Raw genomic sequence first — 43,684 nt, 5'->3', positions numbered from 1 at the left:
ATAATTGATGAAGGTATCTGTTTTTTTAACTGTTCTGCATTCTTTTTCACTTTTTTCCTGCCACACCTTTAAAAACATAGCAATTTATATTTCTCGAAGTATACGCCAAAGTGCCCAAGCGCTTTTGGCAATCGGTTAGCTCCCCGGTGTGATTACGCTGGAATCACTGAAACCTGCAAATTAGCATTTTGTTGATCCAGATCAAAATAGCTAACCCCAATTCGGTTCACAATTCATATGCTTTCATAACAACTAGGAGTGAACAAAGATATGAATACTATAGAACAGCCAAAAGATTCTGAAACAATTAGAAATATGAGCGTCAATGTTGCAATCATATTCGGTGTGATAGTAGCTTTGATTGTGGTGTCAATATACTTTGCCGAAAATTTGAGCTGATTTGTCGGCGTGAGTGATACTGCATTATATGTTGCCTAGTCGCGTATGGGATGAACTCCCGTTCGCACTAGGGAACATTCATGATTTCTGGTTAGTTGGATATTCCGTGGTTATTTTGCGTGGGAAACGGATGACTGGCCGTACTGGTGGCATCTCGCCAATGTTCAGCCCTGGTGGAGTTTCCGTCATCTGCCAAATTCAATTGTTCCATCATAGCGATGCTTTACAGATACTGAATGTGAAAGTGTCATCGTTACGTCTTGCTGTGTAGTTGTATCGGAATTTCTAACATTCTCCGATATAATTTATATAGGCTTGTACAAAACCAACAAAAACCAATGCAAATGTTAGCCAAATAATCTTTTTTTGCTGACCGATGGCATCACGGTGTTTTTGTTCTTCTTCTTCTTCAAAAGCCGCCAAAGTGTTTAGAGCTGCTGCGTTTACTGTGTATGAAAGTTCTGTGCTTTTGGTTAGCTCATCAGATTTAACAAGTGAATTGAACATGAGCGTATAGTATTTAAGGATTCGATCTTTTTCAGGGTGAGAAATCCAACGGTATCCATATATCGTATTTAAATACGAAATTGGATGAAATTTAATATTTGTATCTCTACTGCTTAAATATTGCTCCACAATATTTCTCGGAATATCGATTCAATGATGTCGAACAAGGGTCTTTCGGTTAAATATGAATTGCTCTAATTTGTCTTTTGCAACGAAAAATTTGTTTGTGAAAAGTAGCTTACTCAGAAGAAACCTTAGTGGAGATTTTCCGACAATACCTTCTTGGGAGATATCCTCTACAAGCAAGCCCCATTCCTCATTTTCGTAAACGAGGTATACAGATAAGAAGTCATTGTTTCTAGCAGCATCACCACTCAAGGAAATTTTGCTTGGCGCACGCTTTCTCACTGCAAGTTTCAATGCTGGTTTTGTAATCACAAAAAACTGATAGAGTAACTGAACTAAAATTTTGTAATCTAAATAAAGTAATCTATAGCATCAGAAATGAAGCTGGTTGGAGTGGTGCGTATATCTATATAATTTATAATGAAATTGTATGTATTTATTTTATCAAAGCATACATTAATGAAGTCATAAAACAGTCACTTTCTTAATTTCAAGTTAACTTTCATTCATTTCAAAAACCATAATCGGCAATTGGGTACGTTGCAATAACCAAACAATCGGCAATTTCAAATCAGGATTCTCACTCAATTGATCCAGCAACCGGCGCTTATTCTTACCAGTAACCACTAACGCAATATGTTCACTCTTCACCAGAAAATTCAACGAAAGACTAACCCGCAGCGATGGCGCAATCGGCGGCGCAGTGGCTACACAGTGATGCGTAGAAAGTAAATCAGTATTCATGCCGGGAAACAGCGAAGCAATATGTCCATCTTCTCCCAGGCCTAATACCGTTAGGCTCAAGGGCAGTGGCAAACTATCCAAGTGTTGATGGATTGCGTTGACAGCGTCAAAAGGGCTGTCGTGTTGGGTTTTGAGTCCGACAAAGCGCGCGCTTTCCGGAAGTTGTGCCATCAAATATTTTTTTACCAGATGCTCATTCGATTGTTCATCGTGAACATCCACCCAGCGTTCATCAGACAGCGTGACGGTGATCCGATCCCAGGGCAGCTGACATTTTGCCAATGCGGGCAGGTAATGACGCGGCGTGTTGCCGCCGGGAACGACCAGAGTGGCTTGTGGTTTTCGTGCCAATATGTTTTTTAACACGCTTTCAGAAAAATCAGCAAAGCCTTGGCTTAACGATTCGATATCCGGGTAGGTATGTCTTTGCATTTTCATGGGTAACTCTAAGTGATTAATCCACGTAAATCGGAAACGATTTCGATATGCGCCGGGAAAGGATTTGGATCGCCAGGATAAACGCGGCCCAGGAATGCAGTGTTGTTGGCTTGTGCCCCTTCCAAGTCTGCAATCGCATCGCCGATCATCAGCACTGACTCGGGTTTGAGTCCATAGGCGGATAAAATTTCTGCGATGATGGTTTTTTTCAACGCTGGAGCACCACTCACTGCCTTGAAGTAGGGCGTAAGTCCACGGCGTTCGACGATGATTTTGAGTTCGGAATCCGGTGTTCCGGAGGCGACAAAGAGCGGGATTTTCTCGGCTTGGTGACGGATCAATTCGATGGCGCCGGGTACCGGTTCAGCCGCGATGACTGCCTCGACCACCAATTCTGAAAAAAGGAGGTCCAGTTTTTTTTCTTCCGCTTCAGACAATGGCGGTTTGTTGAGGTAATGTTGCTGGAAGTGACGAAACTTGTGGTAGCGCGACATGCCACCGTTTTGGTTGTGGAATTGCACCACTTTCTCGACAATGTCCGCACCGTGCGGACGATACAACTCTGCGAATGCCTGCGTTTTGATTTTTCCGGATTCCACCACGACACCATCGAAATCGAAAATGATTGCCTGCCAGTCAAAATTTTTCATGGCTATGCACGGTTATCCGAGGTGGATGGAGTGGCATCGTCGTTTTCATCACCATGATGCAAATCCTGGTGAATTTCGCGCAGGCAGTCGAGCATGCCTTGCCCTAGGTCAACATGTTCATTCAATACCAATTTACGGCCAATTCTTGGCTGGAAAGCATATGGTGTGATTTTATAGTGATGCACGGTATTGGCTTCGTCGAAATGCAATTCCACTGGCCACGGCATCATTTCCGAAATCATCGTCATCACGTCTCTGATACGCAATTTTTCCTGGCCGGTCAGAATCAAGTGCCGGTTGGCAAATTCCGGTGCGAGTATTTGCACGCTCATGCGTGCGGCATCTTCGACATGGATGTACTCGCGCATTGCTTCACCACTGCCTTTGTAGGTAATTGAGTGCTGTTCGACTGCCTCATGCAGCATACGATAGATGCCGTTGCGTTTGTCGGCGCGCCGGCCATACAGCGAGCCGTAACGCAGGATGTTGTAATCCAGGCCATAGCGTTCGTGATAGGTTTCGGTGAAACGCTCTGCGGCCTGTTTGCTGGCACGATAAAAAGATCCGGATTCGGAATAGACATAGACGCTGCTGGCAAACACAAAACGGCGCGCGCCGGCGATGCGGGCGGCTTCGAGCGCATGCATGTTGCCCAGTACGTTAATGGTTGCGGTGGGAATGGGTTTGTCATGCGCTTCATCGATGTCAGCAATTGCGGCGAAGTTATAGACGATCGATGTTTCCTTGGCCGCTTCGATCACTTGATCGAGATCCATGATGTCGCCAATGATCATTTCCTGATTGCTTCTAAGAAATGGCGAAGGATTGCGGTCGAAGAGTCGTACTTGATAACCTGCGGTGGATAATGCGTCGGCGACGTGACTGCCTAAAAAACCGCTGGCGCCGAACACGATTACTTTTTCAGTTGAAATCGCTGTCATTGGATTGCGCCTGCTTTGATCAGGCCCTGTAGTAAATTCTCCGCCGCTTCGATTTCCATCCGTTGGCGCGATTCTCGAGCCAAGGATCCGATATGTGACGTCACGATGACGTTATTCAATTCAAGTAATGACCCTTGATAAGGTTCATGCTCAAAAACATCCAGTGCGGCAGCACTGACTTTGCCGGATTTGAGTGCGTCCGCCAATGCTTTTTCGTCGACCAATCCGCCGCGCGCTGCATTGATGATAATGGTATTCGGTTTCATCGCTGCAAACGTCTGGGCATTCAGCAGATGATGCGTGGAGGGCGAGTAAGGCAGGTGTAGGGTGATAATGTCGGCGCTTGTCATCAGCTGCTCCAGTGGCAACAATGTGACGCCTTCAGGTACTTGATCGGCATGTGGATCGTGTGCGATAACCGTAGCTTCAAACGCTTGACACAAGCGTGCAACCCGGCGACCAATATGCCCTAGTCCAATGATGCCGACGGTCTGCGCCGCCAGTAGGCGACCTTGCGTGCGTGGCCATTCGCCTTTGCGCACCGCCTGATCTATTGTGCTGATTTCGCGTAACAGGCATAAAACGAATCCCAGCGTCAGTTCGGCAACCGCTTGCGCAGGCGCCTCCGGCGTATTCAGGACAGCGATGCCGTGATTCCTGGCTGCAGTCAGATCGACGCTATCCAGGCCGGCGCCGCAGCGTGATATAACTTTCAGGTTGGGAGCGGATTGAAGTACCCGCTCTGTTAGCGGCTCGATACCTGCGATTATACCAATCGAACCATCTTTCAGTAATTCGATAATCTCGTCCTCGGTCAGTTTGCGGCGGTGCGGATTGGTGATGATGCGCAGCCCTTTTTGCAATAATTGCTGCAGTGGAGGGTTATTATCGATATCGAACGAAGAAGTGGAAATCAGCAAAGTATTCATGATGTTTTTAATGTTGCGCGAATGTTTTGTAAATGGGTGCGGCAAATCGAATCCAGAATGCGGATATCCAATCCATATCCGAGAAAATTAAAACCTGCTTGAATGCGTTGTTGCAGCGCCTGCGGATCAGGTTCGATGACATGGATGCCGCCAGGCTTGTTGGCGCGATGGCCTGCTTCCAGCACTTGCGCAATGGCTTCCTGTACATCGGTGTGATCGAGATCTCCGGGACGTCCCATGGAGCCCGATAAATCATACGGGCCAATGATATAAGCGTCGATGCCGGGGACTTCTAGAATGTTGTCAATGGCTCTGACAGCATCGACATGCTCGATCATTACGACGATTACAGCATTATCTTCCAACCATTGGCGGTATGCCTGAAAACTGTTGCCATAACCCTGCGCGCGTGCCAGGCCGACACCGCGTTGTCCGCGCGGTGGATAATATACACTATCTACGGCGGCTCTGGCATCCGCGGCAGACTTGATCATTGGGACCATGACGCCAGTGGCGCCGGCATCCATAACGCGTTTGATTTGATCGGGGTGGTTAGACGTCAGGCGCACGATGGCCGGACATTGCTTACCATCCAGTACCTGGATAATCGATTGCACTTCATTGAGTTCCAGCACGCTATGTTCCATGTCCAGTACAAGCCAGTCAAAGCCGGCGGCTGCCATGATTTCGGCAATCGACGGATGCCCCAGGGTGACCCAGGAGCCGATAGTCAATTCAGAGCGATTCAATTTTGCTTTTAATGACATAGTGATTCCTAATAGCGGGCGAGCAGCGGATCTGCTTCCATCAGTTTTTCAACACGCAGCAGATCTGCCATGGTATCGACCGCTTGGGTGTTAAATTCGGTCGGTACCATTTTAACCTGCATGCCATGCTCCATCAGCCGCAGCATGTCGACGGACTCCAGTTGTTCCAATGGGGTTGGTGTCAGGTGAGTGTATTGAAATAAAGTGGCGCGACGAAAGGGGATAATGCAAACCTGTTTCCATGCAATGGTATCGGCAAAGCCGGTTTTGGCGATTGACGGGATCGGGCGGCGCGACATGTAAAGCGCATCGCCTTGTTGGTTCATAACAACTTTTATGGTGTTGAAATCGTGATAATCCGCTTCGTGATCGATTTTTCGCACCAGGTTGACACACCCCAATTCCGGATCATGCTTAAAGGGAGCGACCGCACTGTCGATCATGTCCGGGTGCGTCATCGGTTCGTCGCCTTGCACCATAACGATCAGATCCGCATCCAGATAGGTAACTGCTTCAGCGACACGATCACTGGCGCGTTCATGAATATCTGATGTCATGATGACGGGAGCACCAAAGCCTTCTGCTACTTGGCGAATTTCTTCGTCACAGGTTGCAATGTATGTAGCGTCGACTGATTTACTCATGGCTACACGCTTATAGATATGTTCAATCATCGGACGACCAAGGATTTGTGCGATTGGTTTGCCAGGAAAGCGCGATGACCCTATGCGGGCGGGTATGACTGCAATTGTTTTCATGAAATTTTTGTGTGTTCGATAGGAGTTAAAAATGTATGGTCAATGGTGATGTGTTGATTATCCGGTTTTTCTTATTTCCTGAGCAATACTTATTCGAAAATTAAAATACTTTCTCACTTGTTGTGGATTTTTCACAGGTGAGGATATGTTACTGGTAATTGGATAGTTGCGAGAGTAAAATGTCGCGCTTCATAGAATCATTTGTTTAAACAGGAAAAATGTTAAAAAAACACTTTGTTCTGAAGATTTTTTCATCGCGGTTATGAGAGCGCTTTTCTTTCTTCGACACTATAACGATATCGATCATGTTACTCCGGTTGTTTATCAATGGATTGGATCAGGACATCAGTGCGATGTGGTTTTGATTGGATCCACGCAGTTCCGACGTGATTTTCGTGTCAAGTATTTAAGTCAATTGCAAGGTGTGCGCTTGGCACATATGAATGAACTGTTTTCGTGGACGGATTATTGCAAATGGCGTTTGCAGATGCTGATCCTGACACGCAATGTTAGGCGCATCAAACTGATTGGTCGGTTGGCGGAGAAATTGGCAGATCGGTTTGATGAAAAAAAACGCAATCCATTATGGCAACATACCGCTAAACTGTTGCTGGATCGCTGTTTTGGAAACGCAGGTAAGGGCGTAGTAGCTTTTGATTGGATCGAACGTAATTCGGTAATATGCGTGGAATGGGTTGAAGTGGTTATTGCTATGGCAAAAGAGCGAGGGCTGGGAACTGTGTCGTTGCCGCATGGCGATAGCCCGCATGCCAGCCAATTGATTCGTCGTGGCGAGCGCAGGGCTGAACCGGATGCGACATTTTCTGCAGCCACGATATTCGACAAGGTGGTTGTGCCCAATGAGCTATGCGCTATCCGTTTCCGTCCGTTTATGACAGACAGTCAACTTGCCGTGCTGGGTTCACCTCGTTATTGCGAGGCATGGCTAAAGGTATTGGCAGGATTGATGCCGCCTTCTCCACTTACCGGATCTGATGATAAGCTAAAGATAGTCATGTTCTTGCGGAAAGCCAACTTTACAACATTCTGGGAAGAGGTGGGCGAGGTGGTGCATATGCTGGCTGAATTTCCCGCTGTTGAATTAATCATCAAACCGCATACGCGTAGCGGATGGAAGCAGTCACTGACCAAAGACAGTTCGATCAAGAAATTAGCGAATGTCAGTGTTGCAGGGGATGGGGCGCATTCGGTTCATTTGATGAACTGGGCTGATGTCATCATTGATTTGGCCACTTCCGTGGTATTTGAGGCGATTAGGGCAAAGAAACCGGTTCTGGCCGCTGATTATTTGATTGCAGCCCGCTCGGCTGTGGCCTATTACATGCCGGAGACGGAATTGAAATGTCGCGATGATGTGTACGAGAAAATTGATTATTTTCTTGCTAACGGGTTTGATTCTTTCTATGTGGAAGAGCATCGGCAACGTTTTTTGAAAGAAATGCTGGATTATCCGGACGCCAACGTGTTACCTCGATATGTGTCCTTGCTTGAGCAATTGTCGAGCTGAGGCGAGACCCCAGGCTGCCATGCAGTAATCAAGATTGATCGATAAGTTCATGAGAGGATGAGATGGGAGCGAAAGACATATTCAATGAACTAATCGTGGCAGCCTATAAACTGAAGGGTGGTTGTACCAATGTGCGAGTGCGGAATCAACAGATTATAATTTCTGTTGATCATTTGCGAACACTGAATCGAGCCAAAACGTATTCGAAGAAAGAACCTGATACCCTGGATTGGCTGGATAGCTTTGAACCGGGGTCATGCTATTTCGATATTGGCGCTAACATTGGTCAATATTCATTATATCCTGCAAAAAAATACGGTAATACCGTGCAAGTATTTGCTTTTGAGCCGCAAAGCAATAACTACTATGCGCTCAACAAAAATATTTACCTGAATAATCTAGGGAATCATATTTTATCTTACTGTGTTGCGGTATCAGGTCGTAGTGAATTTTCCAAGTTGTATATTCCTAAATTCATTCCAGGAGGGAATCGATCGCAATTTGGGCATGAAGATCTGGAAAACATGAAAATGCCAGCAACGCATATTCAAGGGATGTTTGGTGTGACATTGGACGATTTATGCGGGCAATGGGGATTCCCATGCCCTAATTATATGAAGATCGATGTCGATGGTATAGAAATCTCCATTCTGGAAGGCGCATCCGCCATTTTGGCGAATCCCGCATTGAGATCTGTGATTGTTGAACTAGGATCCAAAGTTGAACAAGAGAGGGCCATTGTGATTATGAAACAGGCCGGTCTCGAGGTGACTCAAAGGCCATCCAGGAACTGGGGTGAAGCCTATTTGATTTTTAGCAGAGTTTGATTGGCTATTTTTTCTGCGATGATGAGTACCTTCATGGCTCCCGCGATTGATGTAGTGATTCCTGTCTATAATGCACCGGAACTGAGCAAGCGGTGTATTGATTCTGTGGTTATGCATCTAGGTTCGTCTATTCGAATGATTTATATTCAAGATGATGCGTCGGGATCGGAAACCCGAGCGATGCTGGAAGGTCTGTTGTATCCACAAGTTAATGTTTATCATGCGCCAAATAACCAAGGATATGGAAGGTCAGTGAATGATGCCATTGCACGTTCTGATGCCGATTGGGTTCTGGTGCTCAATTCCGATATCGAAGTATTGGGAAATTTCTTACCGTTGCTCTGCACAGCAATGGCTGCTGACCCTAAATTGGTTGTCATTAATCCAACTGAAGGGGATATGCTAAACGCAAAAGCAAATCGCTATCTGTGCCAATCGGGCGGTTATGTCACTACCTATCGATTTAGAGGCTATGCTTTTCTGATTCGTCGCACTGTTTTTCAGGCGATGGGTGGATTCGATCCGCAATTTGGCCGAGGCTATTACGAAGACACTGATCTGGGTCGTCGATTGACAAACCAGGGATGGCGCATGGGAGTACATCCAGATGCAATTATTCGTCATGAAACTGGTGCGTCATTTGGGCGCGGGAAAGCTTATCAGGAATTAGTTAAGCGCAATCGCGCGTTGTATCTTTCGCGTTATCCTCTTGCGCGACAAAATGTTTTAGTCGTTTCGGGAGCTTGCACTCTGGATGATTTGCCCCTTAAATTGGTGAATTCGCTTGAGCAAGTAATGCGACAAGGTGGGCGACTCCATTGGCTAACTCCGACACGATTACCGGTGCTATCCTGTCTGCAAATGCGCAACAGCGAAATTGATCTGCGTGTGCTTTTGGAGCTAATGTTACGTGGTTGGTCTCGAGAGGATAAGCGTCTCACTGAGGTGTGGTTGTTGCCAGCTGCTCCCGCTTGGGTTCGTGCTTTATTGAAGCTGTTTGTCCTGATGCGTCGCCTAGAAGTGCGTGCATGGGAAGCGACATCGTTCTAACATTCTCTAATCGGTTGTATGCAAACGAGTATTACAAGGCAAGAATGGTTTATTCGGTTTGCGCTCATCTTTTTTGGTGCAGGATTCTGGCGTGGGGAGCTAATGTTTGTTTCTTTTCCGCTGCTGATTGTTGCATGGTTTATGGATGGTGGTGTATATCGCCTGAATCAAGAGATTAAAGTACCGCTGACGCAAGCAATCCTGCTTTTGTGTACATTATTGCTGCTCGGATTGTTATGGAGTGAATCGCCGCAAGATGGGCGGATGAAATGGCTAAAATATTTTACGCTTCTAATTTTTATTCCCTTTTACTCTCTTATGAATAAAGAACGCCTGCCGTGGGCGTTGTATGGTTTGATTGCTAGCTATTTGTGCGTTCTGGCTGTGGGCGTTTATCAGTGGCTTGCCATTGATGTTCAAGGAGTTCCATTGTTGGGAATGTCTTATTTAAGTTTTTCGGCAATGCTTGGAGTCGGCGCAATTATAACAAGTGGAATTGCCTGCATGAGCCCATCGACCAAGGTGCAGATATTTTTTGTGCTTGCCACTTTAACTTTACTTTTCATTCAATTTCATCAGAATGGAAGAACTTTTCTACTGGCAACACTAATAAGCATACTGCTGACAGCGTTTTTGCGTTTCAAAATTGAAATGAAAAAATTTTTTAGCATTTTGGCTTGTGTGCTGATTGTTTCGGTTGCTTTTGCTTATAATAGTCCTGCATTTCAGGCTAGGTTGAATCAGATAAAAATTGACATCGAATTAATGCAGCAAGGAAATTACAGTTCCAGTTTAGGTTATCGTCTTGCAATGTGGGATGTTGGTTTGCATGGGATTGCAGCACGTCCTTTATTAGGCTTCGGAACCGGTATGCCCGAGAAATATTTTGATAAAACCATTAGTACATACAAAAATGGCTTATATAAGGATTTACCAAAATTTCAGGAAACTGTGCACTACCATAATGATTGGATCGAAATCGGTATGCATATTGGTATTTCAGGAGTACTGGCATTGGGATTTCTATTATGGAGTTGGTATCAGGCGTTCAATAAAAGTCATTTAAATTTACTGGGTAGTGGTTTAATAAGTTTTATCATTTTGGCTGGACTTGCAGATACTTTTGTCATTTTTAGCAGAACACCGATTCTGTTGTTGATAATTACTACAATAGCTATAGGCTGGCGCAAACGTGAGCAAGAGATTTAATCTGTGCGGGCTTAATTCCCCGCTCTTTGGGGCGAGAGCTGGTTGAAAACCAGTAAATTGAAAGGCGAGGTTAATACCCTGTTGCTTGCGGCGGGCGCTTTATTAACAGACTCGCTGAAAAACTATCTGCAGTTGCTACTGCGGTGTTAAAAACAGGCTAAAAATGCTCATTTATTAAGCATAAACTGCGCATTTTCGCTGGTTTTTGCCTTGTATCAGCTGCCTCGAAAACGTTTTTCAACGGTCTGTTAAAGACTCCGTTGATGAGTTTGTATTAATGACTGCGAAAAAGTGACTGATTACAGCTTAGCTGGCTATTATTGTCAGGGAGAAAGAGTATGAGCGATTTCCAAGCGACAGAGATGGATGATGCAGGCGAGTTAATTCCGGTTAATCCTGCTATTGAAGCATATATGCGTAATTTGGTAATACGCACTGATCAACCTGTTCTTTTGGAAATGGAAGAGTTTGCGCGTCTAAGAAATTTTCCGATTGTGAACCGTCTGGTCGGTGTTTTTCTTAAAACTCAGGCGCGCATGGTTAAGGCTAAACGAATATTTGAATTTGGCAGTGGTTATGGCTATTCGGCCTACTGGTTCGCAAAGGCTGTGGGGAGCAATGGACAGATTGTTTGCAGTGATTCTGATGCAACTAATCATGCTCGTGCAAAAGAATATCTTTCTGCTGTGGGTTTATGGCAGCGTATAGAATTTCACGTGGGTCTGGCACAAGATGTTTTTGTGCAGACTGGTGGTTTATTTGATATTTGCTATAACGATGTAGATAAAGGAGACTATCCGGAAGTTTGGCAAATGGCCAAGCATCGAATTCGTTCAGGCGGGCTTTATATCGCTGATAATGTCTTGTGGCATGGGCGTGTAGCGATGAAAGCTCGTCAAGATACGGTTGTCGAGTCGACAGCAGCGATTGTCGAGCATAATCAGATGATTTTTGATGATCCGGATTTTGATGTGTTCATTAATCCAATTCGAGACGGAGTACTTGTCGCGAGAAAGAAATAATGTGCTTTTGCTGCATGTAACGAATCCTGTCAGAATTGAATCGTTGTGCATTTCTCATGGCAGTTTAGTCGATAAATTGGTATAGTTATTATGTGGGTAGTGAGGAGTAGGGCTTATAGTTGCTGCATCCTTAGGGCTTTAGAATATCTGTTTTTTTAAGGAAATTAATATGCAAATTCATGTTTATGATACTTATGTTAAGGCGAACGATGGTCATACGATGCACTTTGATGTATTTACGGCGGTGAAGGATGATCAGAAAGCTGTTGAATATGCAAAACAATGGCTAGCATCGATTGGTGAGGAAAACGCAGTTGTTACCAGTCGGGAATGTAGTTTTTGCCATAGCCAAAGTGCACCCGATAATGTTATTGATGAGATCAATAAAAATGGGTTTTATATTTACAAGATGGAAGGGTGCTAAGAATTTTTCTGATGATGAGGGGTCTAGTGTTGAAATGTTTCATATCTAGACCTTGATTAATCAAAATCGTAATGAATATAATTTTCAAGGTTCTCAAAATGAAGCAGAAATTTAGCAAATTGGTAATTATGGGTATGATTATTACCTTATGTAATTCAGTTCAAGCCGCTGAGCCGAAGCTCATTGGGCAACATGGAGATTGGACAGCCTATACGTTTATGGAGAACAATAGCAAAGTTTGCTATATGGTGAGCCAGCCCAAAAAATCGGAGGGAAATTACACCAAGCGAGGTGATGTTTTTGCTCTGATTACGCATCGTCCTGCCGAGAAAAGTAAAAATGTTTTTAGCTATATTGCTGGTTACCCATATAAATCCGGGAGGGAAGTAACAGTTGCTGTAAATAATCAGAATTTCCGGCTTTTTACTCAGGATGATTCTGCTTGGGCTCCAGACGAAGCGACCGACAATAAAATCACGGATGCTATCAAGCGTGGAAATTCATTGATCGTTAAGGGGGCATCAGCACGTGGAACGGAAACAACGGATACATTTGGACTTAGTGGTTCAACTGCTGCCCATAAAGCAATTTCAGCTGAGTGCGGCGTGAAATGAAACAAAGAGATGCTGTATTTGAAAATTATGTCTTTTGTTGCCCAGTTGTAGCAATGGAAATGGTATGACCGATAAGATAGTTGTTTATCAAAAACCTACTTGTAGTAAATGCAGGGAGACAATATCTTTACTTAATGAAAGTGGTGAAGAATTTGAATCGATTGATTATTATAAAACGCCGATAACGGTAGATGAGTTGCGGGAGTTGATCAAAAAACTTAATTTACCAGTACGTGATATCCTCCGCCAACATGAACCTGCTGCGCAGTACTTAAGCGCATCATCAGATGATGAAATTATCAAAGCGATGGTGGAAAATCCAGATTTGATACAACGTCCAATTGTTATGCGCGGCGACAAAGCAAAGCTATGCCGCCCGCCAGAGGCTGTTATAGATTTTCTTAAATAAATATAGGATTTGAATCTTATCTTAGAATTTCTATCCCGATATATTGATATAGCTTAATGTACATATTACGGTTCGATTTCTGATTGATCGCTAAAATTGCATTATCTTATCTTATCTCAGATTATTCTGTGGTAATCGATTCTTGCTCTGATTGTTCTGGTTGTGTTATTTTTTTGTTGCTGCCAATACGGGCAGGGAGCTTCTCACGAATACGAGCTGATTTTCCAGAGCGATCCCTGAGGTAATAAAGTTTTGCGCGGCAAACTGCACCTCGGCGTTTAATTTCAATGCTTGCTATCAGTGGGGAATAGGTTTGAAAGGTTCGTTCTACGCCTTCACCGCTTGAAATTTTACGAACAGTGAACGCTGAATTTAGCCCGCGATTTCGTTTGGCTATTACAACACCTTCATAGGCCTGTGCACGTTTACGGTCTCCTTCAACAACATTGACGTTGACAATAATGGTATCTCCAGGAGAGAAGTCGGGCACATTTTTGTTCATACGTTTTATTTCTTCTGCTTCTAATTGTTCAATCAAGTTCATATCATTCTCCTATTGGCCGAATCTACCTGGATTTGCAGGATTGTTTAAATTCTTCTAAAAGCTTTTCTTCTTCTAATGTCATGCCATGAGCAAATTTTAAATTAAATAAATCGGGTCTTTTTAACCATGTTCTGCCAAGTGCTTGTTGCAAGCGCCAGCGACGAATATGCGCATGATTTCCTGACATCAGTATTTCGGGTACATGACTGTCTTTGTAAATTTCTGGGCGGGTATAATGCGGGTAATCCAACAAACCATCAACAAATGAATCTTGGTTAGCTGATTCCGGATCACCTAATGCCCCAGGAATTTGTCTTACAATACAATCTATTAGTACCATTGCGGCTAATTCTCCGCCAGAAACAACATAATCACCAATAGAAATTTCTACATCTACTTGGCGATTAATTAAACGTTCATCGATACCCTCATAGCGTCCACAGAGCAATATTAATCCCGGCAGCTTGCTCAGTTGTGTGGCTATTTCATGATCAAGCCGATTCCCTTGGGGTGTTAGGTAAACAACTGTCGGTTTATTAATGCCTGCACCAGTTTGTCTTGCCCTCGCCTGATTGATGGCGTCATCCAAGGGTTGAGCCATCATGACCATTCCTGGACCACCACCATACGAGTTGTCATCCACTGTACGATAATGGTCGTTGGCAAAGTTGCGCGGATTCCATGTATTAAGATTGAAAATACGGTTTCTATTTGCTTTGCCTGTTATGCCATATTGTGTAATGGCATCGAACATTTCTGGAAACAATGTGATGACATCGCACTCAAAAGACATGGCTGGTACCTTAATAATCCCAATCCCAGTCAACTATGATCTGGGCATGTTTCAAATCGACTTTCACGACATACTGCGAAATGCAAGGTATGAGTATTTCTTTTTTCTCGCTATCCGTTCTTATTATTCGCAAAACATCGTTTGCACCTGTTTCGAATAAACCAACAACTGTACCTAGATCATCTCCTTTTAAATTAATCACCTTAGCGTTGATTAAATCAGCCCAATAATAACCATTCCCCCCGTCCTCTGGTAACTCGGGTAACCAATCACGTGGGATTGCTATTTGTATTCCTTTGAGTCTAGAGGCTTGCGTGCGGTCAGCGTATTCTTTTAATTTAGCTAATAAGGTGGTACCGTATATACGGCAATTAACTACTTGCACTTTTTTCCATTCAGTATCTTCGTTGCCTAGCCACCAATGCGAATATTTCATTAATCCATCTAGCTGTTCTGTATAGGGATTAATTTTAATCCAGCCATAAATCCCAAATGGACCAAGGATATGACCCATTATTATCATACGTGCAATTGTGGTTTGGCTACTTTAATTGTTTGCTGATATTTCTTTTTGAGATACAAATTGTTTGATTAACCGAGCTACAGTTGATGACAATTGAGCGCCTTCGGATTGCCAATAAGAAACGCGCTCCAATTGAACTCTCAGCGCTTCTTCACCACCTGTTGCCCTCGGATTGTAAAAACCGACGCGTTCTATGAATCGACCATCGCGTGCATCAAGGGAATTTGCTACAACCATGTTAAAAAAGGGGCGTTTTTTCGCACCCCCTCTCGCTAATCTTATAATGACCATATTTGTATGTCTGCCTATGCCTTTAATAATTATAACTAAACTAATTAATGTTAACTTTGTAATAACACGGTGCCTGAGTATTCAGATAACTTTTGATTTTACATTAAATTTAATGAACGTGACAAGTGATAATATAATCATATTTGTTGAAACTGATGACTTCTGATATTAGAAAAGAGTGGTATTGTTAGAACCGAATCTTGGGGGTTGATAAATTGAATTTGCATTCAATATCTTCGAAGGATTTTATTAACCATGAATCGAATCAATGCGTTTCATGTGGTTTGTGTTTGCCGCATTGTCCCACTTATCGCCTGTTGAAGTCCGAAGCGGACTCTCCGCGAGGACGTATTAATTTGATGAATGGGTTTGTTAATGGGCGAATACCATTGAATGCGCGGCTCATCCAGCATATGGATCGTTGTTTAACTTGCAGGGCTTGCGAAGTCGTTTGTCCTAATAATGTGGCTTATGGAGACTTGATTGATAACACACGTGCATTGATTGCTGAACTACCAAAACCCGCTGAATTACCGCGAAAGTTTTTTGTGCTAAGTTTGTTAAAAAGATATTTACTTGCTCAACCAGCGCGACTGGATCAAATGCGTGGACTATTTAATTTTGTGCAAAAAAAAGGTTGGTTGCGCTGGATGAAGAAGTCAACCTATTTAGGTGAAAATGAAGTTCTGAGGTTTGTCGCGCAGCTTCCGCGGATTAAATTTCCTTATGTGGAATTAATTGATGGAAAAGATGGCGAGAGTAATTTTTGGAAAGAAATTTATCCTGCAGTAGGCAAAAAGCGTGGCGAAGTTGGATTGTTCTTGGGTTGTGTTGCGCGGTTAACAGATGTTGCAACATTAAATTCAAGTATTTATGTGTTGAATCGCTTGGGATATACGGTACATATTCCATCGGGCCAGGCATGTTGTGGTGCTATATACCAGCATGATGGGGCGATAAAGGATGCTGCGGCACTGTCGCGTCAGAATAAATCTGCTTTTTCGAGATGTAATATTGATACGATTATCAGCACAGCGTCAGGATGTGGCGTGCAATTGCTTGAATTCGGAGTGACTGATGATCGAACGCAGGTTGCAGACGTTAGCCAATTTTTGATCGCCAATGGGAAATGGGAAGATATAAAACTAGCGGCATTGTCGGAAAGAATTCTAGTGCATGAGCCATGCAGTCAGCGCAATGTATTACGCGGTCAAGCTTATAGTTATAGACTCATAGAACTTATCCCAGGGGTGCAAGCAGTGCCATTGCCCGGTAATAACCAATGCTGCGGTGCTGCGGGAACGTATTTCCTGGATCAGCCTGATATTGCTAATTTGCTGCTGAATGACAAGATATTGGCGCTTAAAGCAAGTGGGGTCAAATTTCTGGTTACCTCAAATATTGGTTGCGCTATGCATTTTTCTAATAGAATGTATGAAGAAGGGATGCAAATAGAAGTGATTCATCCGGTCACATTGCTGGCAAGACAAATGGGTTTGGAATTAAAATGAAAACAGATCTAATATATTCAGATAGATTGGAATTATGATTTGTATGGGAATCTTAGTATGATGCTTATGGTCATGGTTTTTAATTGAGATGTGAAATAATGATTAATATTGATAAGCTTATTATTGGTTTTGATAGTGCTTTACGTACTTTGCTAGCGCCAGCACAGACTGTACGCCCGGTTCCAGGTGGGGAGTTGCCTGAGGCAGCATTGACTGACGTTGAGAAAAGATTGTCGAGTGCATTGATGCGTGTGAATCATGTGGGCGAAGTGTGCGCGCAAGCCTTGTATCAAGGACAAGGATTAACTGCGCGTAATGAGGCGGTGCAGCAAACGCTAATGCAGGCCGCTCGTGAAGAAACAGAACATTTGGCATGGACAGAGCGTCGTATTGCTGAACTGGGTGGCCGCAAAAGCGTACTTAATCCTCTTTGGTATGGGGGTTCTTTTGCTATAGGAATGTTCGCGGGAATGCTGGGAGATAAATGGAATCTTGGGTTTCTTGCTGAAACAGAGCAACAAGTGGGAGAGCATTTATCCAGGCATTTGCAGCGATTGCCCGATAATGACGAAAGAAGTCGTGCTATTGTGACACAAATGAAAATTGATGAAACCAGTCATGCAACAATGGCATTGTCGCATGGGGGAGTAGAGCTGCCTCTACCGGTAAAGTTTACAATGAAGCTAGGGTCAAAAGTAATGACTCAAACAGCATACTGGATTTAAGCGGAAAGTTTTTCAATAATTTTTATACGACAAGTAAGAAATCAGAGTCATAACGAGTTGAGCAACTAAAGTTTCCACTATGAAAAATGTTAATTTAACGCATCATTTCTTAATTGCTATGCCAGCAATGGTGGATTCAATATTTTCTAAAACGTTGACATATGTTTGCGAGCATAGTGAGCAAGGAGCGTTGGGAATTGTCATTAATCGACCAACAGATATGACATTGTTCAGTCTTCTTAGGCAGTTAAGTATTTCTGCAGCAGATTCTCTTGCTGAGTCGACTCCGGTGTTATTTGGCGGGCCTGTGCAATTGGATTGCGGATTTGTTTTGCATCGCCCTGTAGGTAATTGGCAATCAACATTGAGTGTTAATCAAGAGATTGGTTTAACCACGTCGATGGATATCTTAAAGGCCATAGCAAATGCTGAAGGACCTAATCAAGTTCTAATTGCCATGGGGTATGCTGGGTGGGCCGCGGGTCAGATTGAACATGAGTTGGCTCAAAATGCGTGGTTGACTGTGCCGGCTACAGCAGATGTAATATTTGAACTTCCCTCTGAAGAAAGACTTCCTGCCGCAATGCAATTACTGGGGATTAATGATTATGCAAACCTGTCTAATGAAGTCGGGCATGCTTAGACATTAAAACGAATGGCTGTGAATCTTTCGAAAAAGCAACAGATAAGTGATTCGATAGGGCAATTTTCTGAGGGATCTGTTTTGGCCTTTGATTTTGGAAAAAAGAGAATAGGAGTGGCTATTGGCAATACCGCATTGGGTATAGCGCATCCACTTCTGACAATTGATAGCGCAGTGACTAATAAACGTTTTGTAATGATTGCTCAATTAATCGATGCTTGGCGGCCGATATTGTTAGTGGTGGGTTTGCCATTACACAGTGATGGAACTGCGCATGAATTGACTCAATTAAGTCATCGTTTTGCACGGCGCTTGGCAGGACGCTTTAACATCCAAGTCGTAATGCAAGATGAGCGTTATACTAGCCAAACAGCGAGCGTTATTTTACGTGAAGCTGGTGTCTCTGGAAGAGAACAAAAATCAGTATTAGATCAAATAGCCGCACAACAAATACTTCAATCATTCTTTGACGAACAGCATGCAATTACCTGACGCTGAAAAAGTTTTTAATAGCCTTGCAAGAAAAATACAAGCTGATGCTAATAAGGATTACGCCCTCGTCGGTATTCGTACAGGCGGAGTGTGGTTAGCGGAACGTTTGCACCAGGAGTTGGCAATCACAAAACCGCTCGGGATATTGAGCGTGGCTTTTTATCGAGATGATTTCGATAAAATAGGCTTACATACACAAATTAAGCCGACAGAAATCCCTTTTGAAGTGGAGGGGGCGCATATTCTATTAGTGGATGATGTGCTGAACACGGGGCGCACTGTTCGCGCAGCGATCAACGAGTTGTTTGATTATGGTCGGCCGGCGTCGATTGTCCTGGCCACTTTAGTTGATCGTGGTGGCCGGGAATTGCCGATCGCCGCCAAGTATATTGGCATAGAACTTGAGCTGCCCGATGAAAAAATGCTGGCAGTGAAACTGGGAGAAAGCGGGAAGTTAAGTTTAAATTTATATGTTAAGAATTCTACGGAATGATCAATAGAAATCCGCAACTGAATGAAAATGGGGCGCTACAGCATTTGTTGACAACGGAAGGTTTGCCGTTGTCTATGCTGCTGCATATTCTGGATTCTGCGGAATCTTTCGTGGGAGTTACTGAACGGGATGTCAAGAAAATTCCATTATTACGTGGTAAGTCGATTTTCAATCTTTTCTTTGAATCGAGTACACGCACTCGAACAACATTTGAAATTGCTGCCAAACGCCTGTCAGCTGATGTCATCAATTTAAATATTGCTGTTTCTGCACAATCCAAGGGTGAGGCGCTGCTGGATACCGTTGACAATCTTTCTGCGATGAATGCAGATATGTTTGTTGTGCGACATGCGCAGAGTGGTGCTGCTCACTTGATTGCAAAGCATGTTCGATCTGGTATTCATGTGATCAATGCAGGGGATGGGAGCCATGCGCACCCTACGCAAGCTTTGTTAGATATGTTTACGATACGGCGTTATAAACATGATTTTCATAACTTACGTGTTGCCATTATCGGTGATATTTTGCATTCCCGAGTTGCACGTTCTCAGATTCATGCCTTAACGACATTAGGTGTGCCAGAAGTTCGCGTCATTGCACCAAAAACTTTGCTACCCAAGATGGTGGAGCGCCTCGGTGTGCATGTTTATCACGATATGGCAAAAGGACTTAAAGATGTTGATGTATTGATGATGTTGCGTTTGCAGAATGAGCGAATGAAAGGTGCAAACTTGCCTAGCGCGGAAGAATATTTTAAATATTATGGGTTGACTGCGGAGAAGCTTTCCCTTGCCCGGCGCGATGCGATAGTGATGCATCCTGGGCCGATGAATCGTGGTGTGGAGATTGATTCAGCGGTTGCGGATGGTAAGCAATCGGTGATTTTGCCTCAGGTAACATTTGGCATCGCAGTGCGCATGGCTGTGATGTCAATCTTGACAGGCAATCAGGCTTAGAGATTGTTGTCATGAAAATTCATATAAAAAATGGGCGTTTCATTGATCCAAGAAGCGGTGTTGATGCCGTTCAAGATGTTTTTATTGCTAAAGGAAAAATTGTCGGAATAGGTAAAGCTCCTGCTGAATTTCAAGCCAGCCGTATTATAGATGCGCAATCGTTAATTGTATGTCCAGGTCTGGTTGATTTATCTGTGCGCTTACGTGAACCGGGATTGGAATATAAAGCAACGCTGGAATCTGAAATGAAGGCAACGGTTGCTGGCGGAGTAACCAGCATTGCATGTCCACCGGATACAGATCCACCTCTAGATGAGCCAGGTTTAGTCGAGATGCTGAAACATCGCGCTAAGAACCTTAATCAAGCGCATGTGTACCCTATTGGTGCACTTACTCAGGGATTGAAAGGTGAGCGTTTGACCGAAATGGCTGAATTGAACGATGCTGGATGTGTCGTTTTTGGTCAACCGGATGGATTGTTATCAAACCTACGGGTGCTCATGCAGGCCATGCGATATGCTTCTACATTTGATTTTAGCGTTTGGTTACGTCCACAAGAAATCAGCTTGACTGGTGATGGGGTCGCGCACGATGGGGAAGTTGCAACCCGTCTGGGGCTGCTCACAATTCCAGTTTGTGCGGAAACTATTGCGATTTCCAACATTATATTATTAGCTAAAGAAACGGGGGTTAAAGTACATCTGTGTCGAATTTCTAGCGCAGAAGGGTTGATGATGATTCGCGCAGCCAAACAACAGGGTTTGCCGATAACTTGTGATGTAACCATTAATCATTTGCATTTGTCAGATATGGATATTGGTTACTTTGATTCCAACTGTCATTTAATGCCACCTCTGCGTGGCTTTGATGATCGGGACGCGTTGCGGCAGGGCCTATTGAATGGTACGATTGATGCCATTTGTTCCGATCATGCGCCAGTAGATGAAGACGCCAAACTGCTGCCATTTGGTCAATCTGAGATCGGAGCTACGGGTGTAGAGCTATTATTACCTTTAACATTAAAATGGGGAACAGAGATGCGCTTGTCTTTGCCAAAAATTTTGGCAAAGATTACTTCTGATCCGGCAAGTATATTGGGTATTGATGCTGGGCATTTGTCTGTCGGAAGTGCAGCGGATATCTGTATTTTTGATCCCGAACGTTACTGGAAAGTGACATTCTCAGCCATTCTAAGCCAAGGGAAGAATACGCCTTTTATGGGTATGGAACTACCTGGTAGTATTAAATATACATTGGTAAATGGCCATATTGTTTATGAGAATTGAATCAGCCGATACAGTATTTATGCTGATCAGAACTAAACACGACTAAATTTTCTACGATTATTTGAAGAGACATGACAAATCCATTGCTTGATATTTCTGGACTACCTCGTTTTAAAGAAATAAAGAATGAGCATATTGCTCCAGCCATCGAAACACTGTTAGAAGAGAATCGTGCAGTGATTGAAAAAGTGCGAGCCGATGCTCAAGCACCTACATGGCAGAATTTTGTACAACCAATGGTGGATGCGAGTGAACGCTTGTCGCGTGCTTGGGGCCAGGTGTCGCACTTAAATGCAGTGATGAATACTTCACAGTTGCGGGAAATCTACAATGCCAACTTACCTCTGATCACTCAGTTTTATGCTGAGTTATCTCAGGATGTATTGCTATTTGAGAAATTTAAACAATTACGTGCAAGTTCGGAGTTTAATCTTTTGACTTCGGCACGGAAGAGGATCATTGAGAATGAATTGAGAGATTTTCGATTAGGTGGCGCGGAATTGCCTTCGGACAAGAAACAACGATTTTTGCAGATTCAGAATGAATTATCAAAGTTATCTTCAAAATTCAATGATAATTTGCTGGATGCAACGAATGCTTTTGAATTATTGATTGAAGATGCTGAAACTGTAGCAGGTATTCCAGATGATGTGCTACAAACAGCCAAGGAATTGGCTGCGTCAGATTCAAAAGTAGGTTGGAAATTCACGTTGCATATGCCTTCGTATCTTCCTGTACTGCAATATGCCGATGATCGAAATTTGCGGGAGAAGATGTATCGTGCTAATGCTACGCGAGCCAGTGAATTTGATAGTCAAGCTGGATCGGATAAGGATAATATGCCGCTCATTAACAAGATATTGAAGCTCCGTCAGGAAGAGGCAAAAATGTTGGGTTATGAGAATTACGCTGAAGTTTCTTTGGCAACAAAAATGGCAGCTTCTCCGCAACAGGTTCTCGATTTTCTTAGAGAATTGGCGAATAAAGCAAGGTTGTATGCCGAAAGGGATCTGCATGCACTTGAGCAATTTGCGACCGAAAAATTAAATCTGCGAAAACTTGAGGCATGGGATCTGGCTTATGTCAGTGAGAAGTTACGGGAAGAGCGTTATGCTTTTTCCGATCAAGAGATTAAGCAGTATTTTCCGGAAGATAAAGTGCTGGCTGGTATGTTTAGGCTGGTGGAAAAACTGTATGCCATTCATATTCTTCCTGCATTGACTTCGCGCGCAGTACAGTGCTGGCATCCCGATGTTAAGTTTTTTGATATTCTTGATGCCTCTGGTCAGTTGATCGGCCAATTTTACCTGGATCTTTATGCACGAACTACCAAACGTGGTGGTGCTTGGATGGACGAAGCTATTACCCGACGGCTAATTGATGATCAGCAAACAGGGAAACGTCAGATACAAATCCCAGTTGCATACCTTACGTGCAATTTTTCATCACCTGTGACAATTAACAATCAGTTGCGCCCCGCATTATTCACACACAATGAAGTAATTGTGTTATTTCATGAATTTGGTCATGGTTTGCATCATCTGCTGACAAAAGTAGAAGATTTAGGCGTGTCAGGTATTAATGGTGTCGAATGGGATGCTGTAGAATTGCCAAGCCAGTTTATGGAAAATTTTTGTTGGGAGTGGGATGTGGTAAACGGTATGACACACCACATTGAAACAGGAGAATCCTTGCCCCGTTCTTTATTCGATAAGATGCTTAAGGCAAAAAATTTCCAGAGTGGGTTGCAAATGTTACGGCAAATTGAATTTGCTTTATTTGATATGCATATGCATTTTGATTATAACCCGGATGGTGACAAGACAGTGCTTCAGTTACTGGATCATATTAGAAGTGAAGTAGCAGTAATCATTCCTCCAGATTTTAACCGTTTCCCGAATAGCTTTGCGCATATTTTTGCAGGTGGATATGCGGCCGGTTATTACAGTTATAAATGGGCAGAAGTTCTTTCGGCAGATGCTTATAGTGTGTTTGAAGAGGTTGCATCGAATGGAGTAGTTAATGCAGTGACAGGATCGCATTTTCTTGAAGAGATTCTTGCGGTGGGAGGTAGTCGCCCAGCATTAGAGTCATTTATAGCCTTCCGGGGACGAGAACCTGAATTGGATGCGTTGTTGCGTCACAATGGAATGGGAGTGGTGTAATCATAAAATTTATGCATAGAGTTTTATCAAATAAATTTTGTTAAATGCGCTGATTAATCTGTCGTATATCTGAAGATTGATAGCTGATTTATTAAGGTTTATTAATTTTTAAATGTTTTGAGAAGTAATATTCGTTCCTAGTTGATATGAACCAACATGTCACTTCGAATCTGTGTGTATTGAACCTATTCTATAAATGTGGCAATATCCATAAAATTTTTTACTAAAATAAGAACATGATGAATACTTTTCATTCCAAAGTTGTAGCTACTTTATTGGCTGGTTTATTTTTAACCGGCTGTGCTTCCACGAAATTGAATAACGAGAACGGTCCTTACGATCCTCTTGAACCGATGAATCGTGCTGTTTTTAATTTTAATGAAATGGTCGATAACAATGTATTCGAACCAGTTGCTAGAGGTTATAAGAAGGTTATGCCTGATCCTCTTGAAATGATGGTAGGGAACTTTTTTTCAAACCTTAACGATGTGGTGGTGATAACCAACTCTATTCTTCAATTAAATTATGAGAGTGCGCTTGCCACTAGTGCACGATTACTTATCAACACCACTTTTGGTGTTTTTGGCTTGATCGATATTGCGAGCGATATAAGTGCAGCTAGTGATGTTAATCTTAGCAAGAGAAATGAAGATTTTGGTCAAACTTTAGGGCATTATGGAATTGGTAGTGGACCTTATGTGGTATTGCCTTTTCTTGGACCGAGTTCCCTGCGAGATACTTTTGGCATTGCTGTTGACAGTTTTTTTGTGGATCCTGTTACGCAAGGTGTAACATCGGTTTTTCTGCATAATGTGAGTTATATTAATTCAACGGCTTTACGTCTCCCGGTAGCAGGAGCGAGGGCTGTAAATACACGTGCGCAGTTATTGGATGTAGAGAAAACGCTGGAAGAAGCTGCGTTGGATAAATATGAATTCATGCGCGATGCATATCTGCAAAGACGCACAAGCTTAGTAACTAACAGTAGTGAAGTAGAATAAGAAAGTAGCTATAAGTGGATTGGTTTTATTGACATTGTATTTTGAATGATGGAGATTGCTAAAATAACATTAATTAGTGTACCAACTTGGTATTGAATTTGACTGATAAATATCTAATTGATTAGTTTATCATTGTTTATTGACAACTCGCCATAATATTAAAAAAGCACATTGAATCTGGAATACTTTCCTTATCAATGTGCTTTTTTTAATCTTGAAAAATTGAAGGAAGAAAACAATAGCGCTGCGATTTTGTGGCCTCCTTCACGATGATCACATACTAATACAACACAGGGAGTTAAACTGGACATTAGATGGGAAGATATTCTAATAAGTGATTTGTTCTGAGTTTGGAATGATCAGATGTATTTTGAAATAATGGAGATATGAGTCAATGGGAAAATCGGTGGTGATTGTGGGTAGTGGTTTGGCCGGCTATGCAGTAGCACGCGAAATACGCAAGCTGGATACAGAGTTACCCATTGAAATGTTATCAGCCGATCATGGCGGTTTCTATTCCAAACCTATGTTATCGAATGCTATATCATACGGCAAGACTCCTGAGTCTATTTTAAATGGCGATGCTGTTCAAATGGCAGAGCAGTTGAAAATTTCCATCCGTCCTTTTTGCCGGGTTACCTTGATAGATCAAGAAGATCATGCGCTAACTTTGTCGAATGGCGAACGGATAGTATACGGACAGTTGGTTTTAGCGCTGGGTGCAGATCAAGTGCGGCTACCATTATCAGGAAATGGTACAGCAGCGATATTAACTGTAAATGATCTTGATGATTATAAGAAATTTCGTGATGTGCTAATTGGGCGAAGAAGAGTCTGTATTATAGGAGCAGGTTTAATTGGTTGCGAATTTGCCAATGATTTGGTGGCGAATGGCTATCAAGTCGATGTGGTTGACATGAGTGCGCAACCGCTCGGACGTCTCCTGCCACCAGTGGGAGGAGCATTTATACAGAAGAAATTGGCGGCGGCTGGTGTCGTTTTTCACTTAAATACAACGACCCAGTCGGTTGATCAAATACAAGAGAGATTTTGCCTGACGTTAACCAATGGCGAATCAATCGAATCTGATATTGTATTGTCAGCGGTTGGATTGAATCCGCGCACGCAACTTGCTGCCGCAGCAGGTATTCAAGTTAATCGAGGCATCGTTGTTAACCGATTGCTACGAACTCATTGTGCCGATATTTATGCTTTAGGTGATTGTGCTGAAGTTGAAGGAAAAGTGCTGCCATTTGTAATGCCTATTTCGCATGCCGCACGGGCTTTAGCTGCAACACTTATGGGTAATCCTACTCAGATTCATTATCCAGCAATGCCGGTTATAGTAAAGACTCCATCATGTCCAACCGTAGTTTCGCCGCCAGATTTTAGTATCAAAGGTGAATGGAATGTTGAAACAGAGAATGATGGTATTAAAGCAATTTATCAAGATAACGCAGGAAATATGCTGGGATATGCATTGTTGGGTGCAGCAATCAAGGAAAGAAACGCCTTAACAACTCAGTTACCTGCAATACTAAAGTGATAATAAGCGACAATTTCAACTTTTAGTGATTTTATGACTGATAATAGAATAAATATGGAATGCTTACCGCAATGAAGTTTTGCTTTGATCTGTTTCCAGTAATATTATTTTTTTTAACTTTTAAGTTTTATGATATTTTTATTGCAACTGCTGTAGCGATAGCAGCGACTATTGCACAAATAGGCTGGCTTTGGTTTCGACAGCATCAAATAGAAAAGCTGATGTGGATAAATCTGGCGATTATTGTAATTTTTGGTGGTGCTACATTGTTAGTTCAGGATGAGATGTTTATTAAATGGAAACCGACAGTGCTGTATTGGTTAATCGCATCTGTTTTGCTTGTATCGAGCTTAGTTTTGAGAAGGAATTTAGTCGAAATAATGCTTGAGAAACAAATGAGCTTGCCTGCAGCAATATGGAATAAACTCAATTTGAGTTGGGTAGTTTTTTTTCTATTCATGGGAGTTATTAATCTCTATGTTGCTTTTAGCTTTTCGGTAGATACGTGGGTTACGTTTAAATTATTTGGTGCTACAGGAATAATGCTTGTATTTATAATATTGCAAGTTATGATATTGGGGAAATATTTGGAGCAAGCCCCTGAAAAAATTTTGGCTGCATATGAACAAGACAATCTGAGTGAAAAAATTGACAATAAGCCTGGAAAGGAACAATGATGCTATATGCGATAAATGCAGAGGATATGCCAAATAGCTTAGAAAAAAGGATGTCAGTTAGGTCAGAACATTTAAGGAGAATTAAGACATTGCAAGAAGCTGGTAGATTAATTTTAGCGGGACCATACCCTGCTATTGATAATCAAGATCCCGGTCCACATGGTTTCTCGGGCAGTTTGATAGTGGCGGAGTTTGAATCTCTGGAAGCAGCTCGGGTTTGGGCTAATGAGGATCCTTATGTTAATGCAGGCGTATACCAAAGAATAACAGTTAAACCTTTTAAAAAGGTTTTCCCTGAATAAACACTAATGGGGCTTTTCTCTGTAATATCAAGTAATTTCATTAGAAAAAATGGTGTCTGGAGTTCACGGCTAAGAAGTATAAGCGTATACTTTATATTGATGATATATTCTGATGAATTTAAATTTTATCCCAATCATAAAAAAGGAAATTCCATGCGTTTGAAGAAATTCTCACAAGTAATGATAGTTAGTGTATGGAGCTTGGTAGCGTTATCCGTTCAGGCCCAGTCATCAGGAGTTGTGGCTAAAGTGAATGGTGTGGCAATTCCACAATCTCGCTTGGAATTGATGGTGAAGGCGAATGTGGCGCAGGGGCAGCAAGATGGTCCAGAAATGAGGAAGGCTTTACGTGAGAATCTAATTGCAGAAGAGATTCTCGCACAAGAAGCGGTTAAAAAGCGCCTTGATCAGGATCCAGAGACTATCGCGCAACTTGAAATAGCACGCCAGGCAGTTTTGGTTAGAGCATTTCAGGCCGATTATATAAAAAATAATCATGTCAGCGATGATACTTTACGTAAGGAATACGATGTTCTAAGAGTGCAGATGGGTGATAAAGAATATAAAGCTCGCCATATTCTTGTAGAAAACGAAGGCGAAGCGCGGGATATTATTGCTAATCTTAAGAAAGGCGGTAATTTTGCCAAGATTGCTGAAGAAAAATCTATCGATGATGGAAGTAAGGAAAATGGCGGAGAATTAAACTGGAGCCCACCTGCTGCTTATGTCAGACCATTCTCTGAAGCACTGGTAAAATTATCAAAGGGTGGATTGACCGAGCAGCCAGTACAAACTTCATTTGGCTGGCACGTAATTCAATTGATGGATATACGTCCAATGGAAGTTCCTCCATTTGAAGAAGTAAAGCAAAACATACAACAGCGTGTTCTGCAGCGCGAATTTGCTACAGTAGTGCAAGAATTACGCAGCAAAGCAAAAGTAGAATAATTTCCTTCCAATGTCGGGTAGATCGGCAATTAAAACGATTTAAGAAATTTCCTATCTACCCGTGCAGCGAGTCCACAAAGTAGCTCATAACTGGAAGTTCCAGCGTACTTAGCTATTTCATCGACAGGTATGCCTTCACCCCAAAGAACAACTGAGTCTCCTGGTTTTGCATTTTTAATTCCGGTTAGATCTATTGCCAGCATATCCATGGATACTCGACCTAGTAATCGGCTACGCTGATTATTAATCAATACAGGAGTATCAGTGGGTGCATGACGCGGATAGCCATCGGCATAACCACACGCCGCAATGCCAATGCGCATTGGATATTCAGCCTCGAAAAGACCGTGATAACCAACTTTGTCTCCAACTTTCAAATCATGTATTGCAATAATCTTACTTGATAGCGTCATGACCGGTTGAAGGTTGAGATCTGCTGCAGTTTTATCGGAGAAAGGTGAGGCGCCATATAGCATGATCCCAGGACGTACCCAGTTGCCATGGGTTTCAGGGTAATTGATTATGGCGGCTGAGTTAGAAAGTGAGCATGGATAATTATATTTTTTTGTGATTGTTTCGAAACATTGAAGCTGACGAGAAACGCTTGCTTTTTCAGAAGGATCATCGGCGCTGGCAAAATGTGTCATGAGCGTAATATCTTTTATGTGTTGATTATTTATCAATTCCTCAATGATCTGTGGCAATTGTTTGGGAGAAAATCCCAATCGATTCATGCCGGTATTTACCTTTATGAATACACCCATTCTATGTTGCTTGTATTTAGATAACATGGCTACTTGCTCAGTATGATGAATGACGGAACTCAATTGATACTGTTCAAATAAAGCTAATTCGTTTGTAGAAAAGAAGCCTTCCAAGAGTAAAATTGGCTGTTGATAACCTGTGGTGCGTAGAGATATAGCGGCATCTAATTCCAGTAGTGCAAATCCATCGACATTTTTAAGAGCGTTAGCGGTATTAAGTAGTCCATGGCCGTACGCATCTGCTTTGAGAACTGCCAGAATACGCGCATCAGGTGCGTATTGACGGACTATGGTCAGATTATGTGTTAAAGCGGAATGGTTAATGATTGCTTGAATTGGGCGTGACATTAAATTTTATGATAAAAAATATTATTGTTAAGATTCTATCCAGTGCATCGAATATACTTTCAAGCGTTGATGCTTCGGTACCCTGCATAATATGCTAATCTCGTATGTTAGATTGAAATTATTGGTAAAGAATGAGTCAAAGCTTTTTCTTTAAGTAGGCTTTTAAAGAAAGAGTTCAATTATCAGTTACTTGGCGAATAACCAAAATAATAGGAAATAAGTTTGAAACGCGGGTTTTATACTATTATGGCAGCGCAATTCTTTTCTTCACTTGCAGATAATGCGTTGCTCGTTGTGGCGATTGCTTTGCTCATTGATTTGCATGCTCCTGCTTACCTAACACCTATGTTGAAGTTTGTTTTTGTATTGTTCTATGTCATTCTTGCTCCATTTGTTGGCGCATTTGCTGATTCTATGCCAAAAGGGCGAGTCATGTTTATTAGCAATACCATCAAAATTACAGGTTGCGGGTTATTATTTGTTGCTACGCATCAATATTTTGCGTTGGCTGCGTACGCAGTTGTGGGATTGGGTGCCGCCGCTTACTCGCCTGCTAAATATGGCATATTGACAGAATTATTGCCACCGGAAAAACTGGTGATTGCAAACGGATGGATTGAGGGATTAACGGTAGCTTCTATCGTATTGGGGACTGTATTAGGCGGTATATTGATTACTCCTTCGGTTGCGGATGTTTTGTTGCAACTTGATTTCCCTTTTATAGATACAGGAGTAGACAATGCATTGGAAAGTGGGATTTTTCTAATAGCTATCATTTATTCGATCGCGGCACTATTCAATTTGTATATCCCTAATACAGGCGTTGATCATCGTATTCCCAAGAGAAATCCTTTCTTTCTGATTCATGAATTTAGTCACTGCGTTAGATTGTTATGGACAGACAAACTCGGACAGATTTCTCTCGCTGTAACCACTTTGTTTTGGGGAGCAGGTGCCACGCTACAGTTTATTGTTTTGAAATGGGCCGAAGTGGCAATGGATTACCCGCTTAACCAGGCGGCTCAACTGCAAGGTGTGGTAGCTTTAGGTATCGCAGTAGGCGCTATCATGGCAGCTCGTTGGATTTCTTTACGTCAATCAGTAGCAGTCATTCCATTGGGCATTGCAATGGGTATGGTTGTGATGGTTATGGTTTTGGTGAAAGATTTATGGATAGCTATTATTTTGTTGATGTTGATTGGCGGACTGGCAGGATTTTTTGTAGTACCGATGAATGCTTTATTACAACATCGAGGACATATTTTGATGGGGGCCGGGCACTCCATTGCAGTACAGAATTTTAATGAGAATTTGAGTATCCTAGTGATGTTGTCACTTTATGCTTTATTAATTTTACTGGAGGTACATATCTATATTGTCATTGTCGTTTTTGGATTATTTGTATCTGTCATGATGACTTTGGTTAGAAAATGGCACCTGCTAAATCAGAGTAAGGGGGATTCATTGCATTTGATCGGCTCAAGGAAGGGGCGTTAAATTATTTTATTAATTGTTTAGTTGATTGAGCATTTGAATCAAGTAGGTTTTAGGTCAAGGATTTCATGATTGATTGGGCGAGACACAAATCTTTCCAAGCTTTGGCCTTATCCGGAAGAAAGCGTAATAAATAGGCAGGATGATAGGTAACAATCAACGGTGTTCCTGAATAATCATGTGCTTTTCCACGTAAACTGGAAATGCTGCTGTCACACTTAAGAAGATTTTGTGCGGCTACTTTACCTAATGCAATAATAAGTTTTGGTTTGATTAATGCAATTTGCCTAGTCAGGAAAGGTTCACACTGCTTGGCTTCGTATGCGGTAGGGTTTCTATTATTAGGTGGACGGCATTTTACGATATTAGTAATAAAAACCTGATGCTCTCGGCTTAACTTAATTGCTGACAACATTTGGTCAAGCAGTTTTCCAGCTTGTCCTACAAAAGGTTCACCTGTTTCATCTTCTCGAGCACCAGGACCTTCGCCAACAAATAACCAGGTTGCGTTTTTGTCACCGGTACCAAATACAGTATGAGTGCGAGTCAAGCTCAAAGGGCAAGCAGTGCAATGCGCTACTGTTAATTTCAGCTGATCCAAATTCATCTGATCCATTTCTTTGGATTGCTCGAGTGTTTTTGTAGGTGTAAATGAAGATGTAAGCTCTTTACTTGGAGAAGATTTCAGATGAGATGGCTGTTTACGGTTTGAGATGCCTGATCTAAAATACCACGCTGGTAATAGATTTAATTCATTAAGTATTTGTCTGCGTCGGGTATTCATAGTGTTAATTCCATAACAAGTGCATCTTCACGACCACACATTGCCGGGTAATAACCTTTTCGTGTGGCAATATGCTGAAAGCCCATTCGTTTGTATAATTGTGCAGCACCATGATTGGATTCTCGTACATCAAGAAATATCGATTTTACTTTTTGCTCTCTAGAGTATTCAATAAAATACTTAAGTAATTTTTTACCCAAGCCTTTTTTTTGCCAATCAGCAGCAATGCCAAGTGTCAGTATGTGAGATTCTTCGGGACTCATCATCATTATCCCATACCCCTTGAGAGTATCATCCTGTTCGAGCACATGGCAAACATATCCTGCTTTGATGGAATCGGCAAAATTTCCTGGTGACCAGGGAAAAAGAAATATTTCTCGCTCAATGAGAATAATGCGATCTATGTCCAAAAGATCCATTTTTCTGATATCAGCAGCTCGTAGTGATGTCATAACTGTCGTTCATTTTCTTTTAACGCTACCTTGTTTCGTAAGTATATCGGTGTTGCATTAGTTGGATCGGTGCTTGAGTGGAGTAGTGCGAGTTGCGCTATTTCTTTAGCATGCGGATGAATATCAGAGTGAATTCTTTGAAGATTTTTACGATAACGTAACGATAGTTCTTTGCGATAAACATCAAACCCGCTACCGGAGCCATGCCAATTAGTATCAGATAAAACGGGTGCTTGTTGCGGTAAACAAAGAATGGGTGAACTAATAATTTCCCAGCCCTGGTTTGTCACTTTCTGATAAGCTGCATGATATATTTCACCCATACGAGCATCCAGCGCCACAATAACTTTCTGTTTGTCTATTTTTTGCGCCACGGCCTCCAGGGTGCTGATTCTTATGATAGAGATTCCGGCGGCATAGGCCAATCCCTGTGCAATTCCACACGCAATACGTAAACCGGTAAAAGAACCCGGGCCAGCGCCAAAAGCTATGCTATCGATTTGCTGCAATGTCAATTTTGCTTCTACCAATATTTCCTGAATCATAAGTAAAAGAATTTCTGAATGGCGTTGTCCTGCATGAACTTCTTTTTCGATTATTGCCTCTTCCAATAGAAGTGCAACGGAACAAAATTCGGTTGAGGTTTCTAAAGCGAGAATTTTCATGATAGTAGGACTTAGGCTTCAGAACAAATTGATTTAGTTATGAGTAGAAATTATGGAATTTTTTATTTATTTAAGAAATCAGCTTAATTTAGATTCCAATGACCGAGTGGAATATATTCGACTCCGTTGTTTGTTGGTTTCGATTGTATGAGGAACCATTGATCGACATACCACTGGATAGGCTTAATCAAGTCAGTATTGACAAATTGGAAGGCTTTGCGGAATAGAGTGATGTGTGGCTTGTAGGCGCGATTATCAAATACGAACCCATCTTTTGATAGCGCAATTTTTAAAGAATCAGCTAGCGAAAAAAGTTCTGTGGGAAAATTTCTTGCTTGGATGTAAATAATATGATTGTGTCGCCAATAGCCGATTGTGTCCAATTTAAACTCAAATTTATCTGCTGATATAGTTTTCGCGATTTGCCGTAGTGCATGGATCTGGTTAGTGGGGACATCTCCCAAGAATAACAATGTGAGATGGAGATGCTGCATTTTAATTTTACGACCCCTACAAATAGGTTCAAGTATTTCAATATTTCGCATCAATTGCTTTTGTACCTGCCAATAAGGCAATATCGCAAAAAATACTCGAATCGCTTTTCTTTTAATTACGTTGCTCTTAATCAAAATTGTTTTCCGTTTGATCAATCAAGCATACGACTTCGGCCGCAATGCCTTCGCCACGGCCAATTGCACCTAAATGCTCAGCAGTTTTAGCCTTAATGTTGATATTGCCGGCCTGGGTTTTGAGATCCTGTGCAATGTTGCTAATCATGGTAGAGATATGCGGTGCCATTTTAGGAGCTTGAGCAATAATAGTTGCATCAATATTAATGATTTTATATTGAGAGTTTTGCAATAATCTGTTCACGTTGCGTAATAACACACGGCTATCGATATTCTTATAACGAGGATCAGAATCAGAAAAATGTTTTCCTATATCTCCCAATGCTGCTGCACCAAGAAGGGCATCGCAAATGGCATGTAGTAATACATCCGCATCTGAGTGACCAAGTAACCCCTTTTCGTGAGGAATTGTTACTCCACCAATAATCAAAGGGCGACCTTCTACCAGTTGGTGTACATCAAAACCCTGACCTATCCTCATCGTACTCACGTATTGATCCTTTGTTGAATAATTAATTCTGCTAATGCCAAGTCTTTAGGATAAGTGACCTTAAAATTGTAAGTATCACTCAGTATAAGTTTAGGAAAAAATCCTAATGCTTCGATTGCACTTGCATCATCAGTAATATGAAGCTTCTCAGCATTCTGCAGTGCTTTAGTGAGCAATTCATAGCGAAACATCTGTGGCGTTTGTGCTTGCCATATATTTTCTCTAGATTCGGTTTGCATCACACGACTTTTGAGATTGCTGCGTTTTAGGGTATCAGAAACAGGCACTGCTAATAATCCACCAACTTCATCTTGAGTTAATTCATTAATTAATTTCTCCAGTAGAGTTGAAGTTAAGCAAGGTCTGGCAGCGTCATGTACCAAAATCCAATCACTGGTATCAATCAAGCCTTTCAGCTTTGCTGTAGTGAGGCCATTTAGCACACTATCCGCTCGTGTTGCACCACCGCAGGTGAGTACAATTAATTTGCTGGAAAACTCAGACCAGTCATATTTGATCCAATCGCAATCATCCGATGCAAGAACAATAAATATACTTTTGATAAGCTGATTATGATATAGCATGTTGATTGAATGATAAATCATGGGCTTATTATTTAAAGCTAGATATTGCTTTGGAACCTCGCTATTCATGCGAGATCCTGAACCCGCAGCTGGAATTAAAGCAAAAAAGTTTGACATTATAATTTTTATTTAAGAGAACTGATTAGTGCCCCAAGGTTGATAGAATTATTACAGTAATAATGAGCAATTATAAATTCTTACTTATCTTTTGTCTGAGATTGTTGATACATGTATTTCATTAATTAAATATAAAATTCTTATTGTGAAGTAATAGGATTTAACGAAGGTGGACAAGCTTTTTGTGCAGTAGTGGTTATAATTGCTATATTTAACTTTAGGTGAAATTTTATGGAAGCAGAACACATTAATGCAATTTTAAATCGCCTCCAGGATCTCGATAATCGAGCCCATGAGTTGCGGAGGTTTCTTTGACTTTGATTCCAAACAGATTCGATTAAATGAATTAATACGATTGCTTGAAGATGCGACAGTTTGGAACGACAGCGGACGTACTCAAGAAATAGGTCGTGAGAAGAAATTGCTGGAAGGAACTGTTGATACGTTAGTGTCTATGGAAAACCAACTTCGTGATGCTAAGGAGTTATTCCAGATAGCTAAGGATGAAGCAGATGAGGCTGCACTCGTGAGTATTGCTATTGATGCCGAAAATATTGAAAAAGTCGTGGCAAATTTGGAATTTCGTCGTATGTTTTCTGGCCCAATGGATCCGAATAATTGCTTTGTGGATATACAGTCAGGTTCTGGAGGTACTGAAGCGCAAGATTGGGCTGCCATGCTTGAGCGTATGTATCTGCGTTATTGTGAAAGGCAAGGCCTGGCTGTCGAAATTTTGGAAGAATCGCCAGGTGACATAGCTGGTATTAAAAGTGCTACTTTAAAAGTTTCTGGGGAATATGCATATGGCTTCTTGCGAACAGAAACCGGTGTGCATCGATTGGTTAGAAAATCGCCATTTGACTCTGGTAACCGTCGCCATACTTCTTTTGCAAGCGTTTTCGTTTATCCAGAAGTGGATGACAGTATAGAAATTGAGATCAATCCGGCGGATTTAAGGATAGATACATTCAGAGCATCTGGGGCGGGAGGGCAACACATTAATAAAACAGATTCTGCTATTCGGATTACGCATAACCCTACTGGAATAGTTGTGCAATGCCAAAGTGGTCGCTCACAGCACAGGAACAAGGCGGACGCAATTGCGATGTTGAAGTCGAGGTTATTTGAGGCAGAGTTACGTAAGCGCAATGAAGCGAAGCAAACTATAGAAGATACTAAAACGGATATCGGCTGGGGACATCAAATTCGGTCCTATGTGTTGGATCAGTCAAGAATAAAGGATTTGCGTACGAATATAGAAATTGGAAATACACAAAGTGTGCTGGATGGGGATTTGAGCAATTTTATAGAAGCAAGCCTCAAGCAGGGTGTCAAATAAGTTAAATTATAGTAGTTCAGATTTGATCTGACAGTTGGTCCTGTCAAAAGTGGGATTGCTCGGTTTGAATCGCCCCGATTTTTCCGGAGACTTTTTTGTTTGAGTCAGAGACTGCATCAACCGACTCCGGGGTGGCAAATTCCACTTCATCAATATGGCGCCAAGCACCGTGATGCCATATGACTTCTATTTTGAATAATCCAATAATTGTTTCGAACAGAGCAGTGTCGTAAGAATTGCCAACACTGCCAACAGAGGTATCGAAATTGATATTGGCTTCTGCCAGGAGCTCTGTATAACGAATCGACAGATACTGACTGTCATGATCGCTGTGCTGAATTAATACTTTTGTTTCCCGTCGTGCCCACAAAGCTTGTTCCAATGTATTGAGCTCCCTATAGATGCGCAATGATCGGCTGGATCGCCAACCAACAATACAACGTGCAAAAATAATCTGTAATAAAAGCCACATAAACAAACCCTGTCCAAGTTGCGACAAAGATAAAGTCTGCTACTCACAACAGGTTCGGTCGGGCCGCTACACATCGCCGATTTAATATTGCCTGCTGGTCGCTCATGCAAGTCACATGCAATTAAAGGATCTCATTTTTTGCCGTAACGGAAGCCTTGTATCCAAGCTTCTTTTGCTCTGATGTTTAGTTCGTCAAATCGGATAACTGATAGATAAGATCAAAGGCTACTATAGTTAAATTAATTGTTAATGGGTGAATGATTGTATTGTAAGGATATTTTTGTATGAATAAATTTTAAAGACTAGAATCTTGCAAATAAGCAAAGAAAAGCCTTGACCAGAAAAGTAGGGTCTGTATAATTCCGTTTCTCTGCTGCTTAGCAAGAAATAACAAGTAGCAACGCTCTTTAAAAAAATACAATCGATAGGTGTGGATACTTAATAAAGTGATGAGTTAATTAGCTCAAAATGATGAGCTAATTAATTCTAAAAAATAGTATTCGCAAGCAGTTATAGGTATTGGATAATCAAATTATTTCAATTATCAAAACGTCAGGCGAGAGAGTAAACAGAATTGAACTTAAGAGTTTGATCCTGGCTCAGATTGAACGCTGGCGGCATGCTTTACACATGCAAGTCGAACGGCAGCACGGGTGCTTGCACCTGGTGGCGAGTGGCGGACGGGTGAGTAATACATCGGAACGTGTCCTTAAGTGGGGGATAACGCATCGAAAGATGTGCTAATACCGCATAATATCTGAGGAAGAAAGTGGGGGATCGCAAGACCTCATGCTTTTGGAGCGGCCGATGTCTGATTAGCTAGTTGGTGAGGTAATGGCTCACCAAGGCATCGATCAGTAGTTGGTCTGAGAGGACGACCAGCCACACTGGGACTGAGACACGGCCCAGACTCCTACGGGAGGCAGCAGTGGGGAATTTTGGACAATGGGCGCAAGCCTGATCCAGCAATGCCGCGTGAGTGAAGAAGGCCTTCGGGTTGTAAAGCTCTTTCAGTCGAAAAGAAAAGGTTGTGGCTAATATCCACAATCCATGACGGTATCGACAGAAGAAGCACCGGCTAACTACGTGCCAGCAGCCGCGGTAATACGTAGGGTGCGAGCGTTAATCGGAATTACTGGGCGTAAAGGGTGCGCAGGCGGTCTTGTAAGTCAGATGTGAAATCCCCGGGCTTAACCTGGGAATTGCGTTTGAAACTGTGAGACTAGAGTGTAGCAGAGGGGGGTGGAATTCCATGTGTAGCAGTGAAATGCGTAGAGATATGGAAGAACATCGATGGCGAAGGCAGCCCCCTGGGTTAACACTGACGCTCAGGCACGAAAGCGTGGGGAGCAAACAGGATTAGATACCCTGGTAGTCCACGCCCTAAACTATGTCAACTAGTTGTTGGGTCTTATTAGACTTGGTAACGAAGCTAACGCGTGAAGTTGACCGCCTGGGGAGTACGGTCGCAAGATTAAAACTCAAAGGAATTGACGGGGACCCGCACAAGCGGTGGATTATGTGGATTAATTCGATGCAACGCGAAAAACCTTACCTACCCTTGACATGTCAAAAAGCATTCAGAGATGAGTGTGTGCTCGAAAGAGAATTTGAACACAGGTGCTGCATGGCTGTCGTCAGCTCGTGTCGTGAGATGTTGGGTTAAGTCCCGCAACGAGCGCAACCCTTGTCATTAATTGCCATCATTAAGTTGGGCACTTTAATGAGACTGCCGGTGATAAACCGGAGGAAGGTGGGGATGACGTCAAGTCCTCATGGCCCTTATGGGTAGGGCTTCACACGTAATACAATGGCGCGTACAGAGGGTTGCCAACCCGCGAGGGGGAGCTAATCTCACAAAGCGCGTCGTAGTCCGGATCGGAGTCTGCAACTCGACTCCGTGAAGTCGGAATCGCTAGTAATCGCGGATCAGCATGTCGCGGTGAATACGTTCCCGGGTCTTGTACACACCGCCCGTCACACCATGGGAGTGGGTTTCACCAGAAGCAGGTAGTCTAACCGCAAGGAGGGCGCTTGCCACGGTGAGATTCATGACTGGGGTGAAGTCGTAACAAGGTAGCCGTAGGGGAACCTGCGGCTGGATCACCTCCTTTCAAGAGAGCTTTATTTAAGTATCCACACCTATCGATTGTTAATAGGCAGAGCTAAGAGTCGGAGATCTGTTTTGTGAAAATGGATTGTTCTGGTAGATAGATGATGCTTAGACTCGATTTGGGGTCTGTAGCTCAGTTGGTTAGAGCACACGCTTGATAAGCGTGGGGTCGGTGGTTCAAGTCCACCCAGACCCACCAACAAGTTAAAGGGGGTGTAGCTCAGCTGGGAGAGCACCTGCTTTGCAAGCAGGGGGTCATCGGTTCGATCCCGTTCACCTCCACCATGATTATTTATACGATAATGATGGAGTGAATCCTTGTGGTTGTTTGACTTAGTAATGCCTATGCATGTCAAAGAAATTTTGTTCTTTAAAAAAATGGAAAAGTAAAATATTTAATTGGTGTAAAAGAATGTGCTATTTTTAATTCTTTATACCAATATAATATAGGGTTAGATTGTATTTTTAAAATTATTGTGTGAAGTAAAAATCAACAATAGCTATAATTTTTATAATATCAAGTTATTAAAGTTATAGGATCAAGCAAATAAGTGCATGTGGTGGATGCCTTGGCGATTACAGGCGATGAAGGACGTGGAAGCCTGCGAAAAGCTTCGGGGAGTTGGCAAGCAAACTTTGATCCGAAGATATCCGAATGGGGAAACCCAACCCGCAAGGGTTACTCCCACCTGAATACATAGGGTGGGTAGAGCGAACCTGGAGAACTGAAACATCTAAGTATCCAGAGGAAAAGAAATCAACCGAGATTCCCAAAGTAGTGGCGAGCGAAATGGGATCAGCCTTCAATATTTAGCATTTAAATTAATCGAATTTTCTGGAAAGTTAAGCCATAGCAGGTGATAGCCCTGTAGGTGAAAATTTAAATGTGGAACTAAGATTGAGACAAGTAGGGCGGGACACGTGAAATCCTGTTTGAAGATGGGGGGACCATCCTCCAAGGCTAAATACTCGTAATCGACCGATAGTGAACCAGTACCGTGAGGGAAAGGCGAAAAGAACCCCGGAAGGGGAGTGAAATAGATCCTGAAACCGCATGCATACAAACAGTAGGAGCTCGTAAGAGTGACTGCGTACCTTTTGTATAATGGGTCAGCGACTTACATTCAGTAGCAAGCTTAACCGCGTAGGGGAAGCGTAGCGAAAGCGAGTCTTAATAGGGCGAATAGTTGCTGGGTGTAGACCCGAAACCAGATGATCTACTCATGGCCAGGATGAAGCGAAGGTAACACTTCGTGGAGGTCCGAACCCACTAATGTTGAAAAATTAGGGGATGAGCTGTGGGTAGGGGTGAAAGGCTAAACAAATCTGGAAATAGCTGGTTCTCTCCGAAAACTATTTAGGTAGTGCCTCATGTATCACCTTTGGGGGTAGAGCACTGTTATGGCTAGGGGGTCATTGAGACTTACCAAACCATTGCAAACTCCGAATACCAAAGAGTGCAAGCATGGGAGTCAGACATCGGGTGCTAACGTCCGGTGTCAAAAGGGAAACAACCCAGACCCTCAGCTAAGGTCCCAAAGACACAGTTAAGTGGGAAACGAAGTGGGAAGGCATAAACAGTCAGGAGGTTGGCTTAGAAGCAGCCATCCTTTAAAGAAAGCGTAATAGCTCACTGATCGAGTCGTCCTGCGCGGAAGATGTAACGGGGCTCAAACTGTGCACCGAAGCTAGGGATTTACATTTATGTAAATGGTAGGAGAGCGTTCCGTAGGCCTGTGAAGGTGGCTTGTAAAGGCTGCTGGAGGTATCGGAAGTGCGAATGCTGACATGAGTAGCGATAAAGGAAGTGAAAAGCTTCCTCGCCGAAAACCCAAGGTTTCCTGTGCAACGTTAATCGACGCAGGGTAAGTCGGCCCCTAAGGTGAGGCAGAAATGCGTAGCTGATGGGAAACTGGTTAATATTCCAGTACCTTTGTCCAATGCGATGTGGGGACGGAGAAGGTTAGCTCAGCCGGGTGTTGGATGTCCCGGTTCAAGCGTGTAGATATATTGCTTTGGCAAATCCGGGCGATTAAATTGAGACGCGATAACGAAACACTCTTCGGAGTGCCAAGTGAGTGATACCATGCTTCCAGGAAAAGCCACTAAGCTTCAGTTGGACGAGGACCGTACCGCAAACCGACACAGGTGGGTAGGATGAGAATTCTAAGGCGCTTGAGAGAACTCAGGAGAAGGAACTCGGCAAAATGACACCGTAACTTCGGGAGAAGGTGTGCCTTAAGTATGTGTAATGCTTTTCGCATGAAGCAGAATAAGGTTGCAATAAACTGGTGGCTGCGACTGTTTAATAAAAACATAGCACTCTGCAAACACGTAAGTGGACGTATAGAGTGTGACGCCTGCCCGGTGCCGGAAGGTTAAATGATGGGGTGCAAGCTCTTGATTGAAGCCCCGGTAAACGGCGGCCGTAACTATAACGGTCCTAAGGTAGCGAAATTCCTTGTCGGGTAAGTTCCGACCTGCACGAATGGCGTAACGATGGCCACACTGTCTCCTCCTGAGACTCAGCGAAGTTGAAATGTTTGTGAAGATGCAATCTCCCCGCGGCTAGACGGAAAGACCCCGTGCACCTTTACTGTAGCTTTACATTGGACTTTGATAACATTTGTGTAGGATAGGTGGGAGACTTTGAAGTGGATTCGCTAGAATTCATGGAGTCAACCTTGAAATACCACCCTGATGTTGTTGAGGTTCTAACCTAGATCCATTATCTGGATTGGGGACCGTGTATGGTGGGCAGTTTGACTGGGGCGGTCTCCTCCCAAATTGTAACGGAGGAGTACGAAGGTACGCTAAGTACGGTCGGAAATCGTGCTGATAGTGCAATGGCAAAAGCGTGCTTAACTGCGAGACTGACAAGTCGAGCAGGTGCGAAAGCAGGTCATAGTGATCCGGTGGTTCTGTATGGAAGGGCCATCGCTCAACGGATAAAAGGTACGCCGGGGATAACAGGCTGATTCCTCCCAAGAGTTCATATCGACGGGGGAGTTTGGCACCTCGATGTCGGCTCATCACATCCTGGGGCTGTAGCCGGTCCCAAGGGTATGGCTGTTCGCCATTTAAAGTGGTACGTGAGCTGGGTTTAAAACGTCGTGAGACAGTTTGGTCCCTATCTGCCGTGGGCGTTGGAAATTTGAGAGGACCTGCTCCTAGTACGAGAGGACCGGAGTGGACGCACCTCTGGTGTACCGGTTATGACGCCAGTCGTATCGCCGGGTAGCTATGTGCGGAAGAGATAACCGCTGAAAGCATCTAAGCGGGAAACTCTCCTCAAGATGAGATTTCCCGAGGGTTTAACCCTCCTAAAGGTTCGTCGAAGACTACGACGTTGATAGGTCGGGTGTGTAAGCATAGTAATATGTTAAGCTAACCGATACTAATTGACCGTGAGGCTTGATCCTATAACTATAATAATTTGATAAGTTATACATATTTTATTGATTATTCTAACCCAATTTACTTTTTCTGAAATCAAATGATAGCTGCAAATTGTTTGATTTATAAGTTACGCTTGGCGGCCATAGCACTTTGGACCCACTTCTTCCCATCCCGAACAGAACCGTGAAACGAAGCTGCGCCGATGATAGTGTGTAATCGCATGTGAAAGTAGGTTACCGCCAGGCACTCATCAAAAAACCCATCACTAATTATAGTGATGGGTTTTTTATTTTAAATTGTTTAAAATTAATTTTTTTAGTAGAGTGTACTCAAGTTTGAATTGCAACTTTTATAAGATTAATTTTACTTTTACTTTCTACGCGCATGGCTTAATTATTCTTTGTGTTAAGTTGCTACTTCTTTTTTTACGGGAAAATGATTATGAATGATTCTGATCTTAAGAAAGATAACTGGGAAAGAAATTTATTAGAAGATCTTGTTTTAGCATCTTTAAATGAGCAACGTCGCGCGAGAAGATGGGGAATCTTTTTTAAACTAATTACGTTTCTGTATCTTTTTATTTTATTATTTTTTGCGTTAGGCTGGCTAGACGACGGAAAGGTTAGACTTACTGACAAGCATACTGCATTGATAGATTTGCGCGGTACGATAACTGCTGATGGCATGAACAGCGCTGATAAGATAAATAGTAGTCTTCGGTCCGCGTTTCAAGATAAAAATACAAGAGGTGTTATTTTAAGGATAAATAGCCCTGGCGGAAGCCCAGTGCAATCAGGATATATTAATGATGAGATACGCCGTTTGCGTGCTAAATATCCAGATATTCCGCTTTATGCTGTAGTTGGAGATATGTGTGCTTCAGGTGGGTATTATATTGCTGCAGCTGCAGATAAAATATTTGTAGATAAGGCAAGTCTGATTGGATCCATTGGTGTATTAATGGATAGTTTTGGTTTTACTGGAACCTTGGAGAAATTAGGCATTGAAAGACGCTTATTAACTGCGGGCGAAAATAAAACATTCCTAGATCCTTTTTCTCCGTTGGATCCAGTTCAAAAAGAGCATGCTACCAAGTTATTACGCGAAGTACATGAACAATTTATTCAGGTAGTTAAGCAGGGAAGAGGAGATCGGTTGAAGAATGATCCAGAGATATTTAGTGGCTTCGTTTGGACTGGTCAAAAAAGCATTGATTTGGGACTTGCTGATGCGATGGGCAATGCGGATTATGTTGCTCGAGAAATTATTAAAGCAGAAACACTAACAGATTTTACTCCTCGCGAGGGAATTGCGGATGTATTCTCCAAGCGATTTAGTCAAATCATTTTTAACATTTTGCTTGAGACTGGATGGGTTATTAAATAGAGCTTACTCATAAATACAGCGATCAGCTATGCGTTGCCTAGTAGAAATTATGGTTTGAGATGAATCGGCAGGCACGCGCAAACGGAACTTCTCTGGGTATACTCTTTTTGGGCAATCAAAAAGTTATTTTGGCAGCAAGATTTTTCAGGCAAATAAAAACCTACACCAGAATAAGCAGACTCATAACCGGGAAGATGCTATTAATCAATGTGGCAGACGTATCAGCGCACTTGGCCCGAATATTTTTAAGTCGATATCCATACTTTCCTCCAAGCGGAATGCGCTCGAGATATTCCTGTCGCCTTTGTGCTTTCATGTACATCAGTAATCCCCCCATTTTTAATGGGAGCTTACAGTAGAGGGTTTTAGTTTAAAATCTTCTGCCAGCCCCATCGCTGGTGTAATACCTC

The 43,684-nt window shown here is 42.6% G+C and carries 46 protein-coding genes, 2 tRNA genes, 3 rRNA genes and 1 pseudogene; 31 read left to right on the top strand and 21 right to left on the bottom strand.

The genetic code is table 11. The annotated features are described in order from the left end of the window. Positions 1 to 270 precede the first annotated feature (270 nt). Positions 271 to 399 carry a hypothetical protein gene (locus tag C7H79_RS19235; protein ID WP_258577632.1) on the top strand — a complete coding sequence of 43 codons (129 nt, stop codon included), beginning with the start codon at positions 271 to 273 and terminating at the stop codon, positions 397 to 399. Between the two features lie 13 nt (positions 400 to 412). Further along, a complete protein-coding gene (locus C7H79_RS17680) occupies positions 413 to 670 on the top strand; it encodes a hypothetical protein (RefSeq protein ID WP_147383583.1) in 258 nt (85 codons plus the stop codon). 14 nt (positions 671 to 684) lie between these two features. Here the strand turns inward: C7H79_RS17680 and C7H79_RS17675 are convergent, their stop codons facing one another. The 8 genes from C7H79_RS17675 to C7H79_RS10205 form a co-directional block, all read right to left on the bottom strand. Beyond that, positions 685 to 1,035 (bottom strand): hypothetical protein, encoded by a 351-nt coding sequence (locus C7H79_RS17675; RefSeq protein ID WP_147383582.1) that lies wholly within the window; start codon positions 1,033 to 1,035, stop codon positions 685 to 687. Between the two features lie 21 nt (positions 1,036 to 1,056). After that, on the bottom strand, positions 1,057 to 1,344 hold the full coding sequence (locus tag C7H79_RS10235; RefSeq protein ID WP_106707169.1) for a hypothetical protein: 288 nt from the start codon (positions 1,342 to 1,344) through the stop codon (positions 1,057 to 1,059). 183 nt (positions 1,345 to 1,527) lie between these two features. Beyond that, positions 1,528 to 2,214 carry a 6-phosphogluconolactonase gene (gene pgl / locus C7H79_RS10230; RefSeq protein ID WP_242447237.1) on the bottom strand — a complete coding sequence of 229 codons (687 nt, stop codon included), beginning with the start codon at positions 2,212 to 2,214 and terminating at the stop codon, positions 1,528 to 1,530. Between the two features lie 8 nt (positions 2,215 to 2,222). Next, entirely contained in the window at positions 2,223 to 2,864 is a 642-nt protein-coding gene (locus C7H79_RS10225; RefSeq protein WP_106707168.1) for an HAD family hydrolase, read from the bottom strand. Between the two features lie 2 nt (positions 2,865 to 2,866). After that, a complete protein-coding gene (locus C7H79_RS10220) occupies positions 2,867 to 3,805 on the bottom strand; it encodes an NAD-dependent epimerase/dehydratase family protein (RefSeq protein ID WP_106707167.1) in 939 nt (312 codons plus the stop codon). Beyond that, positions 3,802 to 4,734 carry a phosphoglycerate dehydrogenase gene (locus C7H79_RS10215; RefSeq protein WP_106707166.1) on the bottom strand — a complete coding sequence of 311 codons (933 nt, stop codon included), beginning with the start codon at positions 4,732 to 4,734 and terminating at the stop codon, positions 3,802 to 3,804. Before C7H79_RS10215 ends, C7H79_RS10220 begins: the two co-directional genes overlap by 4 nt. Beyond that, positions 4,731 to 5,501, bottom strand: a complete 771-nt coding sequence (locus C7H79_RS10210; protein WP_106707165.1) for an HpcH/HpaI aldolase family protein — start codon at positions 5,499 to 5,501, stop codon at positions 4,731 to 4,733. The genes C7H79_RS10215 and C7H79_RS10210 overlap by 4 nt, the downstream gene beginning before the upstream one ends. 8 nt (positions 5,502 to 5,509) lie before the next feature. Next, positions 5,510 to 6,259 carry a 3-deoxy-manno-octulosonate cytidylyltransferase gene (locus C7H79_RS10205; RefSeq protein ID WP_106707164.1) on the bottom strand — a complete coding sequence of 250 codons (750 nt, stop codon included), beginning with the start codon at positions 6,257 to 6,259 and terminating at the stop codon, positions 5,510 to 5,512. Between the two features lie 262 nt (positions 6,260 to 6,521). Here C7H79_RS10205 and C7H79_RS10200 point away from each other — a divergent pair, with 262 nt between their 5' ends. The 8 genes from C7H79_RS10200 (at position 6,522) to C7H79_RS10165 (ending at position 13,342) form a co-directional block, all read left to right on the top strand. Next, a complete protein-coding gene (locus C7H79_RS10200) occupies positions 6,522 to 7,787 on the top strand; it encodes a hypothetical protein (protein WP_106707163.1) in 1,266 nt (421 codons plus the stop codon). A 62-nt stretch (positions 7,788 to 7,849) separates the two neighbouring features. Continuing rightward, entirely contained in the window at positions 7,850 to 8,614 is a 765-nt protein-coding gene (locus C7H79_RS10195) for an FkbM family methyltransferase (protein ID WP_106707162.1), read from the top strand. Then, positions 8,615 to 9,664 carry a glycosyltransferase family 2 protein gene (locus C7H79_RS10190; RefSeq protein ID WP_242447236.1) on the top strand — a complete coding sequence of 350 codons (1,050 nt, stop codon included), beginning with the start codon at positions 8,615 to 8,617 and terminating at the stop codon, positions 9,662 to 9,664. 18 nt (positions 9,665 to 9,682) lie between these two features. Then, positions 9,683 to 10,873 carry an O-antigen ligase family protein gene (locus C7H79_RS10185; protein ID WP_106707161.1) on the top strand — a complete coding sequence of 397 codons (1,191 nt, stop codon included), beginning with the start codon at positions 9,683 to 9,685 and terminating at the stop codon, positions 10,871 to 10,873. 338 nt (positions 10,874 to 11,211) lie between these two features. Then, entirely contained in the window at positions 11,212 to 11,895 is a 684-nt protein-coding gene (locus C7H79_RS10180) for an O-methyltransferase (RefSeq protein WP_106707160.1), read from the top strand. Between the two features lie 169 nt (positions 11,896 to 12,064). Next, on the top strand, positions 12,065 to 12,319 hold the full coding sequence (locus tag C7H79_RS10175; protein WP_106707159.1) for a DUF2024 family protein: 255 nt from the start codon (positions 12,065 to 12,067) through the stop codon (positions 12,317 to 12,319). 98 nt (positions 12,320 to 12,417) lie between these two features. Continuing rightward, positions 12,418 to 12,933: an invasion associated locus B family protein gene (locus tag C7H79_RS10170; RefSeq protein ID WP_106707175.1), complete on the top strand. Its 516-nt coding sequence runs from the start codon at positions 12,418 to 12,420 to the stop codon at positions 12,931 to 12,933. 64 nt (positions 12,934 to 12,997) lie between these two features. Further along, complete coding sequence (locus tag C7H79_RS10165) at positions 12,998 to 13,342, top strand: arsenate reductase family protein (RefSeq protein ID WP_106707158.1); 345 nt, start codon at positions 12,998 to 13,000, stop codon at positions 13,340 to 13,342. Positions 13,343 to 13,463: 121 nt separating this feature from the next. Here the strand turns inward: C7H79_RS10165 and rplS are convergent, their stop codons facing one another. From rplS to rpsP, 4 genes are read right to left on the bottom strand one after another with little or no spacing between them, the layout of a single operon-like run. Further along, the gene (gene rplS / locus C7H79_RS10160; RefSeq protein WP_106707157.1) at positions 13,464 to 13,886 is read right to left on the bottom strand and encodes a 50S ribosomal protein L19; all 423 of its coding nucleotides are present in this window, start codon (positions 13,884 to 13,886) and stop codon (positions 13,464 to 13,466) included. 22 nt (positions 13,887 to 13,908) lie between these two features. Continuing rightward, positions 13,909 to 14,679: a tRNA (guanosine(37)-N1)-methyltransferase TrmD gene (trmD, locus tag C7H79_RS10155; protein ID WP_106707156.1), complete on the bottom strand. Its 771-nt coding sequence runs from the start codon at positions 14,677 to 14,679 to the stop codon at positions 13,909 to 13,911. A 10-nt stretch (positions 14,680 to 14,689) separates the two neighbouring features. Then, positions 14,690 to 15,193, bottom strand: coding sequence for a ribosome maturation factor RimM (rimM, locus tag C7H79_RS10150; RefSeq protein ID WP_106707174.1), 504 nt, complete (start codon positions 15,191 to 15,193; stop codon positions 14,690 to 14,692). Between the two features lie 33 nt (positions 15,194 to 15,226). Further along, positions 15,227 to 15,493 carry a 30S ribosomal protein S16 gene (rpsP, locus tag C7H79_RS10145; RefSeq protein WP_106707155.1) on the bottom strand — a complete coding sequence of 89 codons (267 nt, stop codon included), beginning with the start codon at positions 15,491 to 15,493 and terminating at the stop codon, positions 15,227 to 15,229. A 200-nt stretch (positions 15,494 to 15,693) separates the two neighbouring features. On the opposite strand from rpsP, the gene C7H79_RS10140 reads away from it, so the two are divergent. The 13 genes from C7H79_RS10140 to C7H79_RS10080 all read left to right on the top strand — a co-directional run bounded on the left by C7H79_RS10140 (position 15,694) and on the right by C7H79_RS10080 (position 28,238). Next, the gene (locus C7H79_RS10140; protein WP_309477324.1) at positions 15,694 to 17,004 is read left to right on the top strand and encodes a (Fe-S)-binding protein; all 1,311 of its coding nucleotides are present in this window, start codon (positions 15,694 to 15,696) and stop codon (positions 17,002 to 17,004) included. A gap of 98 nt (positions 17,005 to 17,102) precedes the next feature. Next, positions 17,103 to 17,729 carry a 2-polyprenyl-3-methyl-6-methoxy-1,4-benzoquinone monooxygenase gene (coq7, locus tag C7H79_RS10135; protein ID WP_106707154.1) on the top strand — a complete coding sequence of 209 codons (627 nt, stop codon included), beginning with the start codon at positions 17,103 to 17,105 and terminating at the stop codon, positions 17,727 to 17,729. Positions 17,730 to 17,808: 79 nt separating this feature from the next. Next, positions 17,809 to 18,372 carry a YqgE/AlgH family protein gene (locus C7H79_RS10130; protein ID WP_106707153.1) on the top strand — a complete coding sequence of 188 codons (564 nt, stop codon included), beginning with the start codon at positions 17,809 to 17,811 and terminating at the stop codon, positions 18,370 to 18,372. Positions 18,373 to 18,384: 12 nt separating this feature from the next. Next, complete coding sequence (ruvX, locus tag C7H79_RS10125; RefSeq protein ID WP_106707152.1) at positions 18,385 to 18,864, top strand: Holliday junction resolvase RuvX; 480 nt, start codon at positions 18,385 to 18,387, stop codon at positions 18,862 to 18,864. Then, a complete protein-coding gene (pyrR, locus tag C7H79_RS10120; protein ID WP_106707151.1) occupies positions 18,851 to 19,357 on the top strand; it encodes a bifunctional pyr operon transcriptional regulator/uracil phosphoribosyltransferase PyrR in 507 nt (168 codons plus the stop codon). The genes ruvX and pyrR overlap by 14 nt, the downstream gene beginning before the upstream one ends. Then, positions 19,354 to 20,313, top strand: a complete 960-nt coding sequence (locus C7H79_RS10115; protein WP_106707150.1) for an aspartate carbamoyltransferase catalytic subunit — start codon at positions 19,354 to 19,356, stop codon at positions 20,311 to 20,313. Before pyrR ends, C7H79_RS10115 begins: the two co-directional genes overlap by 4 nt. A gap of 11 nt (positions 20,314 to 20,324) precedes the next feature. Continuing rightward, positions 20,325 to 21,599: a dihydroorotase gene (locus C7H79_RS10110; RefSeq protein WP_106707149.1), complete on the top strand. Its 1,275-nt coding sequence runs from the start codon at positions 20,325 to 20,327 to the stop codon at positions 21,597 to 21,599. Positions 21,600 to 21,670: 71 nt separating this feature from the next. Next, positions 21,671 to 23,764 carry a M3 family metallopeptidase gene (locus tag C7H79_RS10105; RefSeq protein WP_106707148.1) on the top strand — a complete coding sequence of 698 codons (2,094 nt, stop codon included), beginning with the start codon at positions 21,671 to 21,673 and terminating at the stop codon, positions 23,762 to 23,764. 236 nt (positions 23,765 to 24,000) lie between these two features. Further along, positions 24,001 to 24,765 carry an MlaA family lipoprotein gene (locus C7H79_RS10100; protein WP_106707147.1) on the top strand — a complete coding sequence of 255 codons (765 nt, stop codon included), beginning with the start codon at positions 24,001 to 24,003 and terminating at the stop codon, positions 24,763 to 24,765. Positions 24,766 to 25,159: 394 nt separating this feature from the next. Next, the gene (locus C7H79_RS10095; RefSeq protein ID WP_106707146.1) at positions 25,160 to 26,311 is read left to right on the top strand and encodes an FAD-dependent oxidoreductase; all 1,152 of its coding nucleotides are present in this window, start codon (positions 25,160 to 25,162) and stop codon (positions 26,309 to 26,311) included. 71 nt (positions 26,312 to 26,382) lie between these two features. Next, a complete protein-coding gene (locus C7H79_RS10090; protein ID WP_106707145.1) occupies positions 26,383 to 26,988 on the top strand; it encodes a septation protein A in 606 nt (201 codons plus the stop codon). Beyond that, positions 26,988 to 27,290 (top strand): YciI family protein, encoded by a 303-nt coding sequence (locus tag C7H79_RS10085; protein ID WP_106707172.1) that lies wholly within the window; start codon positions 26,988 to 26,990, stop codon positions 27,288 to 27,290. The genes C7H79_RS10090 and C7H79_RS10085 overlap by 1 nt, the downstream gene beginning before the upstream one ends. 153 nt (positions 27,291 to 27,443) lie before the next feature. Further along, entirely contained in the window at positions 27,444 to 28,238 is a 795-nt protein-coding gene (locus tag C7H79_RS10080; RefSeq protein ID WP_106707171.1) for a peptidylprolyl isomerase, read from the top strand. Positions 28,239 to 28,267: 29 nt separating this feature from the next. Here the strand turns inward: C7H79_RS10080 and alr are convergent, their stop codons facing one another. Further along, positions 28,268 to 29,350, bottom strand: a complete 1,083-nt coding sequence (gene alr, locus C7H79_RS10075; protein WP_106707144.1) for an alanine racemase — start codon at positions 29,348 to 29,350, stop codon at positions 28,268 to 28,270. A gap of 222 nt (positions 29,351 to 29,572) precedes the next feature. Between alr and lplT the strand changes: the two genes are divergently transcribed. Then, a complete protein-coding gene (lplT, locus tag C7H79_RS10070) occupies positions 29,573 to 30,847 on the top strand; it encodes a lysophospholipid transporter LplT (protein WP_106707143.1) in 1,275 nt (424 codons plus the stop codon). 49 nt (positions 30,848 to 30,896) lie between these two features. On the opposite strand, the gene C7H79_RS10065 is transcribed toward lplT, so the two are convergent. From C7H79_RS10065 to ispD, 6 genes are all read right to left on the bottom strand, one after another. After that, entirely contained in the window at positions 30,897 to 31,628 is a 732-nt protein-coding gene (locus C7H79_RS10065) for a uracil-DNA glycosylase (protein ID WP_106707142.1), read from the bottom strand. Beyond that, on the bottom strand, positions 31,625 to 32,080 hold the full coding sequence (gene rimI, locus C7H79_RS10060) for a ribosomal protein S18-alanine N-acetyltransferase (protein WP_106707141.1): 456 nt from the start codon (positions 32,078 to 32,080) through the stop codon (positions 31,625 to 31,627). Before rimI ends, C7H79_RS10065 begins: the two co-directional genes overlap by 4 nt. Continuing rightward, positions 32,077 to 32,745 (bottom strand): tRNA (adenosine(37)-N6)-threonylcarbamoyltransferase complex dimerization subunit type 1 TsaB, encoded by a 669-nt coding sequence (tsaB, locus tag C7H79_RS10055; RefSeq protein ID WP_106707140.1) that lies wholly within the window; start codon positions 32,743 to 32,745, stop codon positions 32,077 to 32,079. Before tsaB ends, rimI begins: the two co-directional genes overlap by 4 nt. Positions 32,746 to 32,828: 83 nt before the next feature. Then, positions 32,829 to 33,374, bottom strand: coding sequence for an RNA 2',3'-cyclic phosphodiesterase (thpR, locus tag C7H79_RS10050; RefSeq protein ID WP_106707139.1), 546 nt, complete (start codon positions 33,372 to 33,374; stop codon positions 32,829 to 32,831). Further along, positions 33,367 to 33,855 (bottom strand): 2-C-methyl-D-erythritol 2,4-cyclodiphosphate synthase, encoded by a 489-nt coding sequence (ispF, locus tag C7H79_RS10045; RefSeq protein ID WP_147383584.1) that lies wholly within the window; start codon positions 33,853 to 33,855, stop codon positions 33,367 to 33,369. The genes thpR and ispF overlap by 8 nt, the downstream gene beginning before the upstream one ends. A gap of 5 nt (positions 33,856 to 33,860) precedes the next feature. Then, positions 33,861 to 34,565, bottom strand: a complete 705-nt coding sequence (gene ispD, locus C7H79_RS10040) for a 2-C-methyl-D-erythritol 4-phosphate cytidylyltransferase (protein WP_106707137.1) — start codon at positions 34,563 to 34,565, stop codon at positions 33,861 to 33,863. Between the two features lie 231 nt (positions 34,566 to 34,796). Between ispD and prfB the strand changes: the two genes are divergently transcribed. Beyond that, a protein-coding gene (prfB, locus tag C7H79_RS10035; protein WP_119983661.1) for a peptide chain release factor 2 occupies positions 34,797 to 35,904 on the top strand; the annotation gives its coding sequence in 2 pieces (ribosomal slippage) (positions 34,797 to 34,877 and positions 34,879 to 35,904; 1,107 coding nt in all). Between the two features lie 115 nt (positions 35,905 to 36,019). On the opposite strand, the pseudogene C7H79_RS10030 reads toward prfB, so the two are convergent. Next, a pseudogene (locus tag C7H79_RS10030) lies at positions 36,020 to 36,461 on the bottom strand (DDE-type integrase/transposase/recombinase); the annotation flags it as partial. 491 nt (positions 36,462 to 36,952) lie between these two features. Between C7H79_RS10030 and C7H79_RS10025 the strand changes: the two are divergent. The 6 genes from C7H79_RS10025 (at position 36,953) to C7H79_RS10000 (ending at position 43,274) form a co-directional block, all read left to right on the top strand. After that, positions 36,953 to 38,490: ribosomal RNA gene (locus C7H79_RS10025) — 16S ribosomal RNA — on the top strand. Between the two features lie 121 nt (positions 38,491 to 38,611). After that, positions 38,612 to 38,688 (top strand) — tRNA-Ile (locus C7H79_RS10020). A 10-nt stretch (positions 38,689 to 38,698) separates the two neighbouring features. Further along, positions 38,699 to 38,774, top strand: a tRNA-Ala gene (locus C7H79_RS10015). A 252-nt stretch (positions 38,775 to 39,026) separates the two neighbouring features. Next, positions 39,027 to 41,911: ribosomal RNA gene (locus C7H79_RS10010) — 23S ribosomal RNA — on the top strand. Between the two features lie 109 nt (positions 41,912 to 42,020). After that, positions 42,021 to 42,133: ribosomal RNA gene (gene rrf, locus C7H79_RS10005) — 5S ribosomal RNA — on the top strand. The 16S, 23S and 5S rRNA genes sit together here with 2 tRNA genes alongside, the layout of an rRNA operon. A gap of 196 nt (positions 42,134 to 42,329) precedes the next feature. Beyond that, positions 42,330 to 43,274 (top strand): S49 family peptidase, encoded by a 945-nt coding sequence (locus C7H79_RS10000; RefSeq protein WP_106707134.1) that lies wholly within the window; start codon positions 42,330 to 42,332, stop codon positions 43,272 to 43,274. Between the two features lie 160 nt (positions 43,275 to 43,434). Here the strand turns inward: C7H79_RS10000 and C7H79_RS18875 are convergent, their stop codons facing one another. Further along, positions 43,435 to 43,590, bottom strand: coding sequence for a hypothetical protein (locus tag C7H79_RS18875; protein WP_242447234.1), 156 nt, complete (start codon positions 43,588 to 43,590; stop codon positions 43,435 to 43,437). Between the last annotated feature and the right edge of the window lie 94 nt (positions 43,591 to 43,684).

Source organism: Nitrosomonas supralitoralis (assembly GCF_003011925.2).
GTDB lineage: Bacteria > Pseudomonadota > Gammaproteobacteria > Burkholderiales > Nitrosomonadaceae > Nitrosomonas > Nitrosomonas supralitoralis.
This window is presented reverse-complemented; position numbering and strand designations above follow the sequence as displayed.

What these genes read in the sequence shown, in the direction of transcription:
- C7H79_RS19235 (WP_258577632.1), top strand. Translation starts at nt 271, where the DNA reads ATGAATACTATAGAACAGCCAAAAGATTCTGAAACAATTAGAAATATG.
- pgl (WP_242447237.1), bottom strand. Translation starts at nt 2,214, where the DNA reads ATGAAAATGCAAAGACATACCTACCCGGATATCGAATCGTTAAGCCAA.
- C7H79_RS10225 (WP_106707168.1), bottom strand. Translation starts at nt 2,864, where the DNA reads ATGAAAAATTTTGACTGGCAGGCAATCATTTTCGATTTCGATGGTGTC.
- C7H79_RS10220 (WP_106707167.1), bottom strand. Translation starts at nt 3,805, where the DNA reads ATGACAGCGATTTCAACTGAAAAAGTAATCGTGTTCGGCGCCAGCGGT.
- C7H79_RS10215 (WP_106707166.1), bottom strand. Translation starts at nt 4,734, where the DNA reads ATGAATACTTTGCTGATTTCCACTTCTTCGTTCGATATCGATAATAAC.
- C7H79_RS10210 (WP_106707165.1), bottom strand. Translation starts at nt 5,501, where the DNA reads ATGTCATTAAAAGCAAAATTGAATCGCTCTGAATTGACTATCGGCTCC.
- C7H79_RS10205 (WP_106707164.1), bottom strand. Translation starts at nt 6,259, where the DNA reads ATGAAAACAATTGCAGTCATACCCGCCCGCATAGGGTCATCGCGCTTT.
- C7H79_RS10200 (WP_106707163.1), top strand. Translation starts at nt 6,522, where the DNA reads ATGAGAGCGCTTTTCTTTCTTCGACACTATAACGATATCGATCATGTT.
- C7H79_RS10195 (WP_106707162.1), top strand. Translation starts at nt 7,850, where the DNA reads ATGGGAGCGAAAGACATATTCAATGAACTAATCGTGGCAGCCTATAAA.
- C7H79_RS10185 (WP_106707161.1), top strand. Translation starts at nt 9,683, where the DNA reads ATGCAAACGAGTATTACAAGGCAAGAATGGTTTATTCGGTTTGCGCTC.
- C7H79_RS10180 (WP_106707160.1), top strand. Translation starts at nt 11,212, where the DNA reads ATGAGCGATTTCCAAGCGACAGAGATGGATGATGCAGGCGAGTTAATT.
- C7H79_RS10175 (WP_106707159.1), top strand. Translation starts at nt 12,065, where the DNA reads ATGCAAATTCATGTTTATGATACTTATGTTAAGGCGAACGATGGTCAT.
- C7H79_RS10170 (WP_106707175.1), top strand. Translation starts at nt 12,418, where the DNA reads ATGAAGCAGAAATTTAGCAAATTGGTAATTATGGGTATGATTATTACC.
- C7H79_RS10165 (WP_106707158.1), top strand. Translation starts at nt 12,998, where the DNA reads ATGACCGATAAGATAGTTGTTTATCAAAAACCTACTTGTAGTAAATGC.
- rplS (WP_106707157.1), bottom strand. Translation starts at nt 13,886, where the DNA reads ATGAACTTGATTGAACAATTAGAAGCAGAAGAAATAAAACGTATGAAC.
- trmD (WP_106707156.1), bottom strand. Translation starts at nt 14,679, where the DNA reads ATGTCTTTTGAGTGCGATGTCATCACATTGTTTCCAGAAATGTTCGAT.
- rimM (WP_106707174.1), bottom strand. Translation starts at nt 15,193, where the DNA reads ATGGGTCATATCCTTGGTCCATTTGGGATTTATGGCTGGATTAAAATT.
- rpsP (WP_106707155.1), bottom strand. Translation starts at nt 15,493, where the DNA reads ATGGTCATTATAAGATTAGCGAGAGGGGGTGCGAAAAAACGCCCCTTT.
- coq7 (WP_106707154.1), top strand. Translation starts at nt 17,103, where the DNA reads ATGATTAATATTGATAAGCTTATTATTGGTTTTGATAGTGCTTTACGT.
- C7H79_RS10130 (WP_106707153.1), top strand. Translation starts at nt 17,809, where the DNA reads ATGAAAAATGTTAATTTAACGCATCATTTCTTAATTGCTATGCCAGCA.
- ruvX (WP_106707152.1), top strand. Translation starts at nt 18,385, where the DNA reads ATGGCTGTGAATCTTTCGAAAAAGCAACAGATAAGTGATTCGATAGGG.
- pyrR (WP_106707151.1), top strand. Translation starts at nt 18,851, where the DNA reads ATGCAATTACCTGACGCTGAAAAAGTTTTTAATAGCCTTGCAAGAAAA.
- C7H79_RS10115 (WP_106707150.1), top strand. Translation starts at nt 19,354, where the DNA reads ATGATCAATAGAAATCCGCAACTGAATGAAAATGGGGCGCTACAGCAT.
- C7H79_RS10110 (WP_106707149.1), top strand. Translation starts at nt 20,325, where the DNA reads ATGAAAATTCATATAAAAAATGGGCGTTTCATTGATCCAAGAAGCGGT.
- C7H79_RS10105 (WP_106707148.1), top strand. Translation starts at nt 21,671, where the DNA reads ATGACAAATCCATTGCTTGATATTTCTGGACTACCTCGTTTTAAAGAA.
- C7H79_RS10100 (WP_106707147.1), top strand. Translation starts at nt 24,001, where the DNA reads ATGATGAATACTTTTCATTCCAAAGTTGTAGCTACTTTATTGGCTGGT.
- C7H79_RS10095 (WP_106707146.1), top strand. Translation starts at nt 25,160, where the DNA reads ATGGGAAAATCGGTGGTGATTGTGGGTAGTGGTTTGGCCGGCTATGCA.
- C7H79_RS10090 (WP_106707145.1), top strand. Translation starts at nt 26,383, where the DNA reads ATGAAGTTTTGCTTTGATCTGTTTCCAGTAATATTATTTTTTTTAACT.
- C7H79_RS10085 (WP_106707172.1), top strand. Translation starts at nt 26,988, where the DNA reads ATGCTATATGCGATAAATGCAGAGGATATGCCAAATAGCTTAGAAAAA.
- C7H79_RS10080 (WP_106707171.1), top strand. Translation starts at nt 27,444, where the DNA reads ATGCGTTTGAAGAAATTCTCACAAGTAATGATAGTTAGTGTATGGAGC.
- alr (WP_106707144.1), bottom strand. Translation starts at nt 29,350, where the DNA reads ATGTCACGCCCAATTCAAGCAATCATTAACCATTCCGCTTTAACACAT.
- C7H79_RS10065 (WP_106707142.1), bottom strand. Translation starts at nt 31,628, where the DNA reads ATGAATACCCGACGCAGACAAATACTTAATGAATTAAATCTATTACCA.
- rimI (WP_106707141.1), bottom strand. Translation starts at nt 32,080, where the DNA reads ATGACATCACTACGAGCTGCTGATATCAGAAAAATGGATCTTTTGGAC.
- tsaB (WP_106707140.1), bottom strand. Translation starts at nt 32,745, where the DNA reads ATGAAAATTCTCGCTTTAGAAACCTCAACCGAATTTTGTTCCGTTGCA.
- ispF (WP_147383584.1), bottom strand. Translation starts at nt 33,855, where the DNA reads ATGAGGATAGGTCAGGGTTTTGATGTACACCAACTGGTAGAAGGTCGC.
- ispD (WP_106707137.1), bottom strand. Translation starts at nt 34,565, where the DNA reads ATGTCAAACTTTTTTGCTTTAATTCCAGCTGCGGGTTCAGGATCTCGC.
- C7H79_RS10000 (WP_106707134.1), top strand. Translation starts at nt 42,330, where the DNA reads ATGAATGATTCTGATCTTAAGAAAGATAACTGGGAAAGAAATTTATTA.
- C7H79_RS18875 (WP_242447234.1), bottom strand. Translation starts at nt 43,590, where the DNA reads ATGAAAGCACAAAGGCGACAGGAATATCTCGAGCGCATTCCGCTTGGA.